The organism is Rathayibacter sp. VKM Ac-2926 (assembly GCF_022815565.1).
Taxonomy (GTDB): domain Bacteria; phylum Actinomycetota; class Actinomycetes; order Actinomycetales; family Microbacteriaceae; genus Rathayibacter; species Rathayibacter festucae.
Genome location: NZ_JALGRS010000017.1, coordinates 1 through 57671, shown reverse-complemented (window position 1 = coordinate 57671; position 57671 = coordinate 1). Strand labels below are relative to the sequence as shown.

Genomic DNA, 57671 nt, shown 5'->3' with positions numbered 1-57671 from the left:
GAATCAGTGAAGAGACATCGGGCGGCGAAGGGGATTCCCCCTGTGAAAGGCGGCGTCGTGGTCGACGTCGAAGGCATCACCTTCGCAGTCGAGCCGGGCTGCGACGGTGGCGTGCGCGTTCCGTGGCGCGTCATGCAGCTCTGTACACCCGGGGTGGCGATCGACCTCGGTCATGCTGGTGGCGTGGAGAGCGTCGCGGAGTGGCCGACCGGCGAGTGGGTCGTGGATCCGGTGACCCAGGTGGAGTGGCCGGTGCCGGAGGGGATCAGCCCCGAGCGGGTCGTCGAGCACGCGCGCCGCGCCGACGCGGGTGAGCTCGTCGACCTCCGCTTCTTCCTGGGGCCCGGGCACGACGGCGCACTGTGGGACGACCAAGGTCCCCGGGAGCCGAGCGACTTCGGGGTGTCCTCCGCCTTCACGACCGATCTGCGGGCCTGGATCGAGGTCTGGCTCACGCACCACGACGTCTTCGACGGGTGGGACGGGAGCATCGATACCGCGGAGTGGCTGCGCGAGGGCGCACGGCTCGCACGCCGGCTCCAGCGGGAGCTCTACGACGTCGCCCGCCTGCTGTCGTCGTACGGGCCGTGAAACTTCGTCCTCCGGTCCCGCTCCTGCGCGGCTCTTCCGCGACGACACCCTCGCGAAGCGCCAGGACGCCGCTCGAAGCGCCATTGGAGCGTCGGCGTCTTCACCGTCTCTGCGGCCGATCCTCGCGCGTCAGCGGCGCGGGAGCCCGGCGACGCCCGCATGAGCCCGCGGAGAGCAGTGCACGTCGACCATCCGTGGCCGGCGCGCTGATCGCGGAGACCTCAGCCGGTGGCGAGAGGCTCGACCAGGGGGCGGCGTCCGGTGCTAATCTCGCCGGGAACAACGGCAGACAGGATCTGCTCGTTACTCGTGTGAGAGCCCCGCGTGATGTGGGGCTTTTGCAGTTTCCTGGGGAAGCGATGCCGCAAAGGCTGATTCCGGCGGCCCTGTTCATCGGGCCCGGCCGCGACGGAACCGCGATGATCGAAGTCTTCGCGCACTTGAATCTGCGCGCTCAGGACGTCTTGATCTTCCACGTCACGCCTCTGCGTCGCTCGACTCTCGAGCGGGCACGGAGACCACCGAGGAACGGAGGACCCCGCCATGAGCAGCACCCCACAGACGGACCCGCTGATCGGCGGACCGGTCAGCGACGACGAGCAGCGCGCGTACTCCGCCTGGGTGGAGCGGATCGAAGCCGGACGGTACGAGCCCGCCGCTGACGGCGAGGTCTTCGAGGGAGCAGCAGCGGCCGAGAGGGTCCCCCGCGTGCTGTCGTCGTACGGGCCGTGAGACCTCGTCGTCCTGTCGGACCCCTAGGAGACGAGCTCCTCCGCCGCTACGCTCACGACATCCGGGACGGACTCGAGACGGGGTTTCCGATGAGAAGCACGCGGATCGCGCTGGGCATCGCCGGCGTGCTGCTCGCTGCAGGCGTGGTCGCGGCGACGACGACGACGAGCGTCTCCGCCATGAAAGCCGGCGAAGACGCCGCACGCGGCCCCGAGCAGATCGCCCACCACGATGCCGCGGGCGGCGAGCCCACGATCTCCCCGGAGGAGGCCCTCGCGGAGCGGGTGGCGGACTTCCCCGCTCTGCAGCCGTACGACACGACCGAGCCCCTGGTGCCGGTCTCCGAGCTCGTCGGCTCCCTGCGAGCGGGCAGCGACGACGGCGCCGAGAAGATCCCCGTCTTCGCCGCCGCCCTGGCCTACGGGGATCTACGGAGGATCGCTCCGGGCCTGGGCTCCGACCTGCAGATCGCAGCGGACCGCCCGGTCTGGGTCCTGACGGTGCACGACACCGTCCAGAACTACGGCGCGATCTCCGGCACGGTGGCGAAGACCTGGGACGTGTACACGGTCGTCGTCGACGGCCCCTCGGGCGACATGATCGAGTCCGGGACCGGCCTGGACATCGAAGCGCTCGGCGTCGAGGGGGCGTACGTCGACTAGCCGCCCGGACGATCTCGAGCCCGCGATCGTGCGGACGGCGGACGAACGACGAGTCAGAACACCCTGACCCTGAATCGCTCTGAGGCGCGGATGAGGTGCTCGTCCGTGGCGAGGATGTCCTCGCCACTGAGGCTCCTCAGATCGGTGCTCCACTCGTCCTCGTCGCCGGGGAGCCAGACGGCTCGGCACCAGCCGCCGCCCCACTTGCTGCCGAAGTGGATCCCCTGGGGGACGGACCCGTCGTCGACGGTGATGCGGCGGAGGCTCAGGGCGATGGCCGTCGTCACGATGCGGTCGTCGCCGCGAAGGACCGCGGTCGTCAGAGCCCGTATGCCGTGGCGGGCGAGCACCCCCTCGACTCGAGGCTCGATCGCGGCGATCGAATCAGGATGCTCGACATCGATCCACGTGCCGCTTCCTGCCGTCTCGACCCGGAACATCCTGCGCTCGGTCCGCCACTGGCGCGGGACGGCGCCGATGCCCATGCACGACGATTCCTGCCACTCCGCCGCCGCGATCTCGAGGAACTCCTCACGAGTGAGACCGAGGGCCGCGGCGTCCTTCTCGACAGGGTCGGCCGCGCCGAGTCGGCGCTTGAACACCGACAACACCTCCGCGAAAGCGGTCTCCTCGTCACTGGCGAGGTACAGAGTCCGGCCGTACGAGTCGTAGCGGCCCCACCGCCGACGTGCGGAGCGACCGGTGCGCAGAGGCGCGGAGAGCGGCCCGTACTTCGGCTTCGCGACGCGGAACGTCTGCTCGCCGGCGTCTGGGAGCAGGCGCAGACCGGTCTCGGAGCAGGTTCGCGCTGTCGCCACGGTCGTCAGACGTCCGGATCGCCGCGGAGGAAGGACTCGACGGCCTCGATGACCTCGCTGCCGCGGTCTTCGCGGATCGCCGTGATGGGCGTGTCCTCGTGGAGTACGGGGTTCCCGCCGAGGAACCACTGGCGCGCGACGTGCTCCGACTCCGACTCCGACAGCGCGACCCAGACGCGATGGCCGAGCTGCAGCCGGCGCGTGAAGTCCGCGGACGGGCGCGGGCCGTCGGGTTTCGCCCACTTGCTGGGCAGCTTCCGGTCCTTGGAGCCGGTCATCGCGGCGACGAGTGTCGGGCCCAGACCCTGAACGAGCACGGCAGCGACCTCGTGCACGTCCATGCGTGCGGTTCTCGCGTGCTGACCTGTCGTCACTGCGGTTGGCATCGCACCCTCCCCGGGAGCATCGTTACCCCTACTTTACCCCGCGTTCTCCCACGGCGGCATCGTGACGAGGCTCTCCGCGTCGCCCCGCACCTACCCCTTCGCCTGGAAGTACACGTCCACGAAGTAGTTCGTGGAGTTGTACGACGACGACGGCATGACTCCGCCGGATCCGTAGCGGTACACGCCGTTGTCGCCGGAGGCCGAGGTCAGCGCGCCGTTCGTGACCGGCGACGCCAGCCCGGCTCCCGTGGCGGCGTAGTAGCCCGCGGGCGCGAGGTACGACACCGTGTAGCGCGCGCCCGGCACGAGCTCGACGGGCGAGGCGAACGCGGCGCTCTGCCAGCCGGTCGCGGTCTCGCCGGTGAAGGTCACCTGCGCGATCCGCGTGCCGGAGGCGTCCCACAGCGAGCCGACGTGGGTGCCCGTGTTGCGGGAGCCCTTGTAGAAGGCGATGCCGGTGGCGCTGCCCGCCGTCGACGCGGTGAAGGACATCCCGACCTCGACCGAGGACGAGTCCTCGGCGGAGGCGGTCGCGGGGGTCGTGTCCGCGAAGAGGCGCGTGCCCGACGGGGTGGTCGGCGTCGGGGTCGGAGTGGGCGTGGGTGTCGCCGACGGCGTGAACGAGACGTCGACCAGGTAGTTCGTGGTCGAGCGCTGCCCCGCGAAGCCGCCGGAGTAGGTGTACGCGCCGGAGTCGCTCGCGGTGACGAGCGGGCCGCGCGTGGATCCGGAGCCGAAGCCGTTGATCGTGGCGGAGTAGTTGCCGGTGGTCGTCGTGTAGGCGGCGACGTAGTCGGTGCCGCCGGTCACGGCCACCGGGGTGGCGAACGTCACCTGCTGCCAGCCGGCCGTGCTCTCGGCGGTGAAGGTCGCCCGGCCGATCTCGGCGCCGGTGTCGGCGTTCGAGAGCGTGCCGACGTGGGTGCCGGTGTTGCCGGGGCCCTTGTAGAAGCGGAGCGACGTGATCGTGCCGTCCACCAGCGGGGCGAAGCGCGTGCCCAGGGTGACGGGCGTGCCCTCGGCGACCTGCGCGATGCCCGGGGTCGTCGAGTCGTCGAAGAGCCGGCAGGGGCAGGCTCCCGCGACGGTGTCGGGCGCCTGGGTGGTGAAGGTCCAGCTGCCGCCCGCGGTGACGGTGCCGCCGCCGGTCGCGGTGCCGGCGAGCGTCGCGGTGTACCCGGTCGACGCGGCGAGCGGGGCGGTGGGCGTGAAGGTGGCGGTGCGGGTGGTGGCGTTGTACGCGGTGCTGCCCGCGACGCTCGCGCCGGCGGCGGTCTTCAGCGTCATCACGACCGTGCTCGCCGTCACCGCCTTCGAGAAGACGGCCGAGACCTTCGTCGACGGCGCGACGCTCGAGGAGCCGGCCAGCGGCGCCTGCGAGCCGACGCTCAGCGGCGTGGCGTCGACCGTGCTGTAGACGGCGTCGACGAAGTAGTTGTTCGCGCGGTAGCTGTCGGTCGGGAAGCCGCCGGTGGTGCTGTAGACCCCGGCGGGCGTCGCTCCGAAGCCTCCGGCGACCGTCAGCGGGGCGGCGGCGTAGCCGGTGCTCGACCAGAACCAGTCGGCGGACGAGTAGTGGCCGGTCGTGGTCGTGTACGAGACGACGTAGGCGGTGCCGGCGGTGACGGCGACGGGGGCGCCGAACGTGGCGGTCTGCCAGCCGCTCGCCGTCTCGTTCGCGAAGGCGACGGTGGCCAGCTGCCGGCCGTCGACGCTCCAGAGGGCGCCGGTGTGCGGGCCGGTGTTCGCCGCGCTCTTGTAGAAGCGCACGCCCTGGATGAAGCCGTCGGCGCTCGGGGTGAAGCGCAGGCCGAGGGTGGCCGGATCGAGGTCGCCGGAGTCGGCGGTCTTCGGCACCTCGGCGCCGAACACGGTGGCCGTGCCGGTGATGGTGACGGCGCGGCTGGTGACGGCGCCGATGTTGGCGCTGTCGTCGACGGCGCGCACCCGGATCGAGCCGGTGCCGGCGCCGTGCTGGACGTAGCTGTACGACCAGGACGTCGTGCCGGTCGCCGGGTGCCAGGTGGCGCCGTCGGTCGAGACCTCGACGCCGGCGACCTTGCCCGAGGCGTCGGTCGCGGTGCCCGAGACCGATACGGTGCTGCCGTTGGCCTTGCTCGTGGCGCCCGAGGGGTTCGAGACCGAGACGGTCGGGCCCGCAGTGTCGGTGCTCTTCGTCGCGGCGACCAGGCCGCTCATCAGCGTGGTGGGCTGCACGCCCATGTCGGCGAAGAGGTTCACCTGCGCCTGCTGCATCCGGACGTCGGCGGCGGCTCCGTCGCCGTCGTGCTGCTGGTCGAGGCCCCAGGTCCACTGCACGGAGCCTGCCGAGAAGACGAGCGCGCCGCTCGCCGCCTTGTAGAGGGTGAGGTTGTGCCGGGTGGTGCCCGCGGCGACGGTGGTGCCGAAGTCCTGCAGGTACTCGGGGACGGCGCCGGTCGTCGTCGAGAGGCGGATCAGGCCGGGCGGCCGGGCGCCGTTGTCGACGTCCTCGTTGGACTCGTAGCCGATGGTGTGCGGAGCGAGCGCGGCGCTGCTCCCGGTGGCGAGGCCGGTGAGCGAGGTATTGCGCCAGAGCCGCAGCTTCCCCTCCGCGGCGCTGACGGTCACCGGCAGATCCGAGTAGTTCACCATGTAGAGCGTGCCCGCGAGGGAGTTCTCGGGCCGGCCGCCGCCGTTCGCCACCGAAGCGAAGCGCGGGTCGCGCCAGGTGCCGGTGGACTCGGGCGACGGGTCGGTCTTGGCGTTCGCCCAGGTCTCCTTGTAGGTGACGACGGTCCGGTAGTCCTTGCCGCCCGCGGTCGGCGACGGCTCGTAGCGGGTGCGCCAGTAGTTCTCGTTCCCGGAGAGGAACTGGAGGTTCACGCCGGCGTCGCGCGCGGCGGTGACGTTCGCGCGCTGGGCGCCGGACCAGTACTCGTCGTGGCCGACGGAGAGGAAGGTGCGGTGCTGCTTCAGCGCCGAGCCGAAGCGGTCGGTGTCGACGCCGCTGAAGTAGCTGACGTCGTAGCCGTTGCGCTCGAGGAAGCGCACCAGCGGGAACTCGTTGGCGAAGTAGAAGTCGCGGCCCTGGTTGTCGCCGCGGGTGGTGACGGGCCGGTTGTAGCTGAGCTTGTAGGCGCGGCCGTTGGCGCCGCCGCTGTAGAAGTTCGAGCCGCCGTAGGTGTTGTAGGCCTGCCAGGTGGGGTCGGAGGTCTGGAAGAGCACGGCCGAGGTGCTGGCGGTGTCGCGCACGACGAAGGTGATCTGGCTCCGGCCGCCCGTGTCGGCGCGGGTGAGCAGGGCGATGTAGACGCCGGAGACGGCGGTGCTCGGCACGTCCCAGCCCGCCGAGACGGCCCAGGTGCCGCAGTCGTAGAGCTCGGTGGTGACGTCGGAGAGGCACTCGGGCTGGAGCTGCGGGAGGGCCGCGCTCGGGGTCACCGAGGTGATCAGGCGGGCGCCCTTCCCGGCGTACCAGCCGGTGCGGTAGACGTCGATGGAGTACGCCGCGGCGTCGGTGTCGATCTTGAAGTCGATCCGCTGGCCGACGTTCACGCTGATGTCGGTGGAGTAGCCCTGGATCGACGGGTCGCCGGCTCCGGTGATGTCCCAGACCGACGGGTCGGTACCGGGCTTGGCGTTCTCGCAGACGATGGCGTTCTGCCCCGGCGCGCACGCGGTGTCGGCGCTCGCGGTGGGCACGACGAGGCCGACCACGACGAGGGCTGCTGCGGCGGCGATCGCGAGGAGCGACGCGCGGAGGCGGCCCCGGCGGGTCGGCGGGAGGAGCCGCGGCGTCAGGGGGATGCGCGGAGCGGGGGCGGGGTCCATCGGGGACGCCTTTCGGGGGTCGTTCCCGCGTCGGGTACGCGGGAGCCGGCGACGGGGCGCGTCCGAGGACGCGCCGAGCCCGGGTCCGCGAGGGTCCTGCAGCTCCCCCGCCAGGATCGGGGAAGAGGGGGACGCCGGGCGGGTGGACCGGGAATGCCGAGCAGAACGACGGTACCGGAAGCAGAACGCGCCAGGGGGTCGATTGGGCAACGATTCGTGGTAATGCGCTGTGCGGCGCCGGACTTCCGATGTCGACGTGACCGGGGCGGGGACGTCCCAGGCCGCTCGTCGCCGATCCGACGCCGGATCGTTACCGAGAGAGCGCTCTCTCACGACGTACTCTGGTCGGACGCAGCTGGGGGGCTACTCCCCCTCGTCGCTCCATCACTCAACGAGGAGGAACCATGCGGTCATTCCTGCACCGTCGTCTCACCCTTCCGGTCGCCGTACTCGCGGCCGCCGGGATCGCCCTCGCGGGCTGCTCCAGCAGCAGCGACCCCAACGACCCGAACGCCGGCGGTGGCACGAGCTCCGGCGGCGCCGCGGGCGACGGCTCCGTCACCGTCTACGGCACCATCAACGGCGACGAGGCGACCCTGCTCGAGCAGTCCTGGGCGGACTGGGAGAAGGAGTCCGGGATCGACATCAAGTACACCGGCGACAAGGGCTTCGAGCAGCAGATCGGCATCAAGGTGCAGGGCGGCGACGTCCCCGACCTCGCGATCTTCCCGCAGCCGGGACTGCTCGCCGACACCGTCGCCTCGGGCAAGGTGAAGGAGCTGCCCGAGGGCGCCCTCGCCAACGTGAAGCAGAACTGGTCCGAGGACTGGCAGAAGTACGGCCAGGTCGACGGCACCCAGTACGGCGCGCCGCTGATGGCGAGCGTGAAGGGCTACGTCTGGTACTCGCCGGCGAAGTTCAAGGAGTGGGGCGTCTCGGTCCCGACGACCTGGGACGAGATGGAGGCGCTGGGGAAGACCATCGCCGAGAAGTCGGGCGGACCGTCCTGGTGCGCCGGCTTCGCGTCCGACGCCGCCTCGGGCTGGCCGGGCACGGACTGGATCGAGGACGCGGTGCTCCGCGAGTCCGGTCCGGACGTCTACGACTCGTGGGTCGCGGGCGACACCCCGTTCACCGACCCGAAGATCAAGGCCGCGTTCGACTCGGTCGGCTCGATCCTGCTCGACCCGACGCTCGTGAACGCGGGCTACGGCGACGTGTCCTCGATCAACTCGACGGCCTTCGGTGACGTGGCGCAGAACATCGCCAACGGCTCCTGCGCGCTGACCCACCAGGCGTCCTTCTTCGAGGGCTTCCTCACCGGAGCGGACGCGACCGTGGCGGAGGACGGCGACGTCTGGGCGTTCCTCACCCCGCCGATCAAGGCGGACGACGACCAGGCCGTCACCGGTGGCGGCGAGTTCGTCGCCGCGTTCGCGGACGACGCGGACACCGCGAAGGTGCAGGAGTACCTGGCCAGCGCCGACTGGGCGAACAGCCGCGTGAAGCTCGGCGGCGTCATCTCGGCGAACACCGGCCTCGACCCGGCGAACGCGAGCAGCGACCTGCTGCGCAGCTCCATCTCGATCCTGCAGGACCCGGGCACCACGTTCCGCTTCGACGCCTCCGACCTGATGCCCAAGGCCGTCGGCTCCGACAGCTTCTTCAAGGGCATGGTCGACTGGATCGACGGCTCGAGCACCGACCAGGTCCTCGACACCATCCAGGCGGGTTACACCTCGTAGCGGGCGGGCGGGCCGCTCGCGCGTGCCGAGCACATGCTGATCGAGTAGCCCGCGAAGCGGGCGTATCGAGATCCACCGTCTCCCGCCGGGTGGGTCTCGATACGCCGCCTGCGGCGGCTACTCGACCAGCATGAATGCCGCACGCTGGTCCGTCTGCATGCTGATCGACCAGCCTGCTCAGCGGGTCCCGCGCGTGCCGATCGAGCAGGGGTTGCTCCTGCCGCAGCGTCATGTGATCTGCTCGAAGCACGTCCCGTCCCGCTTCGAGAGGCCCGCCATGCATCCGTTCCCGACCCCGCCCCGTGAGGTCCTGATCGGCGACGCCGCGGCGTTCGTCGGCATCACGCCCCGGACGATCCGGCACTACCACCAGATCGGCCTGCTCCCCGAGCGCGAGCGGGGCGGCGACGGGCGCCGCCGGTACGGACACGCGGAGATCGTCCGGCTGCTCTGGATCCGCCGCACGGCCGACGCCGGGATCGCCCTCGACGACATCCGCGACGCGTTCGCCGGCGCGGAATCGCTCGCCGCGGACGACGAGGACGAGGTCGCCGCCGTCCTCGCCCGGCTGGAGGAGACCCTCGCCGCACAGGAGGCCGAGCTGCAGCGGCAGCGGGCGTCGGTGCAGCGCATGCGCACGCTCGGCAGCCGGCTGGGCCTGCTCGACGACCTCGTGTCCGGCCGCCTGGAGGGCGCGCCCGAGGGCTCGCTGCGCCAGGACGACCTGGACGTCCTGCTGGTCACCGAGCGCGTGTTCGGCCCGCTCGGCGCCGCCATCCAGGCCGGCCGCTTCGCCGCTCTCGCCGCCCACCCCGACCTGCGCGCCGCGTCCGGCCGCGTCGACGCCGCCGAGGAGGCCCTGGACGATTCGGTCGCCGTCAACGACCCCCGCGTCGCGCAGGCGGCGGCCGAGCGGCACGCCTTCGAGACGGAGCTGCTGCGCGTCTGCAGGGAGTCCGGTCAGCTCGAGGAGGACGACGCTCTCGCCGAGGCCTGGGACGAGCGGCACCCGCCCGAGGACGCCGAGACGCCCGCCCCCGCGGCCGATCCGCGCGCCAGGAGCGCGGCGGACGTCATCCGGAGCCTGCCCTACGACTTCTCCCCCGCCCGCGTGCGCTGCATGGAGCTGGCGGTGCAGCTCGGTGCGGAGGAGGCCTCTGTGTCGTGACCGCGCGGGGTCAGCCCGCGCGGATGCGGTCGGCGAGCGCCTGCGCGTCCTCGCCGCCGGGGAGGATCTGCACCGAGTCCCCCTCGATCGCCTGCATCACCGCCACGGCAGAGACGACCACGTCTCCGGCCCGCAGCAGCAGGCGCGCGTCCGGGCCGGCGCCCGCCGCCTCCGCCGTCGCGTCCTGGAAGAGCTCCGCGCCGTCCTCGTCGAAGCGGACGTCGACGGTCTGGGCGCCGCCGGTGCCGGACACCTCGACCGAGGCGACACCCGCCCGGGTGAACGCCGCCGGGTCGACGAGCACGTCCTGACCGCCGACCGCGGTGCACTGCGGATCGACGCCGGCCTCGCAGACCGCGGACACGGCGAGGTCGAGCCCGCCGCCGGCCGCTTCCGGCGCGGGCGGCGTGCAGCCGGCGAGCGCGAGCAGGAGGACCCCGGCGGCTCCTGCGGTGACGTGCGGACGGTTCACGATGCCCCCTCGGGTCTCGGAGCGCGCCACGATACCGAACGCCTGCGGGCACCGCACCCGCCTGCCCCATCGACCCCCTGCCGATCAGCAGCCCCTTCATGGTGATCGAGTAGCCCGCATCGCGGGCGTATCGAGCGGAGGGGGCGCCTTCGGCGCCAGCGCAGGGCGGGGACGCGACCGACGTGCATGCGGTGGCGGGTCTCGATACGCCCCTGCGGGGCTACTCGACCAGCATGTGTGCGGGCGTCTCTTCCCAGTAGATCCACCGTCCCCAGCAGCCCGGGTCTCGATACGCCGCCGGCGGCGGCTCATCGACCAGCATGGGGCGAGCGCGCGAGTGGACCCGGAACGGGCTTCGGCCCGGGCGCGGGGCCCGACGTGCGTCCACTCGCGCGAGCAGGCAGCGCCGAGTGGACGCGTACAGGGGCCTGCTCGGGACTCGAGGCCCGTCGCGGGTCCACTCGAGGATTCGTGCTGATCGAGTGGGCCGCGGAGCGGGCGTCTCGAGATCCGCTGTGCCCAGGAGGGCGGGTCTCGATACGCCGCCGGAGGCGGCTACTCGACCAGCATGTGCCGGACGCGTGACCTCCCGCACGGCGGACCCGGAGCATGCTGCCCGCGGAGCGGGTTCTCCGCACGCTGATCGGCCTGCCCGCACGGCCGGCCCGCTTCATGCTGAGCGGCCTACCCACAGGCGGGCGCGCTTCATGCTGGTCGGGCAGCCCGGGCGGCGGGCGCGCTTCATGCTGATCGAGTAGCCCGCGCAGCGGGCGTATCGAGCGGAGGGGGCGCCTCCGGCGCCATCGCAGGGCGGGGAAGAGACCGACGTCCTTGCGGTGGGTGGGTCTCGATACGCCCCTGCGGGGCTACTCGACCAGCATGGCTGCGGGCGTCTCTTCAGAGTAGATCCACCGCGTCCAGCACGCCGGGTCTCGATACGCCGCCTGCGGCGGCTACTCGGCCGGCGTGCCACGGGGTCACTCGAAGAGGGACAGGGTGAGGGTGGAGCTGTAGTCGCCCGCGTCGACGGTGGTGGGGGTCTTGAGGGTCAGGGCCGCGTTCGCGGTCCAGGAGCCCTCTTCCGCGACTCCGGCGCTGTCGTTGGTGATCGCCAGCAGCTCCTGGTCGACGAGGCCGACGCCGTCGGGGCCGCCGTCGATGATCGGGTCGACGATGTCGCCCTCGGCGACGAGGCCGGAGTCGCCGCCGTCGATCAGGTTCGGGGCCCAGCCGAGGTTCTCCGCGCCGATCGTGTCACCGGTCGACGAGGTGAAGTCGCTGGCGGTTCCGAGGACGTACCAGCCGGCACCGGCCGGGATGTCCGCGGCGTCGCGGGTGTCGGTGACGGTGACCGTGGGCAAGGTGCCGGTGAACTGGCGGACGACGCCCGTCGAGCCGTTCTCGGTCAGCGCGGTGGAGTCGCTCGCGACCGTCATCGAGAGCGAGCCGGGCGTGGTGAGCGGCGCGATCTGCACATTGACGTCGACGTCGTCCGCGCCCTGCTGCTCGTCGGCGAAGGCGGTGCCGGCGACGCCGAGCAGGAGCAGGCCACCGGCGAGACCGGCGGCGCCGCGGGTGAGAAGGGGACGGATCCGGGTGGGGCGGGTGGTCATGGCGGGGGTTCTCCGTTCTCCGGTCGGCCTCGTCGCCGACTCGTCGTCGCACGTCCCGACCCTCTCTTTCGATCATTATCGATCATCGAGGAAGGGCGTTCCGCGCTGCCGAGCAGACTATCCCGTGGTCGCTCCAGGAGGAAAGACCCTGCTCGCGAGCCGCTTCGAGCCGTTGCGCCCGCGAAACCGCTCGGATACGGTGACCACAGCGAGCGCTCTCCTCATGTTCTGAAATGATCGGAGTTGGCGGATCGCTCATCCCATTCGACTCGACGACGAGGCGCACTCATGCTCAACCGCTCTCCCCGGCACGCTCGAGGCTCGCAGCCCGAGCCCCCCTCGCCCAGCAGGCCGCACCGCAGGAAGGAGGGGAGGGGACGGACCCTCGTCGCGGCGACCGCGCTCGGCGCCCTGCTCGCCGCGGGGCTCGCCCAGGTGCCGGCCGCCCAGGCCGCGCCGTCGGACGTGCAGGCCGTCACCGTCACCGCGGCCGACGTCGCCGCGGCGGCGGAGAGCGTGAACGCGCTGACCTTCAAGGGCTTCGGCATCCTCTCCGCGAACTCGACCAGCGCGCTGCTGCTCGACTACAAGTCGCAGCACCCCGAGAAGTACTGGGAGCTGATCGAGACGCTCTTCGGCGGCGAGCACCCGATCATGACCACCATCAAGATCGAGATGGGGAACGACCGCAACACCTCGACCGGGCCGAACGTCGCGACGATGCGCTCGCGCGACGAGTACCCGAACGTGCAGCGCGAGCCCGGCTTCCAGCTGGCGGCGGACGCGCAGAAGGTCGCCGAGGGCGACGTGCACGTCAGCATCCTGCGCTGGAGCCGCCCCACCTGGGTGACCAGCGACGAGGACCAGTACATCTGGTTCAAGAACACCGTCCTGGCGGCGGAGCGCGAGTACGGGATCATGGTCGACTCGATCAACCCGGACACCAACGAGACCACGAGCCCGAACGCCGCGCTCTACAAGAAGTTCTCCACCTGGCTCCGCACCGACACCAAGGGCTACGAGGGCGCGAGCGCGCAGGACCCGAGCAACGGCTTCGCCTCGGCGGACGAGGGCGAGCGCTACCGCGCCATCCGCACGGTCGCGGCGGACACGGTCGGCACTCCCCCGACCTCCTTCGGCGACCAGCTGAACTCGACGACCGACCCGTCGCTCCGCGACGCCGTCGACGTCGTCGGCTTCCACTACGCCACCTCGGACGACGCGAACGGGAACCTCAAGAAGTTCGCGCAGACCTACGACAAGGAGATCTGGAACTCCGAGGGCCAGGCGACCTTCTCCAACTCCGCCGACCGCCCGAACAACACCAACCCCGACGGCCAGGGCGGCACCGGGACGGAGTTCGGCGGCACCAACAGCGCGCTCGAGATGAGCAACTGGGTCACCTCCGGCTTCGCGAAGTCGCTCCGGACCCTGAACATCTTCCAGCCGGCGATCGGCTCCTTCTACGACGGCTTCCAGTACTCCTCGAAGGAGCTCGTCAGCGCCCGCGACCCGTGGTCGGGCTGGCTGTACTACGACGGCGGCCTGGCCGCGGTCGAGCAGTACACGCAGTTCGCGCAGCTCGGCTGGGAGAACGAGGACAACACCGCGGGCGTCTGGCGCGGCATCCCGCAGGCCTCCGGCAGCGCGCTCGGCGGCGGCAACCCGCCCAGCGGAGCGTCGACCGGCGCGGTGTCGTACACGACGCTCGCCGCGCCCGACGGCTCGGACTTCTCCACGGTGATCGTCAACGACAGCCCGTTCGAGAGGACCTACGCGATCTCCGCGGAGGACCTCGACCTGGGCGACGACCGCACGATGGAGGTCTGGGAGACCCGCGCGGCCGACGCCGGTGAGGCCTACGACGCGAACTACGTCGTGCCCGTGTCGGAGCTGTCCGCGCAGGACGGCACCTACACGGTGACGGTGAAGCCCTGGTCGACGGCGACCGCCACCACGCTCGACCACGCGGCGAGCGCCGGCGGTGTCCTCACCCCGCGTGAGGGCTACGGCTCGACCCTGCCGACAGCGCCCGAGTACACCGACGCCGACGGCGGCCGCGACGTGCTCGATACCGACGCGAGCGGCGACGTCAACGGCGTCACCACCGACTCCGTCCTCTACGCGGACGACTTCGACTACGCCGAGGCCGCGGACATCCGCTCCTACGACCCGGCGACCGGCGCGCTCGGCGACTCCGGTGAGTCCTTCCTCGACAGCCGCGGCGCGAAGGCGAAGCCCGCCGGCACCCCCGCGGTGCAGCCGGAGGACGACGGCGCGATCCCGCGCTACACGAACGACACCAACGGCGCCTTCGAGTCCGTGGCCACCGGCGATGCGGCGCGTGACCGCGTGCTGCGCCAGCAGGTCGGCCCGGGCATGAACGGCTCGGCCTGGAACGGCGGCGACCCGAAGACGACGATCGGCGACTACCGCTGGGCGAACTACCGCGCCTCGGTCGACGTGCTCTTCGAGAACGGCGGCACCCCGTACGCGACCCTCGGCGCCCGCGAGCAGGGCGGGACGCCCAACGGTCAGAACGTCTCCGCGGCCGAGCTGCGGGTCGACGCGACGGGCGCCTGGAGCCTGCTGCGCTACGGCACCTCCGTCGCGTCCGGCACCGCCTCCGCCACCCCCGGCACGGCGTTCCGCACCGGCACCGGAGTGTGGAACCGGATCGCCGTGCAGGTGGCGGGCGACAAGTACACCGCCTACCTCAACGGAGTGCAGGTCGCCGCGTACACCGACCCGGCGCCGCAGGCCGCGGGGCGCGTGCAGCTCGGCTCGGCCTTCACGTTCACGCAGTTCGACGACCTCGTCGTCGAGCAGGTGCCCGGCTTCACTCCCTACTACTCCACCGTCGTCGACGGCATGCACCAGACCAGCTGGAGCGACAGCAGCACTCCGGTGCTGGAGTTCGACGAGCAGTGGACGCACGTCAACGGCCAGGGCATGTTCGAGTGGCAGCGCACGGCGTCGAAGAGCACCGGGAAGGGCGCGGCGCTGAGCTACTCCTTCACCGGGACCGGTCTCGACGTCCTCGGCAGCAACACCGGGGCCGCGACGCTGAACGTCACGGTGGACGGCGTCCGGGTGGCGACGAACGCGCCGACCTGGGCGGCGGGCAGCGAGCGCACGGCGTTCCAGCTCCGCGGTCTCGCGGACGGCGAGCACACGGTGGTGCTGGAGACGGCGAACGACGGCGTGCTCAACGTCGACGCGGTCGGCGTGGTCGTCGCGAACGCGGACTCGTCCGCGGTCGACACGGCCGCCCTCGCGGCGGCGCTGGCGACGGCCGAGCGGTTCGTCGAGGCGGAGTGGAGCGCCTCCTCCTGGGCTCCGTTCACGAGCGTCGTGGGTTCCGCCCGATCGGCGCTGGCCGACCCGGCCGGCTACGGACTCGACGCGGAGGGGGCCGCCGCTCTGGTGGCGCGCCTCAGCCGGACCGCAGCGGAGCTCGTGCCCGAGGGCGTGAGCACCGACGTCCGCGACCTCGGCCTGATCGCCGGGACCGCCTCCGCCGGACTGCCGAAGACCGTGACCCTCGAGGGCGCCGAGCGCGCCGTCACGTGGGACGCGGGAGCCGCGCAGGCCCTCGCGGGGACGGCCGAGCTCGGCACGGTGCGGCTGACCGGCCGGACCACCGAGAAGGTCGCCGCGACCGGGGTGTTCCAGCGCTTCTCGGTACCGCTGCTCGTCACTCCGGCCGACCTGCGCTACTTCGTCGACTCGGGTTCGAGCGGCTCGGCAGCCGGATCCGCCTACGCGGCGGTGAAGGCGAGCCAGCCGGGTGTCCTCAACGACGCCGCCGACCGGAAGTGGGACGGGGTGTCCGCGGGGAGCACGTGGGGCTACTCGACCACGTCGACCGGCGCCGTCGTGCCGGGCAACCCCGCGGACTGGAGCTCCTCGTACGTGCCGGCCGACTTCGGCAAGCCCGTCGTGACGCACCTGACGCTGCCCGCCGGCACCTACGACATCGTCGCCGTGCAGGCGCCGCGAGCCGGACTGACCACCAACGTCGTCTCGACCGTCACCGCGGCCGGCACGACCAAGCGCGCCACCGCGGTCTCGACCGGGGCGGCCACGCCGGTGCGCCAGCAGGTGACCCTCGCGGCGCCGGGCGTCGTGGACGTGTCCTTCGGGACCGACGGGACGAGCGGCTACAACGCGCGGCTCGCGCTGGTCTACGTCCAGAGCGTGACCCGCGACCTCGGCTACCAGGGCGCGCTCACCGCGAGCGCGGCGCTGCCGACCACGCTGACGGTCGACGGGGCCTCGACCGGCGTCACCTGGGACGCGGACTCCGCGGCGCAGACCCGCACCGACTACGCGCCGGTGACCCTGCGCGGGACGCTCGCGAACGGCGCGAAGGTGACCGCGCGCTACGAGGTCGTGCCCGAGGGGCTCGTCTACTACATCGACTCCGGCACCGCGGCGACCTCCTCGCCGCAGTACGGCGCGGTGCAGGCGGCCGTCCCGTCGCTGCTCAACGCCGTGTCGGACCGGGCCTCGACCGCCGCCGACCAGTGGGGCTTCGCGCCCGAGGGCATGAAGGTGAAGACCGGGACGGACGTGAACGACAAGTTCTCGACCGGTCTCTACCAGGACACGACGCAGCTGATCTACCGGCTGCCGCTGGCCGCCGGGACGTACACGCTGACGGGCGGGTTCACCGAGTGGTGGAACCTCAGCCGGACGATGAACCACACCGTCTCGGCCGGGGGCGTGGAGCTGGCCAAGGGCAACATCCCGCTGTCGGGCACGAGCACGCCGCTGACCGGGGCGCTGACCTTCACTCTCGCTGCGCCGACCACGGTGGAGTACCGGGTGACGAACGAGGGCGCCGGCGGGGAGAAGCCGGTGATCTCGTGGCTCGGAGTCGCGGCGGTCGCCCCCGCCGCGCCGGCACTGCCGGACCTGGACGTGACGGTGCAGAGCCGGTGCGTGGCGGGCAAGGTGCAGCTGGGCGTCACCGCGGTCAACACGGCCGACGTGCCGGTGGGGATCACGATGACGACGGCCTACGGCGAGAAGGCGTTCACCGCCGTCGCTCCGGGGAAGAGCGCGTTCCACTCCTTCACCACCCGGGCCAAGACGGTTCCGGCCGACGCGGTCGACCTGACCGTGACGGGCACCGTCGACGGGGAGGACGTGATGCGGGAGCAGAGCGAGGAGTATCCGGCCGCGAGCTGCTGAGGACCCGTGCGGGAGCCGGCGCCGCCTTCGTGAGGAGGGCGGCGTCGGCTCCGGCGTGTGCGGGGGCTGGAGCCTGGGGTGAGCCTGTGCGAGTTCTCAGTGTCCACTCCACGGCGCTCGTGCGGGCGGCGGTCGCGCCTACGGTCGAGCACGAGCACGACGGCGTGCGGCACTCCCCCTCGAGATCCGCTCCGACCGGAAGGCACGCCATGACCACCACGCTCGACCGCCCGACCACCTCCTCCACGGCCCGCCGCAGCGCGCTGCCGGGGGCCTCCGCCGGACTGCTCGTCCTCCGCCTCGCGCTGGGCGCCGTGTTCCTCGCGCACGGCTGGCAGAAGATCGCCGTCGACGGCCTCGCGGCGACGACCGAGGGCTTCGGAGCGATGGGGATCCCGTTCGCGGCCGTCCTCGCCCCGGTCGCCGCCTTCACCGAGCTGCTCGGCGGCGCCGCGATCATCGTCGGCCTGCTGACCCGGATCGCCGCCGCCGGCCTCGCGATCACGGCGCTCGTCGCGCTCGTCGTCGTCCACCTGCCGAGCGGCTTCTTCGCGGCCACCGGCGGCATCGAGTTCGTCCTGGTGCTGGCCGCCGGCGCGGTGGCGCTCGCGCTCACCGGAGCCGGCCGCCTCTCGGTCGACGCCCTGCTGCGCCGCCGCCGCTGACCCCGGATCTGCTCGCGGGAGATGCCCGCAGATTGCTGGTCGAGTAGCCCCGCAGGGGCGGCCCATGCTGGTCGAGTAGCCCGAAGGGCGTATCGAGACCCACCACCGCAACAACGGTGGTCTGCAGGCTCTCGTCTCGGCCCGGGCGGATCTCGATACGCCCGCTGCGCGGGCTACTCGATCAGCAGGGGGGGGCACAGTCCGCAGCCAGGGTGCCTGGCCGACCGCCTCATGCCGGTCGCGCAGCCCGCAGGGCACTCCCTGCTGGTCGCGCAAGCCGCAGGTCGATTCATGCTGGTCGAGTAGCCGCCTCCGGCGGCGTATCGAGACCCACCCTCGCCGAGACATCCGGGAGCGAGCCTCCTCCCCAGCGCCCGATCCGCCTGCGCTCTCCCCGATCGGCCTCTGCCCCCGCCCCGATGTCGGTGGTCCCTGATTCAATACTTGTATGTCAGAAGATGAGGATGCGGCAGCACTCGCGAAGGTGCGCGACTGCTTTCACGACGCCGCGGCCGCCGAGCGCGCCGCCTCCTCGACGCGCCTGAGGGCGGCCGAGCGGATGCACCGCGGGTACCGGCTCGCGCTCAGCGTCCCCGAGGCGTTCGCCCGCGGAACGTCCCGCAGCGAGACCCGCGACCTCGTCGAGCGCTCCATCCGAGCCGAGCTCGCGACCACGTTCGGCGTCTCCGAGCGGGAGGCCTCACGCCGCCTCGAGACCGCGCAGATGCTGATGGAGCACCTGCCCCTCACCCGCGCGCTGCTGCGCGACGGCCGGATCCTGTGGGATGCGGGCGAAGTCATCTGCAGGACGGCCAGCAGCCTCCCGGAGGCTTCCCGCGAGGCACTCGATGAGCGCGCCGCCGACGCCGCCGTCACGATGACGACGACGCAGCTGCGCCGAGCCCTCGGTCGCTGGCGCGAGGAGCTGCACGAGCAGCCCCTCGCCGAGCGGCACGCCCGCGCCCGGGAGGACCGCGCCGTCTGGGTCACCCCGGACGTCGACGGGATGGCGACGCTCTGCCTTCACGCTCCTGCACCGGTCGTCTCCGGCGCCTACGACCGGTTGCGGCGCATCGCCCGCACCCTCCGCGACGACGGCGACCCCCGCACCCTTCAGCAGCTCAGCGCCGACGCCGCCATCGACCTGCTCTGCGACGGCGACGTCGCCGGCACGACCCCCGATTCCAAGAACCGGCCGGACCCGACCTTCGTCCCCGGCGTCCGCGCCGAGGTGCGCCTCACCCTCGCCGCGTCCACCGCCGCGGGTCTCGACGACGCACCCGCGGACCTCGACGGCTACGGACCGGTCCCCGCCGACGTCGCTCGCGAGATGATCCGCACGGCGGCGTCCTTCACCCGCGTCCTCACTGATCAGGACACCGGAGCCGTCGTTTCCGTCGGCCGCACCTGGCGCGTCCCACCCGCGCAGATGCGCCTCCACCTCCAGCTCCGCGATCAGACCTGCCGCTTCCCCGGCTGCACCCGCACGGCCTCCACAGCCGAGGCCGACCACACGATCGAGTGGCGCAACGGCGGCGAGACCTCGCTCGAGAACCTCGTCATGCTCTGCACGAGCCACCACCACGTCCGGCACGGAGAGCAGTGGAGCTACGACCGGATCGACGACCACGGGACCATCGAGTGGACGAGCCCGACCGGCCGGCGGATCAGCAACCGGCCACCGCCTCTGCCCGGGCGGCCGCCGGACCGGCCACCGCGGCCGCGGTTCGACAACGTGCCCGCACCGTTCTGACGGTGGTGGATCTCGATACGCCCGCTCTGCGGGCTACTCGATCAGCATGGCGTGCCCGCGCTGCGGGCTACTCGATCAGCATGCAGCGCCCGCGAGGCGTGCTGCTCGATCAGCTTGCGTACGCGCCTTGCGGCCTGGCCGGGCAGCGCGCATACGGACCGCGGACCGCCTTCATGCTGGTCGAGTAGCGCGCAGCGCGTATCGAGACCCGGGCCCGGCAGACGGTGGATCTCGATACGCCCGCGAAGCGGGCTACTCGATCAGCATGGCGGGCCCGCTCCGCGGGCTACTCGATCAGCATGGGGTGCCCGCTGCGCGCCCCACCCGAACATGAGGAATGCGGACCCCAGATCGCCTTCATGCTGGTCGAGTAGCGCGTAGCGCGTATCGAGACCCTCCCACCGGACGACAGGGGATCTCGATATGCCCGCGATGCGGGCTACTCGATCAGCATGCAACGCCCGTCAGGCGGGCTACTCGATCAGCATGGAGGGACCGCTCCACGGGCTGCTCGAGCAGCATGCAGCGGACCCCGCAGCTCGGCGGTCCGGCGGGGCTCGGGTCCGGCGGGGCGGCGGTCAGGGGCGGGCGGCGGCGAGCAGGGCGCCGAGGCGGGTGAGCTGGGCCGGGTCCTCGAGGGCGGAGCCGACGGCGGCGACGCGGACGCCGGCGTCGAGGAAGTCGGAGACGTTGGCGGCGTCGAGGCCGCCGGTCGCGACGAAGCGGATGCCGGGGAAGGGGCCGCGGATGTGCTTGAACCAGCCGGCGCCGAGCCAGGTGGCGGGGAAGGCCTTCAGCCAGGTGAGGCCGAGCGAGGCGGCGAGCTGCACCTCCGACGGCGTCGCGACTCCGGGCAGCAGCGGGAGGTCGACGGCACCGGCGGCGGCGAGGATGCGCTGGTCGAGGCCCGGCGAGACGAGGTAGCCGGCGCCGGCCTGGCGGGCGAGCGCGACCTGCTCGGGGCGGACGATGGTGCCCGCTCCGACGGTCTTGCCGCGCTCGGCGCCCAGGCGCGCGACCTCACGGAGGGCGACCTCGTCCTCCGCGGTCTGCAGCGGCACCTCGACCGAGTCGATGCCGAGGTCCCAGGCGGTCGTCGCGAGGGCGATCGAGCGCTCCACGCCCATGCCGCGCAGGATCGCCATCAGCGGGGCGCCTGCGAAGACCTCGTCGAAGGGGCTCGCGGTCGGGCTTGCAGTCGGGGTGGTCGCGGTGGTGATGGTGGTGAACGCAGTCATCGTCGTGCCGTTCTCTCGTCGAGGGAGTCGCCCGCCACGGCGAGGGTGAGGGCGGCGCGGTCGTGGCCGCGGCGCAGGCGTGCTCCGGGGTCGGCGCCCTGGAGCAGGGCGGCCAGGTAGCCGCCGGCGAAGGCGTCGCCCGCGCCGACCGCATCGAGCACCTCCACCTCGTGCGAGGGCTCGAAGACCCAGCCGGCAGCGTCGGCACCGGCATCGGCATCGGCATCGGCATCGGCATCGACATCCGCAGAGAACACCGTCGCGCCGATGTGGCCGTCCTTGACGACCAGCTCGGCGACGTCCGGGAACAGCGCCCGGACGTCCTCGGCGGTGCGGGTGCCCCACAGGGTCTCCGCCTCGTCGCGGCCGACGAAGACCACGTCGGCCAGCCGCACGAGCTCGGCGAGCACCGGCGCCGCCTGATCGACGCTCCAGAGCGCGGCGCGGTAGTTGACGTCGAGGCTCACCGGAATGCCGAGGTCGCGGGCGCGGAGGGCCGCGCGGCGGAGGAAGCGGTCGGCCGGCTCCGAGAGCGCCGCGGTGATCCCGGAGAGGTGCAGCAGCGCCACGTCGTCGAACGGCGCGGCATCGGCGTCGGCGGTGTCGAGGTACGCGGCGGCCGAGCCCGCTCGGTAGTAGGAGACTCCGCGGCCGGGGTCCTTCACGTAGACGCCGGTGGGATGACCGGGGTCGCGGACGACGCGCGAGACGTCGATCCGCCGCGCCGCGAGCTGCCGGAGCACCCGCTCGCCGAGCGCGTCGGCACCGAGCCGGCTGTGCCAGCGCACGGGGACGCCGAGCGCCGCCGCGTGCGCGAGCACGTTCGACTCCGCACCGCCCGCATCGACGAGGAAGTCGTCCGCGTCGGCGACCGAGCCGCCGTAGGGCACCAGCACGGCCATGGTCTCCCCCATGGCAAGCAGCACGCCGCCGACAGCGGATCCGGACGTCACGCCAGGTCCTTCACCGGCGCCGCATCCATGTCGTCGAACGCCTGGTTCTCGCCCGCCATCGCCCAGACGAAGGAGTACGCGGCGGTGCCGACCCCGGAGTGCAGCGACCAGCTCGGCGAGAGGATCGCCTGGCGGTCGGCGACGACGAGGTGCCGGGTCTCCTGGCGCTCCCCGAGCAGGTGGATGACGCGGGCGTCCTCGGGCAGGTCGAAGTAGAGGTAGCACTCGGTGCGGCGGTCGTGGGTGTGCGCGGGCATGGTGTTCCACATCGAGCCCTCGTGCAGGGTCGTCACGCCCATCACGATCTGGCAGCTGCGCACGCCGTTCTCGTGGATGTACTGGTTGAGCGTGCGGCGGTTGCTCGTCGCCTGCTCGCCGAGCTCGCGGACGGTGCCCTCGCCGGGCGCGACGAGCACCGACGGGTACGTGGTGTGCGCGGGGGCCGAGAAGAGGTAGAACTGCGCGCCCGCGTCTCCCGAAACCACGTCACCCGAGCCGTCGGCGTCCTCGAACGCCACCGCCTCGATCCCGCGCCCCAGGTACAGGCACGCGCCCGACACCAGCGTGTACGTCTCGCCGTCCGCGGTCACCGTGCCGGTGCCGCCGACGTTGACGATCCCCAGCTCGCGGTGCTCGAGGAAGGTGTCGCTGCGGATCTCCTCGTAGCCGGTCAGCTCGAGCCGCTGCCCCGCGGGGACGGCGCCGCCGAGCACGATGCGGTCGTGGTGCGTGTAGACCAGCCGGATCTCGCCGGCGACGAACACGTCCGGGACGAGGTACTCCCGGCGCAGGTCCTCGGTGGTCATGCCGGGGATCTGCGAGGGGTTGGTGGCGTAGCGCTGCTCCATGTCGGATGCTCCTGTGTCGTCGGGCGGTGTCGTCGTGCGGTGAGAGAAGGGGTGGGGGTTGCGGCGTCAGCGCACGAGCCAGCCGCCGTCGACGGGGAGGATCGTCCCCGTGACGTAGGCGGCGGCGTCCGAGGCGAGGAACACGAAGGCCCCCTGCAGGTCCGCGGGGGTGCCCCAGCGGCCGGCGGGGATGCGCCCGCGGATGGCGGCCTCGCGGGCCGCGTCGGCGCGGATCGCGGTGGTGTTGTCGGTGGCGAGGTAGCCGGGGGCGATCGCGTTGACGGTCACTCCGGAGGCGGCCCACTCGCTGGCGAGCGCCTTGGTGAGCCCGGCGACCGCGTGCTTCGAGGCGGTGTAGCCGGGGACGAGCACGCCGCCCTGGAAGGACAGCATCGACGCGACGGTGATGATGCGGCCCGAGCCCTGCTCGAGCATCCGCCGGCCCGCCGCCTGGCTGAGGTGGAAGACCGAGTCGAGGTTCACCTTCAGCACCTCGTCCCAGTCCGCAGTGCTGTGCTCGGCCGCGGCGGTGCGCTTGATCGTGCCGGCGTTGTTGACCAGCACGTCGATCCGGCCGAGCTCGCCGACGACCTCGTCGATCGCGGAGTGCAGCTCGGCGGCGGTCGCGGTGGCGAAGTCGCGGCGGATCAGGTGCGCCCGCCGGCCCAGCCCGCGGATCAGCTCGGCCGTCTCGCTCGCGTCGCCCCGGTCGATCAGCGCGATGTCGGCGCCGACCTCGGCGAGCGCCAGCGCGGCGCCGCGGCCGATGCCCCGGCTGGTCCCGGTGACGGCGGCGACCCGGCCGTCGAGCCGGAAGGCGTCGAGGGTGAAGGCGGCGGGGGCGGCGGCGGCGGGTGTGGGCACGTCGGCGGTCATGGTCGTCCCTTTCGGAAGGTCGTGGTGAGGGAGCCGATCCCGTCGACGCGGATCGTCACCGCGTCGCCGTCGGCCAGCGGGCGGTGCGCCGCGAGCGCCTCCGGCAGCTTCTGCGGGCTGCCGGTGGCGATCACGTCGCCCGGCTCGAGGGTCATCCCCTCGCTGAGGTGGTGGACGAGCGCCGCCATGCTGAAGACCAGGTCGGCGGTGCTCTGCGAGACGGTGACGACGCCGTCGCGGACCACCTCGACGCGGAGGTCGCCGGTGTCCGCGATCTCGTCGGGCGTCACGAGCCACGGGCCGAGCGGGGCGAAGCCGTCGGAGCACTTGCCGAGCGTCCACTGGCTGGAGCGGCCCTGCCAGGTGCGCTCGGAGACGTCGTTGATCACGGTGTAGCCGGCGATGTGGCCGGCCGCCTCCTCGAGCGGGATGTCCCGCCCGCCGCGGCCGATCACGAGCGCGATCTCGCCCTCGTAGTCGACGTCGGTCGCCGTCAGCGGCAGCGTCACCGGATCGCCGGGGGCGCCGAGGGTGTTCGGCGTCTTGACGAACACGTCGGGCGTCGTCGGCACGGGCCGGTCCTCGCCGCCGGCGGGCACGTGCCCGCGGTAGTTGTAGCCGATGCAGAGGATCTTCCCCGGCACGACCGGCGGCAGGAGGCGGAGCGAGTCCAGCGGCACCGTCGCAGTGCCGACCGCCCGGGCCGCGGTCAGCAGCGCGCGGTCGGCGAGCAGCTCCGTGACGGTCGCGGTGCCCAGGTCGAGCACGCGGTCGCCGTCACCGTCGCCGTCGCCGTCCAGCACGACTCCTGTCCGAGCGCCCTCGGCACTCTCGAATCTGACGAGTCTCACCAGTAGGGCCGCCATTCCGGTCGCGAGACGCGCATCAGCGCCTCCAGGTAGAAGTAGTCGCCCCAGAGCGTGCCCTCGTCGACGCCCACGTTCTTCGGCAGGTCGTAGACGCTGTGCAGCAGGACGGTGTCGGCGGCCTCGGGGCTCTCGGGAGCGCACTCCCGGATCAGCGCCGCGAGGATCCGGTGCGCGGCGTCGCGCCAGCGCGCGGCGCACTCGGCGTCGGTCTCGACCAGCGCCAGCTCGAGCAGTCCGCAGACCGCGATCGCCGCCGCCGAGCTGTCCCGGGGCGCATCGCTGCCCTCCGCGTAGACGAGGTCCCAGTAGGGCACGAGGTCCCGCGGCAGGTGCGCGAGGAAGTACTCGGCGCAGGCCCGCGACGCCTCGAGCAGCGCGTCGTCGCCGAGAACGCGGAAGCCCATCGCGAAGCCGTAGACGCCCCAGGCCTGGCCGCGCGCCCAGCAGGAGTCGTCGAACGCGCCCTGCTCGGTGCCGCCGCGCAGCGGCTCGCCGGTCTCGGCGTCCCAGTAGAAGGTGTGGAAGGTCGACGAGTCGGGGCGGAGGATGTTCACCCGCAGCGCCTCGATGTGGCGCGCGACGGCCTCGGCGTAGCGCGGGTCGCCGGTCTGCTCGCCGGCCCAGGTCAGCAGCGGCATGTTCATCAGCGAGTCGATGATCGTGCGGCCGCGCTGCTTCGGGTCGCGGAGGTCGCCCCAGGCCTGGACGATGCCGGCCGTCGGCAGGAACCGCGTCATCAGGTGCTCGGCGGCCTCGAGCGCCGCGGTGCGGCCGAGCTCGTCGCCGAGGAGCCGGAAGGGAGCGACGCAGGAGAGCGTGTAGAGGAAGCCGAGGTCGTGGGTCTCCAGGTCCTCGCCCTCCCGCACGCGGCGGGCGAAGTCCTGCAGGTGGCCGCGGGCGGCGTCGAGGAAGACGTCCTCGCCGGTCGCCTCCCAGGCGATCCACTGCATGCCCGGCCAGAAGCTCGTCGTCCAGCCGCGGTTGGCGCCGGCCGCGAAGCCCTGTGCCGCGGGGCGGATCGGGTAGCGGCCGTCCGTGGTGGTGTCGTCGGGGTAGGCGGAGCCGAAGGCCCCGATCATCCGGCGGACGACCTCGAGGGCGTCCGCCACGGCCTGCTCGGTGGTCGTCCTCCCCGTGGTGGGTGGAGTGGTCGTCATGGGGAGAGTCCTTCGTGGGAGGTCAGGCCGCGACCGGCTGGTCGGCGGCGAGCGCGGGGCGGAGGGTGAACCGGGCGTTCGCCCAGACCAGGTAGAGGGCGGGAGCGGCCGAGACGCCGAGGGCGAGCGCGGGCGAGGCGGTGAAGAGGTACGCCTGGAACGCGAGGACCAGCAGTGAGACCACCGACAGGTGCCAGCGGCGGGCGGCGAGGAACACCGCCGCCTTCACGGCCTGCCGGAGCGTCGATCCACTCGCCTCCGCGAGGGCGACGAGCGCCACCGGGACGCAGCCGACCACGAGCAGGGCGATGACCGCGAGGAACGGGATGACGACCACGCCGATCTGCGTCGGCGCGAGGAACCGCACGTCGACGAGCACCAGCACGACGACCGCGGTGGCGGCGGCCAGCAGCCGCACGGGGCGGCGCCAGCTCGCGCGCCACGCCCGCCAGAACGTCCGCACGACCGCGGTCTCGCCGCGCGAGTGCGCCGCGAAGACCGCGGCGGCGCCCATCAGGGCCGGCGCGCAGAGCGGCAGCGCCACCGCGAGCAGCGGCCAGGAGAGCACCGGATCCGTCGTCACCAGCAGCAGCACGAGCGGCAGGCAGGCGACCAGGAGCAGCACGTTCGTCACCAGGATCAGGTAGGCGACGCCGAAGAGCGAGGCGTAGAGGCCGTTCGGGATGCGGCGCACGATCAGCCCTTCAGTCCGCTGGTCGCGATGCCCTCGACGAAGTACTTCTGGCCGAGGAGGAAGATCACGGCGATCGGGACCACCGAGATCACGAGGCCGGCGAACAGCAGCGCGTAGTTGGCGTCGTAGAGGGTGCTGACGAAGCTCTGCAGTCCCAGCTGGATCGTCCAGAGGTCCGGGTTCCGCAGGTAGATCAGCGGCCCGAGGTAGTCGTTCCAGGTGGCGACGAAGGTCAGCAGCGTGAGGCTCGCGATCGCGGGGATCGACAGCGGCACCATGATCCGCGCCCAGATCCCGTACTCGCTCAGGCCGTCCAGCCGGGCGGCCTCGGAGAGCTCCTCGGGGATCGTCTCGTAGAACTGCTTCATCAGGAACACGCCGAAGGCGCCGAAGGCCTGGATCAGGATGATCGCCCAGAGGGTGTTCGAGACCTTGAGGTTCGACAGCAGGATGAACTGCGGGATCATGTACGACTGCCACGGCACCGCGATCGTGCCGATGTAGACCAGGAACAGCACGTCGCGGCCCGGGAAGCGCATCCGCGAGAAGCCGTAGGCGGCGAACGAGCCGGTCAGCACCTGCAGCACCGTGACGACGACCGCGAGCAGCAGTGTGTTGCGGATCCAGGTGAGCATGCCGGACTGGGTCCAGATCTGGACGTAGTTGCTCCAGACCCAGGTCTCCGGGAACCACTTCACCGGCACCGAGAAGACCTCGTTCGGCGTCTTCACCGAGCTCGTGATCATCCAGAAGAACGGCAGCAGCAGCGCGGCCGCGGCGATGATCATCACCGCGTAGCCGAGGACGCGGCCCGCCCTGCGCGCCGGGGAGCGGCCGGCCTCCTTGCGGCGCGGCGGCAGCGGCTCGTTCACGCCGACGACGGTGGGAGCGCCGTCGGGGATGAGAAGTCCGGTCATCGGGACTCGCTCCTTCGGTTGAGGAAGAACTGGGCCAGCGTCACGAGGATGCAGAGCAGGAAGAGCACGACCGAGACCGCCGACGCGTAGCCGAACTGGTTCTCCTGGAAGCCCTTCTGGTAGATGAACTGCGAGAGCACGAGGGTCGCTTGACCCGGGCCGCCCTGCGTCATCACGAGGATCAGGTCGAAGATCTTGAACGAGTTGATGGTGAGCATCACCGTCACGAAGAAGGTGGTCGGCCGCAGGCACGGGATCGTCACGTTGACGAAGCGCTGCCAGACCGAGGCGCCGTCGACGCGGGCGGCCTCGTGCAGCTCGCGCGGCACGGTCTGCAGCCCGGCGAGGAACAGGATCATGTAGTAGCCCATGTCCCGCCAGGTGCTGATGATCACGACCGCGGGCATCGCCCACTCGGACGAGGTCAGCCAGCCGGGCGGGTCGGAGATGCCGATCATGCCGAGCAGCTGGTTGATCGGGCCGTACTCCGGGCTGAAGAGCAGGTTCCAGACCACGGCGATCGCGACGATCGAGGTGATGTAGGGGAAGAACGCGGCCGTGCGGAAGAACGCGACGCCGCGGAGCTTGTTGTTGAGCAGCAGCGCGAGCCCGAGCGAGACGACGAGTGTCAGCGGGATGTGCAGCGCGGCGTAGTAGAGCGTGTTCAGCAGCGCGATGCGGAAGCTCGCGTCGCCGATCAGGCGCTGGAAGTTCGCGATGCCGACCCAGTTCGCCTGACCGAAGACGTTCCAGTCGGTCATCGACATGTAGAAGAGGGTGATCACCGGCACGAGCGTGAGCGCGGCGAAGCCCAGGAAGTTCGGGAGGATGAAGGTCCAGCCGATCAGCATGTTCCGGACGGCGTACGCGGAGCGTCGTCGTCGGGGCGGCAGGGGCGACGGCGTCGGCGGAGTCGACGGGCCGGCGTCCGCGGCGGCGAGGGTCGTCATGAGACCTCCAGGGTCCGAGGGGGAAGAAGAGGGGGGCGGTGGCCGGCCCGTGCGGGGCCGGCCACCGCGGGGAGTCAGTTCGTGCCGACTTCGTTCTTCACGCGGTCCTCGGCGGTCTTCACGGCGTCGTCGAGGCTCGTCGAGCCCGACATGACGGCGGTGTGCAGGTCGAGGAGCACGTTCTGGACGGCGGCCGTCTTGGCCGAGGTCGGGTTCTCCGGCTTGGTGTCGTGCGACGACCAGGCGAACTTCGAGACCTCGTCGGTCGGCGCGCTGTCGACCGCGAAGTAGGTCTCGGCGACCGCGTCGCTGGTCAGGGCCGGGGTGATGCCGAGGGAGGCGACGACCTCCGCGCCCTCCTCGCTCGACGCGAACTCGAGGAACTCCTTGGCCGCGGCCTGCTTGCCCGAGTCGATGCCGGCGTTGATGCCGAAGCCGGTCGGGTCGCCGAAGGTCACGGGGGTCTGGTCCATGCCGGTCGTCGACTCGTCGAACTGCGGGATCGGTGCGAAGCCCCAGTCGAAGGTGTCCGAGTCGCCGGACGCCTGCTGGGCGATCAGCGACGCGACGAACCAGGTGCCCATCGGCATCATCGCGGCGTTCTGCTTGCCGAACTCGGCCTGGTAGGTCAGCTTGTTCGCGACGATCGTGTTGTACTCCGCCTGCGCACCCGCGTCCTGGAGCGCGAGGGCGCGCTCGTAGTAGGGCTCGAGGTAGCCGTAATCGGCGTCGAGGATGTCGATGTCCGGGGTCTGCGCGCTCGCGAAGCCCTGCACCGTCGACTGCCAGCTGTGCTCGTAGGTGCCGGCGGCGCTGCTGCCGGCCGCGGCGAGCGCGGTGGTCAGCTGCTCGGCGGTGGCCTCGTAGTCGTCCCAGGTCCAGGAGCCGTCGGGGTAGGCGACGCCGGCCTGGTCGAAGAGGGCCTTGTTGTAGAAGAGGACCCAGGAGTCCTGGCGGTAGGGCGCCGCCCACTGCTTGTCGTCGACCTGGTAGGCCTCCACGCCGCCGAGGTCGTCGGGCAGCTCGATGTCGGAGACGTCGAGGAGCTGGCCGCCGGCCTGGTAGGTGACGACGTTCTTGACGTTCTTCTGCGTGACGATGTCCGGACCGCTGCCGGCCGCGAGGTCCGCGGTCATCAGGGTGTCGTAGTTGGTCGCGTCGTACTCCTTGACCTCGATCGTGACGTCGGGGTCCTTCTCGTGGAACGCGTCGGCGAGCGCCTGGAACTCCGGCGTCGTGCTCAGGCTCCAGCCGGAGAGGCTGAGCGTGATCGGGCCGTCGGCCGCGGGGGCGTCACCGCCGCCTCCCGCCGAGCAGGCGGTGAGGGACAGGGCGGCGACCAGGGCCACTCCGGCTGCGGCGAATCTTCTCTTCATGCGTGCTGCTCCTTTGCATCTGCGTCCGGGACTCCACCTCGGGTCCTCGGGTACCGGAGCTGCCGAGCGGCGCGTCCGGAATCTGGGAGTCGGTGCTCGGTGACGAGGCCGTCGGGCCAGGTCGCCGTCACGGACAGGGCGTCGCCGTCAGTGGCGACATCGACGGCGGCGACGTCGACGGCGGCGGGGCCCGCGACGGTGGCCTCCGAGCCGGCTGCTTCGTCACCGGTGAGGCCGACCAGCGCGACGACGAGCGCGTCGACCTCCGCCGGGAGGGTGAGCGTCGGCACGCCGACCGCGGGGCCGAGCGGGCTCGCGCCGTCGCGGGCGACGACCTCGGGGGCGGCGCCAGGGGTGAGGGAGGTCAGGGTGCTGGTGAGGCGGCCGTTCGAGGCGGCCGCCATCGCGGCGTCCGTGCACGCGGCGATCTCGGCGCCGGCGATTGCCCAGCCGCCGATGCGCAGGGCGATCTCCTCCGGCCGCACGCCCTCGGCGAGCTCGTCGATCCGGACGAGGCGCAGCTCCCACGGGCCGCGGACCAGCGAGTGCACGCTGATCCGGCCGGCGACGCGGACGGCTCCGCGCAGGCCCTCGCCGTGGCGGTGGCTGCTGCGCTCCGGAGTGATCCAGTGCGCGTCCCAGCTCGAGCCGGCCACGCCGACCCGGCCGTCCGCGTCGAGGCGGACCTCGGTCGGCGTCATGCCGGTGCGGTGGGTCGCGTCGCCCGCGGCGTCGACCAGCGCGACGCTCTGCTCGAGCGCCTCCGTCCAGCCGCGCTCGTCGAGCAGCGGCGCGGTGGCGGTGGAGTAGCCCAGGCGGGCGTAGAGCGGGGAGTCGCCGGTCGTCGCGCCGGGCAGCGCCTTGTCGGTGCCGTGGTTGACGACGCGGACGACACCGTCGGCCCGCGTGCCGGAGACGATCCAGCCGGGCGAGACGATCGCGCGGAGGTCGTCGCCCTGCTCGATCGGGAGCGGCTCGGAGGCCGCCGACCAGACCGGGTGCTCGGCCGGGAGCAGGATGCCGAGCATGCCCTTGACCGCCCAGTACGGCGAGCCGGGGCCGGAGTAGGACTGCGCGAGCTCGCGCCACGGGTCGTGCCAGCCCATCGAGAGCAGGCCGTCCGCGTCGGGGGCGCCGTTCTCGGCGAAGTGCCCGACGATCGCGCTCGCGGCGCGGCGGAGCCGGCCCGGGGAGTGCGAGGGGACCTCGGCGATCACGCCGGCCCAGAACGGCGCGGCGGCGGCGAAGCGGTAGATCAGGCTGCGGCCCTGCAGCAGCGGCGAGCCGTCGCCGCCGACCAGCGCGAGGGCGTCGTCGAGGTATCGGTCGAGCCGGGCGATGTCGGCGGCGGCGCGCGGGGCGGCCAGCTCGGCCGCGCCGGACATCCGCGCCCAGAGCACCGGGTACACGTGCAGGGCCCAGCCGACGTAGTGGTCGTAGGCGCGCTCCGCGCCGTCGGCGAGCCAGCCGTCCTCGCGGACGAAGGAGTCGTGCCGCGCGAGGTCCGCGGCCACGTCCTCCCCCGACCACGGGCCACCGACCGAGCGGAGGAAGGTCTCGACGACCAGGCGGAACCAGACCCAGTTGGTCTGCGGGTAGCTGTCGTCGCCGACGACGGGGGCGAGGTAGTCGACGACGCGCTGCTGGGTCCGCGCGTCGAGGCGGTCCCAGATCCAGGGCCGCGTGAGGTCGAGCACCAGGGCGATCGACGCCGCCTCGACCTTGGCCTGCGCGTGCTCGTCGATCCGGACCCAGCGGTCCTCCGCGTCGGGGTCCACGCCGGTCTCGACGCCGCGGCGGTAGAAGTCGATCAGGTCGTCGACGCCCTCGCCGCGCGCCCCGGCGATGCGGAAGCCGGCGAGCAGGAAGGTGCGGGCGAAGCCCTCGAGGCCGTCGACCGCGCGGCCGTAGCCGCCCTCGGCGCCGGGGAGGGTGATCCGCCCGTGACCGGCGCTGGCGTGGGGGGCCACCGCGGCGAGGAGCGCGTCCGCGACGGCGAGCCAGTGCTCGCGCGTCCAGTCGGCGCGGAGGTTCCCCTCGTCCACGGCGGTTCTCCTTTGAATCGTGATGTCCACGCTCTCTCCCACGCTGACGTGAGCGGCACTGAACAGAACAGGACTATACATACGGGAATCGATCACCTCAACGTTTTGGTTGAAGCAAAATGATTGATTATGATCAGTTGCATGCCCCAGCACCCCGCCCCGGCATCGTCGCCGGGCGTGATCGAGTCCTTCCGTGGCCCGCTCGCGGCCGCGTTCTCGCCCGACCGTCCGCTCTCGGCGCGCGGGGTGCTCCTCTCTCCCGAGCAGTCGCTGCCGGTGCCGACCGCCGCCGACCGGGAGGCCTGGGCCGCGGCCGATGCGCCGACGCTGGCCGCGGTCGCCGAGCGCGCCGCCGCCGACCTGCTCGCGCCGTGGCCGCAGCCGCTCGCGAGCCAGGCCGTGCGCGTGCACCGCGACGGGAACCGGGACGGCTGGGAGCAGCGCGCGTTCGAGCGGCAGCGGCGGCTGAGCCGCGCGGTGCTGCTGGCCGCGAGCACGAGCGGCGGCTCGGCCGGCGGCACTGCAGGCGGCTCGGCCGACGCCGACTTCTGGCTCGATCAGGTCGCCGACGGCGTGCAGCTGCTCTGCGAGCAGAGCTCCTGGTGCTGGCCGGCCCACGACGACGCGCTGCGCCGCCACGGCTCGGTGCTCGCCGACGTCGCCGACCCCTTCCTCGACCTCGGTGCGGGCGAGGTCGCCGGCCAGCTCGCCTGGCTCGACCACGTCCTCGGCGAGCGCCTCGACGACCGCTATCCCGGGCTGCGCCGCAGGATCCGCCGCGAGACCCGCGAGCGCGTGCTCGCCCCGTTCCTGACCCGCGACGAGTGGCACTGGCTCGGCCTCGACGGCGACGTGCACAACTGGAACCCCTGGATCACCGGCAACGTCCTGGTCGCCGCCCTGCGCCTGCTCGACGCTCCGGGCGAGGAGGACGAGCGCGCCGCCGTCGTCACCCGCGCCGTCGCCGCCCTGGACCGCTACGTCGCCGTGCTCCCCGAGGACGGCGCGATCGACGAGGGCTACGCCTACTGGTGGAACGGCGCCTGCCGCGCCCTCGAGGCGCTCGACGTCCTCGCGCACGCGACCGGCGGTGCCTGGGACGCCTCGGCCGTGCCCGCCCTGCGCGCGACCGTCGCCTTCCCGCACCGCTCGCACCTCGGCGGCGACTGGTACGTCGCGCACGCCGACGGCCAGGCGCTGCAGTCGAGCGACCAGCCCTGGCACGCGGTGCACCGGGCCGGTCGCCGGGTCGGCGACACCGCGGCGATGGCGCACGCCGCGGCGCAGCGCTCCCCCGGCGAGCCCGCCGCCTCCGAGAAGGAGGGACTCGGCCGCCTGCTGCGCGGAGCGACGGACCCGCTCTGGACCTCCGCCCCCGCGGCGCTCCCGCCACTCCCCCGCGAGGTCTGGCTCGAGTCCGTGCAGGTCCTCCTGGCCCGCACCGTCGAGGGATCGCCGGCCGGCCTCACGCTCGTCGCCAAGGGCGGCCACAACGCCGAGCACCACAACCACAACGACGTCGGCGCGTTCCAGGTGGCGAGCGACGGCGTTCCGGTCGTCGTCGACGCCGGCCGCCCCACCTACACCGCCGCCACCTTCGGCCCGGAGCGCTACGGCATCTGGACGATGCGCAGCGAGTGGCACAACCTGCCCGTCGTCCGCGGGCTCGGGCAGCCGCCCGGGCGGGAGGCGGCCGCGGCGGACGTCTCGGTCGCGCTGAGCGACGCGTCCGCCGCGTTCTCCGCGGAGCTCGCCGCAGCCTACCCCGGGACGGGCCTGCGCTCCTGGCGCCGCACCGTCTCCCTCGACCGCCCGTCCGCAAGGGTCGTCCTCGAGGACCGCTGGGACCTCGCCCCGTGGGACGATCAGGACGATGAGCCCGGCACCGCGATCCGACTGCTCCTCGCGGGAGACGTCGTGACCGAGCGCGGAGCCGCCCGGGTCCGCCCGCTCGGCGGCGCGCGGCCGCTCCGGATCGCCTGGGATCCGTCCTGCGAGCACCGCACCGTCGTTCGGGAGCTGGACGATCCGATGCTCACGAGCGTCTGGGGCGAGCGGCTGACGCTGCTGGAGATCGACGCCACGGCGCGCAGGGAGCTGCGGATCGCGATAGACCTGGACCCACCGATCGGAGAGCAACGATGAGCGACCAGACCCAGTCCCCACCCCTCGCCGCCGAGCGACGGGCGCACATCCTCGCGGCCCTCGGCGTCGACGGCGCCGTCCGCATCTCCCAGCTCACCGAGGCGCTCGGCGTGGCGACGGTCACGCTCCGCCGCGACCTGGTGCAGATGGAGCGCGAGGGCCTGCTGAGCCGCGTGCACGGCGGCGCGGTGGTCCTCTCCGGGTCGTCCGGCCACACGGCGCCCGCCCCGGAGCCGGAGGAGGTCAAGCTCGGCTCGATCGCCGTCCTGGTCCCCTCGCTCAACTACTACTGGCCCGGCGTGCTGCACGCGATGGAGGCGACCGGGCGCAGCCTCGGCTACGACGTCGTCCTGCGCGGCGCCTCCTACGAGCTGCAGGACGAGCGCCCCGTGCTCGAACGCCTGCTGCGCTCCGGCGACGTGCGCGGGCTGATCGTCGCCCCCAACACCGACACCGAGCACTCGGGCGACGTCCTCCGCTGGCTCGCCGACTGCGGGGTCCCGTCGGTCCTGGTCGAGCGCGACGCGGTCCTCGAGCCCGAGGGCACGCCCGCCGAGTCGGTCACCACCGACCACGCGCTCGGCGCCGTGCTCGCCGCCCGGCACCTCGCCGAGCTCGGCCACCGCAAGGTCGGCCTGATCCTGTCGCGGAACTCGCCGACCTCGCGCAAGATCGCCGCGGGCTGGCTCTCGGCCTGCGAGGCGCTCGGCCTCACTCCCGCCGACCACTTCGAGGAGACGCTGCCCGACCGCGGCAGCGCCGACTTCTCCGAGGTGGTCAACGCGGCCCTGGAGACGGCCCTCGAGACCGGCGTCACCGCGCTGCTCGTCCACTCCGACCCGGAGGCGATGGCCTTCGTCGACCTCGCGCTCAACCGCGGCATCTCGGTGCCCGGCGATCTCTCGGTGATCGCCTACGACGACGAGGTCGCCCAGCTGTTCACGCCCGCGCTGACCGCGGTGAGCCCGCCGCGCGCCGGCGTCGGCGAGGCCGCGGTGCGGCTGCTCGTCCAGCGGATCGAGGACCCGGAGCGGCCCGTGCACCGCGTGCAGCTCAACCCGAGCCTGATCGTCCGGGCCTCGACGGCGGCGCCCGGGCGCCCGGCGGACGGGCAGCCGGACGGCGCGCGGTGATCGACCGCCACGAGCACTCGCCGTGGTCGTTCTGGGCCGAGGCCGCGCCGGAGCAGCGGTCCCGCCAGCTCGACCTGCAGCGCGAGCTGCTGGCCGCGCACCCCGGCTGGAGCCTCGGCGCCGACTGCTTCGTCGCGGAGTCGGCCGCGGTCGATCCCGAGCGCCTCGTGCTGGGCGACCGCTCCTACCTCGCGGCGGGCGCGTACCTGACGGGCGACGTCGAGATCGGCGCCGACTGCTCGCTCAACCCCTACACGGTGGTGCGCGGGAGCGTCGTCCTCGGCTCGGCCGTGCGGGTCGGCGCGCACACGTCGATCCTCGGCTTCAACCACTCGATGGAGCCCGGCACCGAGGTGTTCCGCCAGCCGCTGAGCTCGCGCGGCATCCGCATCGGCGACGACGTCTGGATCGGCTCGCACGTGGTCGTGCTCGACGGCGTGACGGTGGGCGACCACGCGGTGCTCGCCGCCGGCGCGGTCGTGACGAAGGACGTGGCGGCCGGTGCGGTCGTCGGCGGCAACCCCGCGCGGCGGCTGCGCTGGCGGGTGCCGCCCGTCGCCGCGGAGGTCTCGGACGCCGCGCGCCTGGCGGATCGGGCGCGCGAGGAGATCGAGGGGATCCTGCGCGGTGCGCTCGTCGACGGCGGGCCGGCGCCTCAGGACGGACCTGCACTCCACGACGGGCCCGCCTTTCGCGACCGGCCGGGCGCCGCCCCATCAGACCGCGCGCTCGGCGACGCGGTCGAGCTCGCCGACCTCCTGCTCGGCTCGCCTCCTCCCGGCGTCGATCCCGCCGCGGTCGTCGCGCGGCTCCGCGGACTGCCGGTCCCGGGGGCCGACCTGTGGACCGATCCGGAGGCCGCGTACCGGATGCTCAGCGCGGGCTACGCGCTCGACCTGCTCGGGTCGGAGTTCGCCGGGCCGCTGACCGCCGTGACCGAGGAGACCCCCGAGGGCCTGGTCGCGCGGCTCGACGGGCTGCGCTGGCGCGACGACCCGTGGAACGCCGGCCACCACGTCGATGCGCTCGGCACCGCGCTGCACTGGACGCGCCGCCGCGGCGATCCCGTCCCGGTCGGCCTCGAGGAGGCGCTCTACGGCTGGCTGCTCACCCGCGCCGATCCCCGCAGCGGCATGTGGGGCGAGGCGTCGGCCGACCGCGGACTGCTCCTGCTCGTGAACGGCGCGTACCGCGCGACCCGCGGCACCTTCGTGCAGGACGGCCGCCCGCTCCCCTACCCCGACGCCGTCCGCGACACCGTCCTCCGGCACGCCCGCGACGACCGCTGGTTCCGGCCCGAGCGCGTCGACGCCTGCGCCGCCCTCGACCTCGTCCACCCGCTCTGGCTCACCCGCGGCAGCACCTACCGCGCCGCCGAGGTGGAACCGCTGGCGAGGACCCTGCTCGCGGACGTCCTCGGCCGGTGGCGCCCCGGCCGCGGCTTCGCCTTCCGCCTGCACGCCGCCGACGCCGGCCTCCAGGGCACCGAGATGTGGCTCGCCGTCCTCTGGTACCTCGCCGACCTCCTCGGCGCCTCCGACACCCTCGGCTACCGCCCCCGCGGCGTCCACCGCCCGGAGCCGGCCCCGCCCCGCCCCATGCTGATCGAGTAGCCCGCGCAGCGGGCGTATCGAGATCCCCCACCCCCAGTACGCCGGGTCTCGATACGCCGCCTCCGGCGCCTACTCGACCAGCATGGGTCGGCCCGCGAGCGGACCCGAATCGGGGCCCGACACAGGGCCAGACCCCGAAACGCGTCCCCTCGCACGCCTCACCGCCTCCGACTGGACGCGCACCGGGGCCCGCTCGGGGCGCGAGGCCCCTCACGGGTCCGTTCGACGATCCACGCTGATCGCGCAGCCCGCAGAGCGGAGCCCACCCACGCTGATCGCGCAGCCCGCGGAGCGGACCCCACCCACGCTGATCGCTGAGCCCGCCGAGCGGAGCCCACCCACGCTGATCGCTGAGCCCGCGGAGCGGACCCCACCCCTGCTGATCGCGCAGCCCCCAGAGCGGAGCCCCATGCTGATCGAGTAGCCCGCGGAGCGGGCGTATCGAGATCCACCACCGTCAGAACGCGAGTCTGCAGACCACCCTGCTGACGACGGCGGGTCTCGATACGCCCCTGGCGGGGCTACTCGACCAGCATGAGGCGGCGCAGCCGAGCCCTCTCCCTCACCACCGAGACGCGAAGCGGCTTCGCCGCTCGATACGCCGCCTCCGGCGCCTACTCGACCACCATGCGGGGGCCTCTACTCAGCAGGCGTCGTGGGCAGCAGCTCCGCCACCAGCGCCTGCACGCGGGCGCGGATGTCGTCGCGGATCGGGCGGACCTCCTCGAGGGGGCGGCCCTTGGGGTCGGCGAGGTCCCAGTCCTCGTAGCGCTTGCCGGGGAAGACCGGGCAGACGTCGCCGCAGCCCATCGTGATCACGACGTCCGAGGCCTGCACCTGCTCGGTGGTCATCAGCTGGGGCACGGCCTGCGAGATGTCGATGCCCTCCTCCGCCATCGCCGCGACTGCGACCGCGTTGATGCTCTCACCCGGCTCGGAGCCGCCGGAGCGCACCTGCACCGCGCCGCCAGAGAGCTCGCGCAGGTAGCCGGCCGCCATCTGCGAGCGACCGGCGTTGTGGATGCAGACGAAGAGGACGGTGGGGGCGGTCATCCCGGGCTCCTGAGGGTGAGGGGCTGCCCGCGTCGATCGACACCGGCGCGACCGAATCTACCGACAGCGCCCGACGCCTCCGCGTTCACCGGGCTCCGGCGGCGCAGGGCCGGCGCGTGACGGCGGACTCCGCCTCGTCGCCTCTGCGGAGTCCGCGGCTCAGGAAGGCAGATCCGGCGCCGGGTAGGCGTCCCAGCCGCCGTCGCCGGCATCATCGCTGGCCTCGGCGGCGAGTCTGCGGCGGATGTAGGCGCCGAGATAGGGAAGAGAGAACTGCACATGGCCGCGACCCGCGGCATGGACGTAGCCGCTGTCGATGAGGCGCTTCTTGTAGACCTGGACGTACGCGTCGGAGACGTCCATGCGCTTCGCGATGTCGGCGATCTTCGTGCGGTCGTCGTCCTCGGCCATCGCGTCGAGGAACTTCTGATCGACATCGGAGAGATCGCCGTAGACGCGGCTGATGACTCGACTCTCGACCGCCTTGATGGCCCTGTCCTGCGCGACGGTGGCGTCGACGAGGCTGATCGTGGGTGCAGTGGAGCGGTTCCGCCAGGCGTAGTCGCCGGCCAGCTGCACCAGGTACGGATAGCCCTGCGAGAGGGAGACGAGCACGGCGAGCGCCTCCTCGTCGATCCTCCGTCCGCCGAGGCCGGCGGTCTCCGTGAAGACTCGACTGGTCTCCGGCGCGGACAGCCGCTCGAACTCGACCTCCCGGGAACGCCGGAGGAAGGTGGTGTGCTCCTCGGCGAGGAGTGCGTCGAGGCCGACCTTCACCCCGGCGAAGACGACCATGATCTGCGCACCGTCCTGAAGCGCGTGCGAGACCTGCAGCGCGAATCGGCTCAGCTCCCGCAGGCGGACCTTGCCGGAGGAGACCTCGTCGATGGTGATCAGGATGCCGCCCTCCCCGCCCAGTGCGGAGGACAGCGCGACGAGGTCGTACCGCAGCTGAGGCTTCACGCTGCGGTGCCGGTCGACGTACTCGATCTCGGCGCTGAACTCCCACAGCCCGAGCGAGGTCAGTCGTGCGCGGCTGCCCGGGGCCATGTCGTTGATCAGGGCGGGGATCGTGGAGTCCATCACCCGGTCGAGGAGACCGGCACTGGCGTCCTCGCTGATCACCAGCCACCCGGCGGCGCGAGCGTCGTCCTGGAGGGTGGTCAGGAAGGAGGTCTTGCCGGCGCCGCGCAGTCCCGAGACCAGGACGGAGTGGTTCTCGCCGAAGTCCAAGGTCTCGAAGACGGCACGGAGCTCCGTGAGCGCTTCCCCGTGACCGCCGAAGACGGCAGGCTTCTTCCCGTAGCCCGGGGTGAACGGGCTGGGGGCTGTCTCCGCCATCGTGATCTCCGAATCTTATTTATTTTATTCTATTCCGCCTCGACGGTGAGTGTGAGGTGCTGGCGCGGCAGTCCGCGCAGATCAGCAAGGTGGCGGAGACGAAGCCTGCTCGCGATGCAAGGCCTCTCACGATGCCGATCGAGCGGGCCGTTCATGCTGGTCGAGTAGCCCGCGGAGCGGGCGTATCGAGATCCACCACCTTCAGAACGCGAGTCTGCAGACCCGCCCTGCTGACGACGGCGGGTCTCGATACGCCCCTGGCGGGGCTACTCGACCAGCATGACGCGGCGCCGCCGTGGACCAGCGCCCGCCCGCGCTTCTGGAGTCGCGGGCGCCCGCCCGCTGGACGCACACTGGCCGGGCCCCCTCCCGCGACGACCCCTCGGACGGATCACCGTGCTCACCGGACTCAGCGCCTTCCCGCTCACCCCGCTCCGCGACGACGCCGTCGACGAGCCGGCCTTCGCCGCCCGCGTCGAGCGCCTCGCCGCGGCCGGCGTCGACTCGATCGGGGCGCTCGGCTCGACCGGCTCCGCGGCCTACCTCGACCGCGAGGAGCGCCGCCGGGTCGCCTCGCTCGCGGTGCGGCACGCGGGCCAGGTGCCGGTCGTCGTCGGGATCAGCGCACTGCGGACCTCGCAGGTGCTCGCCCTCGCCGAGGACGCGCAGGAGGCGGGCGCCGCGGCGGTGCTCCTCGCCCCGGTGAGCTACCAGCCGTTGACGGACGACGACGTCCTCGGCCTCTACGAGGACGTCACCGCGCAGCTCTCCGTGCCGCTGGTCGTCTACGACAACCCCGGCACCACGCACGTCACGATGACCGACGAGCTCTACGGCGCGATCGCACGGCTGCCCCGCGTCGCCTCGATCAAGATCCCCGGCGTGCCCGCCGATCCGGCCGCCGCGGCCGAGCGGGTGGCCGCGATCCGAGCGCAGGTACCCGGGGGCGTCACGATCGGCGTCTCCGGCGACGCGTCCGCCGCCCGCGGCCTGCTCGCCGGCTGCGACGCCTGGTACTCGGTGATCGGCGGCACGCTCCCCGGCCCCGCGCTGGCGATGGCGCGCGCCGCGCAGTCCGGCGACCGCGCCGCTGCCGAGGCCGAGTCCGCCCGGCTCCAGCCGCTCTGGGACCTCTTCGCCGAGCACGGCGGCAGCTACCGGGTGATCGCCGCGATCGCCGAGCAGCTCGGCCTCGCCGCCCCGGACTGCCTGCCCCGCCCCATCCGCGGCCTCGACGCGCCGGCGCGCGCCCGGGTCGCCGAGGTCGTCGCGGCGCTCGACCTCGGCACCGCCACCGGCTGAGCTCACGGCGCGTCCGCCGTCCCCGGCGCATCCAGCACCACCCGCCCGTCCAGCTCGAGCCGGTCGAGGAACGCGTCGTCATGACTGACGACGAGCAGTCCGCCGCGCCAGGCCCGCAGCACCTCGACCAGGTGGTCGGCCGTCGCCAGGTCGAGGTCGTTCGTCGGCTCGTCGAGCACGAGCAGCTGCGGCACCGGTCGCGCGAGGACCACTCCGGCGAGCGCCACCCGGAAGCGCTCCCCGCCCGAGAGCGTCGACGCCGGCCGGTCGACGATCGCGCCGCGCAGCAGCAGCCGCGCGAGGGCGTCGCGCAGGGCCGGGATCGGCAGGTCCGGCGCGGCCCGGGCGACGTGCTCGAGCACGGTGCGGTCGTCGTCGAGCATGTCCTCGCGGTGCTGGGCGAGGTAGCCGATGCGGTCGGTCAGCGCCCGCGCGTCCGTGCCGGGCACGGGATGCGGGCGGTCCGGCTCCGCGCCGACGAGCCGCTCGAGCAGCAGGGTCTTCCCGGTGCCGTTGGCGCCGATCAGGCCGAGGCGCTCCGGGCCCTGGAGCACCGTGGTCCGGCCGCGGACGGTCAGCTCGGCGAGCCGCCGAGTCGCGGGCACGCCCGGATCGGGCAGGTCGAGCCGCACCGCGTCGTCGTCGCGGCGCCGCCCGGACGCCTCGTCGACCCGGTCCTTCGCGCGCGCCTCGGCCTCGGCGTGACCGGAGCGGAGCCGTCCGGCGGTCCCCTCCGCGCGGCCGCGCCGGAAGTCGGAGGCGCCCTTCGGCATCGACCGCCCCGACTTCTCGCCCGCCTTCGCGCGGCGGGCGATCGTGGTCTGCGCCTCGATCCGCTGGCGCTTCTCGGCGCGCAGCACCTGCTCGGCGACGCGGACGTCGCGCTCGACGGCCGCGCGCTCGACGGCGAGCCGCTCCTCGAAATCCGAGAACGTGCCCGCCGAGGTGCGCAGCTCGCCGTCGCGCAGCTCCGCGATCTCGTCGACGTGCTCGAGCAGCTCCCGGTCGTGACTGACGACGACGAGGGTGCCGCGCCAGCCGTCGACGAGGGCGAGCAGCAGCTGCCGGGACCGCCGGTCGAGGTCGTTCGTCGGCTCGTCGAGCACCGCGATCGGCCGGCCGCGCAGCGCCACCCCCGTCACGGCCGCGAGGACCGCCTGCCCGCCGGAGAGCATCGAGACGGGACGGAGCAGATCGGCGGCGTCGAGGTCGAGTCCGGCATGGCCCAGCGCGGCGACGGCCCGGGCCTCGACGTCCCAGTCGTCGGCGAGCGCCTCGAAGCGGTTCGCCCGGGCGTCGCCGGCCAGGATCGCCTGCAGCGCGTCGAGCCGGCCGCGGATCCCGAGCAGATCGGCGACGGTGTCGTCGGCGCCGCGCGGCAGGCGCTGCGGCAGCAGGTCGACCGCGCCGGTCGCGGTGACGGTCCCGCCCGTCGGCGCGAGCTCGCCGGCGACGAGCCGCACGAGCGTGGATTTGCCGGCGCCGTTGGCTCCGACGAGCGCGGTGCGGCCGCGGCCGAACGCGGCGGTCACGTGGTCGAGGACGACCGAGCCGTCCGGCCAGGCGAACGAGCAGTCGGTGAGGACGAGGGACGGAGGGGTCGGTGAAGAGAAGGGCACGGTGCTCCCGGTGGTCGCGTCGGCGCACGACGACCACCGCTCTCCGCCGAGGCGGGAGCGCGCGTCCGCCCGGTTCAGCGGGCGGGAGCAGGGGTCGTCAGTGCGAGGGCAGCTGCTGCGTCGTGGACGCAGTACCGGTGCTGATGCGCACGAGACCGTCTTTCCTGCGGGGAGCCCCCGTGTCCGCGAGCCGATCGGCCGGCCGGTGAGGTGGCCGCCCCGACGTCGCGGCTCGCGACGAGGTACGCGTCGACGGTACGCGCGGTGCGGGGGCGGCCGCAAGGGAGGGTGTCTCTTCGCTACTGCACCAGCGCCAGCAGCGCGCGGATGTCGGCGGCGAGCAGGTCCGGCTCCTCGTGCGGGGCGAAGTGGCCGCCGCGGGGCATGCGGGTGTACCGGACGACGTCGTAGCTGCGCTCGGCCCAGCTGCGCGGCGGGTGCGTGAGGTCGAAGGGGAAGACGGCGAGCGCGGTCGGCACCTCGACCCGGCCGACCCGCGCCGTCCGCCCGGTCGCGTACTCCCAGTAGGGCCGGAGCGACGTGGCGATCGAGTCGGTGAACCAGTAGAGCGAGGCGAGGGTGAGCAGGTAGTCGTCGTCGAAGCGGGTCGCGAGGTCGCCGCTGGTGTCGCTCCAGGCGCGGTGCTTCTCCAGGATCCAGGCGAGCAGGCCGACCGGCGAGTCGGACAGCGCGGGCGCGAGGGTGAGCGGCCGGGTCTGCTGCTGGTGCTCGTAGGCGCCCTCGTCCGCGAACCAGGTGCGCTGCTCCTCGAGGTGCTCGCGCTCCTCGGCGGTGAGGGAGTCGTCCTCGACGTGCCGCGGCGAGGCGACGGCGAGCAGATGGATCCCCGCCACCGCCTCCGGGTGGCTCTCGGCCAGCCGCGAGGTGATGCCCGCACCCAGGTCGCCGCCGTGCGCTGCGTAGCGGGCGAACCCGAGCTCCTCGGTCATCAGCCGGTGCCAGAGCTCGTGCGTCTGCTCGTCCAGCCCCGGCCGCTGCGGCGAGAACGGGAAGCCCGGAAGCGCGGGCACGACGACGGTGGCCGCCTCCGCCGGGTCGCCGCCGAACCGCGACGGCGAGGCGAGCCGCTCGGCGAGCGCCACCAGCTCGAGAGCGGTGCTGGGCCAGCCGTTCGTCAGGACGATCGGCAGGCGACCGGACTTCTCCGCCTCGAAGCGGAGGTAGGCCACGGGCGTCCCGTCGAGGTCGGCCTGCGCCCAGGGCAGCGCGCGCATCCGCCGCTCCTGCGCCGACCAGTCGAACTCCTCCGCCCAGCGCCGGGCCAGCCGCCGCAGCTCGGCCTGATCGGTCCCCGCCGACCAGCCCTCGACCGGCCACTCCGGCGACCAGCGGGTCCGGCGGACGCGCTCGCGGAGCTCGGCCCACTCCTCGGCGGAGACAGCGGGAACCGGAGAGTCGGAGCGAGACCAGGTCATCGCTCGACCGTAGCGGCGGGGGCCGACATCAGAACAGGTCGGAGCTCTCCTGCTCCCGCGCCGTCGACGACTCGACGTCGGCGACCTCGTGGCGCAGCGACGCGGTGACGTCGCGGGCGCCGGCGACGGACTCGACCCGCACCGTCACGCGCTCGACGGGGACGACGGTCCGGGTGAGGGCGATCCGCTCCTCGTGCAGGACCACGACGATCGGCTCCTGCGGGGCCGCCGCGATCGCGTCGGGCAGCGGCGGGCCGTCGGCGATCGGCTCGCGGATGACGCGCAGCTCCTCGCGGCGGACGTCGACCGTGATCGTGCGCTGCTCGGTCACGACGACCCGCCTGACCCGGACGCGCTCGGTCGCGTGCCTGCGCGTGCCGACGAGGAGGCGCTCCTCGTGCAGGACCACCTCGGCGGTCGGCGCCGGCTCGGACGCGGTCGGCTCGGTCGGTGTCGGCTCGGTCGGTGTCGCGCTCATGCGGTCCCCTCGATCTGCTGCGGACGCGGCCGGCCCTGCTCGGAGCGAGCGGAGCCGGCCGCGGGTGGTGCGGGTGGTGCGGTCGTGCGCCTAGCGGGGGCGGCGCGCGGTGGTCGCCGGAGCGGCCTGCTTCGCCTGGTCGGCGGCGCGCTTCGCCTGCTCGGTGACGGAGGGGGCGTTCTGCGCCTCCTGCTGGATCTTCGGCGCCTCCTCCTCGGCCTTCGTGAGGATCGCCTCCCAGCGCTGCTGCATCGGCTTGATCAGGCCGCCGCCGGCGCCGACGATGATGACGCCCGCGATGATCGCGAGGACGGCGATGAGGATCGGCGTGGTGACCGTCGTCGCGACCTCGATCTGGTTGAGAGCCGCGGTGACCCCGAGGAAGAGGATGAACACCGCGACGATGTTCCCGAGGGCCTTGCCGTAGGAGAGACCGCCCAGGGTGTTCTGGATCAGGCCCTTGGCACCCGCGGCGATCGCGGCGGCGAGGACGACGATGATGATCGCCACGATGATCTTCGGCAGGAAGCCGATGATGCCCTGCAGCAGGTCGCTGACCGGGTTGGGGCCGAAGACCCCGAAGGCGAACTGCAGCACGAAGAGCACGAGCGTGTAGTAGATGATCTTCGACACGATGTCGGAGGCGTCCAGCGTCGAGTTCGCGAGCGCCTTCTTGATGCCGCCGCGCTCGACGGCGCGGTCGAAGCCGACCTTGGTGAGCAGGCGCGAGAGGCCCTTCTCGATGAGCTTGGCGACGATCAGGCCGACGATGAGGATGAGCAGGAACAGCAGCGCGAGCGGGACGAACGCGATGACCGCGGCCAGTCCGTTCTGCAGAGCGGCGGGGAGATCCATGGGGGAGCCTTTCGGGCACGGTCCGGAGCAGGACGGATGAGGGTGGTGCAGGGGGTCGTGCGGGATGGTGCTGGTGCGGCGGCCGGTGGGCGGAGCTGCCCAGCGGCCGCCGCGGGGATCGCTAGGAGCGCGCGTCGCGGTCGGCGACGGTCTCCTCGGCGGAGGTGCGGGTGCCGGTGGCCTCGGGCTCGACGAGCTCGATCTCCTCGTGCGAGACGTCGGCGTCGACAGTGCGCTGCTCGGTGACGGTCTCGGTGCCGAGCGACACGCGCTCGACGGGGACCGTCTCCTTCGCGGTGACGACGCGCTCCTCGGTGAGGATCACCTCGTGCTCCTCCTCGCTGAGGTCGGGACCGGCGAGCGCGTCGCCGGCGTTCGCGTCGGTGATCGGCTCGCGGGTGAGGGTGACCTCGTCGTGGCTGACCGGGACCGTCTTCGAGACCTGCTCGGTGACGATGTGCTTGCGCAGGCGGGCGCGGCCGGCCTCGACCCGCTCGGTGCCGACGCGCAGGCGCTCCTCGGAGCGGGTCATCGCGTCGTCGGTCGTCGGGCCCGAGGTGTCGTGGCCCTCGGTGCCGCGGTCGCGGTCGGCGGCGCTGTCGGCAGTGCGGTCGACGCCGCTGTCCGTGCCGGCGCCGCGGTCGGCGTCCTGGTCGTAGAGGGGCGCCTCGGTCGGCGCCGCGTCGGTGCCGCCGAGCCCGTAGTACGAGTAGAGGGCCTGCTCCTCGTCGGCGGAGAGCTGTCCGTCGTCCTCGATGCGCGGGGCGTCCTTGACGAAGGCCTTCTCGTAGCCGACGCGGAGGACGCCGCCCTCGTAGCTCGCGTCCGCGAGGGGCGCGAACGACTCCGAGGAGCCGAACAGGCCGGTGCGGACGGTGACCCAGGTCGGGGTCTGCGTGCTGTCCTCGACGTAGACCTGGCCGACGGTGCCGATCTTGGCGTCGTCGCTGCCGTGCACGTCGGCGCCGATCAGGCTGTCGATGCTGCTGCTGTCGATCATGGTGCTCTCTCTTCTCTCCCGGGACGGTGCCGCGGGGTCGCTGGTGCGGGGCGGAGGCGAAACGGGGCGCGGCCACCGGCGCAGCGGGTTCTGCGGGGTGGTGCGCGCTCCTCGGGGAGGCGGACCGGCGCGGGGATCGCAGGGAGCACGGTCCGGCAGCGGCACACTTACAGCGTAAGCCTGGTCAGAGCTTACGGTGTAAGCGTTGTTACGGTGGAGGTGCTTGCCTTCGCGGCGCCGCACCTGGTATCCGGGCGGGCGGGCACTGCAGGAAGGCGCGGTGCATGACCGACAGCGAGAAGCCGAAGCGGAGCGGCTCCCCCGCCCGCAAGCTCAGTCGGGACCTCATCGTGGAGACCGCGCTCGCGATGATCGACCGCACCGGCCCCGAGGCGCTCTCCATGCGCACCCTCGCGCAGGAGCTGGGCGTCGAGGCGATGTCGCTCTACCGCTACGTGCACGGCAAGGAGGACCTCCTCGAGGGCGTCATCGCGCTGCTGATGCGCGAGCTCACCGTGCGGCTGGACGAGGCCGAGAGCCGGCACTGGCAGGAGTTCCTGCAGACGGCCGCCCACGAGGTCCGGCGCATCGCGACCGACCACCCGAGGGCCTTCCCGCTGGTCGCGACCCGGCACCCAGCGGCGCCCTGGCTCCGCCCGCCGCTGCGCAGCATCGAGGCCGTGAACACCTTCCTCCGCTCGCTCACCGGCAGCGGGCTCACCGACGCGCAGGCCGTCGGCGCCTACCGCTCGTTCAGCAGCTTCCTGCTCGGCCAGCTGCTGCTGCAGGCCGTGGTGCAGGGCGCCGAGACCTCGCCGACCGACCTCCCGCTCGACGAGGGCGACGCGACGATCCCGCAGGGCGACGGGAACGTCTCCCTCGACGTCGCGCCCGAGGTCCGGCGGCTGCGCGGCCTGCTCAGCGAGGACCACAGCGACGAGGAGTTCGAGATCTCGCTCGAGGTGCTCCTCGACCGGCTCGACCGGGAGCTCTCGCAGTAGCCCTCTCCGGCTCCGCGGGGCACGGCGACCCCCAAAGACCCGTTTGACGGTTCGCGGGGCCGGGCGTGACGATGGCCGCATGTCCACTCTCGAGGAGCTGCGCGCCACCGCCCACCCGATCCGGCTCCGGCTGCTGTCCCTGGTGACCGGCGCCGCGGCGAGCGCCGCCGAGGCCGCGCGCGAGCTGGGCCTCTCGCAGGCGACCGCGAGCTACCACTTCCGGGTCCTCGAGCGGGCCGGGCTGGTGCGGGTGGTCGAGACGGTGCGGCTGCGCGGCGGTGAGGCGAAGCGCTACCGGCACGAGTCCTCCGGGCGGCCGTTCGACGTGACCGCGACCGTCGAGGCCGGGCCGGCGGAGGACCGGCAGCTGTACCTGGAGGCGCTGATCGAGGAGCTGCGGCGCCGATCCGCGGCCCGCGCCGACGGACCGCAGCTCTCGACGGACGCCGAGCTCTGGGTCGACCCGGAGACCTGGCGGCGGGTCGTCCGCCACGTCGGCGAGGCGTCGGCGCTGCTGCACGCGGCGGCCCGGCCGCCCCGGAGCCCGGGCACGGTGCCGGTGTCGATGACGACCGCGCTGTTCCCGCTGCGGCGGCCGTGAGCAGGCCGCGCGTGAGCGCGCCCGGGAGCCCGCCTGCGAGCCCCCCGCCCGCGGCCCGGCCGCGCGGCCCTCTCGCGCACCGCCCGTTCCGCCGACTGCTCGCCGCCCGGACGACCGCCGTGCTCGGCAACGCCGTCGCGCCGATCGCCCTGGCCTTCGCCGTCCTCGACCTGACCGGCTCGGCGACCGACCTCGGCCTGGTCGTCGCCGCGCGCTCGCTCGCCAACGTCGCCGTGCTGCTGCTCGGCGGCGTCCTCGCCGACCGGCTGCCGCGCTCCGTGATCCTGGTCGGCACCTCCCTCGCCGCCGCCGGCACGCAGGCGGTCGTCGCCGCCCTGGTCATCACCGGGACCGCGAGCATCTCCGCCCTCGTCGTGCTCGGCGTGCTGAACGGCGCCGTCGCGGCGATGAGCCTGCCCGCCGCGTCGGCCCTGGTCCCGGAGACCGTCCCCGCGGCCGAGCTGCGGCCGGCGAACGCGCTGCTCCGCCTGGGCCTGAACGCCGGGACGATCGCGGGCGCGTCGGGCGGAGCCGGCGTCGTGGCCCTGGTCGGCCCGGGCTGGGGCCTCGCGATCGACGCGGCCGGCTTCGCGCTCGCCGCGCTCCTCTACTCCGGACTGCGCCTGCCCGCGGCGACCCGGGCCGGCGCCCCGGGCTCCGTGCTCGGCGACCTCCGCGAGGGCTGGCGGGAGTTCTCCGGCCGGCGCTGGGTCTGGATCGTCGTGGCCCAGTTCACGGTGCTGAACGCCGCGTTCGTCGGCGCCACCACCGTCCTCGGGCCGGTGATCGCCGATGAAACCTTCGGCCGAGCGGCCTGGGGCCTGGTCGTCGCCGCGCAGACCGTCGGCCTCGCGATCGGCGCCGTCATCGCGCTGCGCTGGCGGCCGCGGCGGGCGCTGGCGATCGGCGTCGCGCTGATGGCGGTCACGGCCGTCCCGGTCGCGGCCCTCGGACTCGTCCCCGCGCTCCCCGCCCTGATCGTCGCCTTCGCGCTCGGCGGCGTCGCGCTCGAGGTGTTCGCCATCGCCTGGGACCAGTCGCTGCAGACCCACGTGCCGCGCGAGGCACTCGCCCGCGTCTACTCGTACGACATGGTCGGCTCGTTCCTCGCCGTGCCGCTCGGCGAGGCGCTCGTCGGGCCGCTCGCCGACCTCGTCGGCACGCGGGCCGTCCTGCTCGGCTGCGCGGCGGTCATCGTGCTCGCGTCGCTGCTCGCCTCCGCCAGCAGGAGCGTCCGGCGCGTCGACGGAGAGGCGCACGCCACAATGGCGGGCATGGACTCCGAGACCCGCACGCCCGACGCACCCGCCGACGCGACCGGCCGCTACGCGCACGGCCACCACGAGAGCGTGCTGCGCTCGCACCGCTGGCGCACCGTCGAGAACTCCGCGGGATACCTGCTGCCGCACCTCGCGCCCGGCGTCTCGATCCTCGACGTGGGCTGCGGCCCCGGGACGATCACCGTCGACCTCGCCGAGCGGGTCGCTCCCGGCCGGGTGCTCGGGGTGGACGCCTCCGCCGAGGTGATCGCGCAGGCCGCGTCCCTCGACTCCTCCGCGGAGTTCGCGGTCGCGGACGCCTACGCGCTGCCGTTCGCCGACGACTCCTTCGACGTCGTGCACGCGCACCAGGTCCTGCAGCACCTCACCCGCCCGGTCGACGCGCTGCGCGAGTGGGGTCGGGTCGGCCGCCTCGTCGCCGCCCGCGACGTCGACTACGCCGGCGTGCTGATCCACCCCTTCACGGAGGGCCTGCAGGCCTGGGCCGCGCTCTACCAGCGGGTGCACCGCGCCTCCGCGGGCGAGCCCGACGCGGGCCGGCGGCTGAAGGCGTGGGCACGGGAGGCCGGCTTCGAGAGCGTCGAGGTCACCGCGTCGCTCTGGGTCTTCGAGAACGCCGAGGACCGCGCCTGGTGGGGCGGGATGTGGGCGGACCGCGCGGTCTCCTCCTCCTTCGCCACCACCGCCCTCGAGCGCGGCTTCGCCACCCAGGCCGAGCTCGAGGCGATCAGCGACGCCTGGCGCGCCTGGGCCGCCGACGAGGACGGCTGGCTCTCGATGCCCCACGGCGAGCTCCTCGCGCGCTGAGCGTCGCCGCGGCAGAGGTGCCTTCAGCGTCTGGACTCGTCCGACGTCTTCCGCGGCGCTACGAGCTGGCTCATCCGCTGCGGGGTGATCTGGAGCACTCGTGCCGCCTCCGCTTGCGTCAGCCGGTGATCGGCGAGCAGGGACCGGGCGGCCTCCCGGCGGAGGCGTGCGCTGCGGGCCATCGACGCCCGCCCTTCGCGCTCCGCCGACTCGGCCTCGGAGAGCAGCACGGACACCTCGGCCGGCAGTTCGATCACGACGTCGACCCCGCCGTCCCAGCTCTCGAGATCCAGCCAGAGCGCGGCGACGTCGCGCACGTCCTCGTCGAGATCCTTGAGTGAGCGCGACTGTCCCATCGCGACGATCTCCGCTCCGGTCGGACCGGCGCTCGTCAGCGCGGGGATCGTGAACACCCACCAGCGGCCCTCCCGGTGTGCGTGGGCAGCGATCGTCTCCTCGGTCATGCCGACCGACCTCCTCGTTCTCGTGTCATCGCCAGCTCGGCGGCGTCGCGGGGAAGACGGCGACGATCTGCCGGACCACTCCCGCCGACACCTCGCCGTGCGCTGGAATGCTGATCCGGCCCTTCCCGTCCGGGTCTCCCCACCATTCGTGGGACCCCTTCGCATCGCGGAGCCGTTCCCAGCCCTGCGAGCGGAGGAACTTCGCCACGTCGCGATACTTCTGCGGCTTGGTCATGGAATCTACCCCCGCTTGTCAACGGCATCAAGTGGCGCTGAATTCGATGGCACGACTTCGCACCTCGGATCGGCGCTCTCGGGAGAGAATCCTGACGACGGGAGAAAGGTACCGGCTCATCTGGCGCAGAACGTCGCGCTGCTGGATGAACGGGGAGGCAGAGGGATGACGTTCGCGCTGCTCGTGTGCTGAACCGTTCCGCTGCCGGCGGACACGGCTACGGAGCGGAGCGGTGATCCGGTTCAGTGGGGGCATGCGCAGAGTCCTGATCCTCGGTGGCAGCGGGTGGCTGGGGCGCCGTCTCGCGGAGCGGGCGGTCGCGGCGGGGGACGAGGTCACCTGCGTGGCCCGTGGTGAGGCGGGGGCGGTTCCGGACGGAGCGCGGCATCTGCGCGTCGACCGGCGCGATCCGGGCGCCTACGACGGCCTGCGCGGCGAGTGGGACGAGGTCGTCGAGCTCGCGCACGCACCCGAGCTCGTCGGGCCGGCCCTCGACCGCCTCGCGCCGGCCGCCGCGCACTGGACACTCGTCTCCTCCGTGTCGGTCTACGCCGACGTGCAGCAGCCCGACGCCGACGAGTCCGCCGCCCTGGTCGAGCCGGCGGACTCGGAGCAGTACGCGGACGCGAAGGTCCTGGCCGAGCGCGCCGCCGCCGACGCCCTCGGCGGCCGGCTGCTGATCGCGCGCCCCGGCCTGATCGCCGGGCCCGGCGACCCGAGCGACCGGCTCGGCTACTGGCCTGCGCGCTTCGCCCGGGGAGGGACGGTCCTGGCGCCCGAGACCGACGGCCGTTTCGCGCAGGCGATCGACGTCGACGACCTCGCCGACTGGCTGCACGAAGCGGGCTCGGCGGGAGTGACCGGAGCCGTCGACGCCCTCGGCCCGGCCGCGCCCCTGTCCGACCTCCTCGCGACCGCCGCCGAGCTCGCCGCCTTCCGCGGCGACGTCGTGCCCGCCGACGACGAGACCCTGCTCGCGCACGGCGTCGGCTACTGGGCCGGCCCGCGGTCGCTCCCGCTGTGGCTGCCCGCCGAGGCGGTCGGCTTCAGCCGGCGCAGCACCGCCTCGTACCTCCGCGCCGGCGGCCGCCACCGTCCGCCCGTGGAGACGCTGCGCCGCGTCCTCGACGACGAGCGCGCCCGCGGACTGGACCGGCCCCGCCGGTCCGGCCTGGAGCTTCGGGACGAGCGGGCCGTCCTCGACGCACTGCGCTGACCGGCGCCCTCGGCGAGCCCGTCCACTCGCCGCCGCCGCACAACATCAGCTGAGACGGGTGGGCCTCGCCCCACAGAGGAGGCCTCCCCTTCTCAGCTGATGTTGTGTGCGACTCTCGCCGCCATCGCGGCGGTGCGACCGCCCACCGCCCGCTTCCAGCGGTCTCCGTGTGCAAGCGCGACCGGCGATCGTCCGGCCGAAGCATCGTGCACACCATCAGCTGAGAGACCCGCTCATCGCCGAGCAGCGATGAGAGCCGCTCTCAGCTGATGTTCTGCGCGAGTCCGCCCCGCTCCGCCCCCTCGTTCGCCGACACCCGTCGGTGAAGAGCCGCGGATCGGCGCCGATCGGGCGCCGCGAGCGCCTTCTGTTACGGCGAGCGTCGGCCGCCGTCGCGCCCGCCCGCCGCACCCCGCCATCATCATCAGCACACCGACGCGGACGCCGCCACCGAGCACCCCGCGCCCCCTCTCCCACCCCGCACCGGGCGCTCTCCGGCGCGCCCGCGCACCCTCCCGGAAGGACCGACGCCATGATCCGCCTCGAGCAGCTCACCAAGGTCTACGGGCAGGGCGCCGACGCCGTGACCGTGCTCGACCGCCTCGACTTCTCGGTCGGCACCGGCGAGATCTACGCCGTCGTCGGGCCGAGCGGCGCCGGCAAGAGCACCCTCGCCGCCTGCGTCAACCTGCTCGAGCGGCCCACCTCCGGCACCGTCGTCGTCAACGGCGACGCTCTCTCCCAGCTGTCCGAGGCGGAGCTGCGGGTCGCCCGCCGCCGCATCGGCACCGTCTTCCAGTCCGACGGCCTCTTCAGCCGCCGGACCGCGGAGCAGAACGTCGCCCTCCCGCTCGAATACCTGGGCGTCACCGCGACCGAGACGAAGCGCCGCGTCGCCGAGCTGCTGGAGCGCGTCGGCCTCGGCGACCGCGCCCGGTACTACCCGCACCAGCTCTCCGGCGGCCAGCGCCAGCGCGTCGGCATCGCCCGCGCCCTGGCCCTGCGCCCCTCCGTCCTGCTCTCCGACGAGGCGACCTCGGGCCTCGACCCCGCCTCGACCACCGCGATCACGACGCTCCTCAAGGAGCTGCGCGACGACCTCGGCCTGTCGATCCTCTTCATCACCCACGAGATGGAGACGGTCCGCCAGGTCGCCGACTCCGTCGCGCGCCTCGATCACGGCCGCATCGTGGAGTCGGGGCGCCTCGTCGACCTGCTGCGCGACGCGTCCTCGCCGCTCGGACTCGCGCTCAACCCGGTGCGCCCGTCGGTGCTGCCGGGCGCGGGGCTCGACGAGTGGGTCGTCGGCTACGCCCGCGACGGAGTGCCGGCCGACTGGGTGACGCGGCTGTCCGACGCGGTCGGTCCGGTCGCGCTGCTCGGCGCGGCCATCGAGACGGTCGACGGACGCGCCGTCGGCCACGCGACGATCGGCCTCGGGCCGGTCGAGGAGCGCCGGCTCGCGCACGCCGCCGACGCTCTCGGGCTGTCGGTGCGGCGGGGCGCGGTCCGGTCGGACGCCCTCGTCGAGGAGGCGGCGGTATGAGCGCGCTCATCTCCTCGGCGGCCCTCGGTGCGCTGCACCTCGACACTGTGCACGCCCTCGGCGCCCTGCGCCTCGACAACAAGGTCCCGCTCGCCGACATCCCCGCGCTCGTCCTCCCCGCGCTCGGCGAGACGCTGATCATGGTCGGCATCGTGATGCTGATCGTCGTGCTCGTCGGCGTCCCGCTCGGCGCCGCCGTGCACAACCTCGCTCCGGGCGGCCTGTTCGAGAACCGCGCCGCGCACCAGAGCCTCAGCTGGATCATCAGCATCGGCCGGTCGCTGCCGTTCCTCATCCTGATGGCCTCGATCATGCCGTTCACCCGGCTGATAACCGGCACCAACATCGGCATCGCGGCCGCCGTCGTGCCGATGTCGATCGCCGGCATCGCCTTCTTCACCCGCATCGTCGAGAACGCGCTGCGCAGCGTGCCGCTCGCGCTGACCCGGGTCGCCCGCGCCTCCGGAGCGTCGCGGCTGCAGGTGATCCGCTCGGCGCAGCTCAGCGAGGCGGTGCCGCAGATCCTCGGCGGCCTCACCATCAACACCATCGCGATGATCGAGTACTCCGCCATCGCCGGCACGATCGGCGCGGGCGGCATCGGCTACGTCGCCGTCACCTACGGCTACCAGCGCTTCGACACCACCGTGATGCTCGCGACCATCGTCATCCTCGTCGCGACCGTCGCCGTCGTGCAGCTCACCGGCGACGCCCTGGTCCGCGCGACCACGCCGAGCGCCTCCCGGTCCCGGCGCACCCCGCGCGTCGCCGTCACGGTCTAGCCGCAGCTCCCCTGATCCCGCCCCGGGCCCTCCGCCCGGGCGTCCCTCCCGCGCGCCGCCGCCCGGCCGCGACCGCTCGAAAGGCACTGCCATGTCCACTGAGAACCACGGCCCTGAGAACCCCCGCTCCGAGAATTCCGGCACCGAGAAGTCCGGCCCTGCGAAGTCCGGCCCTGCGAAGTCCGGCGTCGAGGACCTCGGCTTCGAGCTGAAGAAGAAGCGCCGCTGGCCCTGGATCGCCGGTGCCGCCGTCGTCGTGGTCGGCGTCGGCGCGGTCGTCGCCGTGCCGCTGCTGTCGCCCGCCGTCTCGGCGAACGAGCAGGAGGGCGCGACCCTCTACGTCGCGACGGCCGAGGGCAACGCCTCGGAGCAGGCGCTGGTGGACTTCGTGGCGGAGGAGGTGGCGCCGCGCTACGGCATCACGGTCGCCTTCAAGGGCCTCTCGGACAGCAACACGATCAACCGCGCGGTGAGCGAGGGCGAGGTCGCCGCGACGGTCTACCAGCACGAGCTCTGGCTCGGCCAGGTGCTCGAGGCCAACCCCGACTTCGAGGAGGAGGCGGCGACGCCCGTCTTCCGCTGGGGCTTCGGGCTCTGGAGCGACAAGTACGGCGACGTCTCCGAGATCCCCGACGGCGGCACGGTCTCGCTCTACTCCGACCCGGCGAACGAGGCGCAGGGCCTCTGGCTGCTGCAGTCGGCCGGCCTGATCACGCTGAAGGAGGGCACGGAGCCCGGCACCGCGACCCAGGACGACATCGCCTCGAACCCGAAGAACCTGCAGTTCACGCTGCTCGACTTCGCCGCCCAGTCCCGCGCCCTGCCCGACCTCGATGCCGCCGTCGGCTACACCGAGTACTACCTCGCCGCCGACATCCCGATCGAGAAGCAGATCTTCGCGCCCCAGGCCCCCGACGACTTCGCCGGCCAGCTCACCATCGGCTCGAAGTACAAGGACACCGCCAACATCGAGAAGCTCGTCGCCGCCTTCCAGGACCCGGCCGTGCAGGAGTTCCTGGCCACCGACGAGACGGTGAAGGGCATCCTGCTGCCGATCGAGGGCTGACCGGGCGGATCCGCGCGGGGGTGCGGCCGCGGTCCTCCGCACGACATCAGCTGAGAGCCGGACTCATCGCTGATGGGAGATGAGACCGTCGCCCAGCTGATGTTCTGCGCGAGCCCCGCGCCGCCGCCCCTGCCGCCTCCGCACCTCCGGCACGCGGAACCACCCGCGGCACGCCGGAACCTGCAGATCCCGCGAGCCGGAGCAGGAATCGCGAGCCGAAGGTCGACCCACCGGCCACACCCGAACCTCCGGCACGCGAAACCACCTCCGGCACGCTCGAAACCGCAGATCCCGCGAGCCCGAGTCGAAACCACGAGCCGAAGGTCGCCCGACGGCCACCCCGGCACGTCCGGCACGCGAATCCACCTCCGGCACGCTCGAAACTGCAGATCCCGCGAGCCCGAGTCGAAACCACGAGCCGAAGGTCGCCCGACGGCCACCCCGGCACGTCCGGCACGCGAAGCCACCTTCGGCACGCCAGAACAGGCTGATCCTGCGAGCCCGAGCCGGTTCCACGAGCCGGAGCCGACTCCCCGGGCAACCGACCACCCGATACCGCCGCCGCGGGAACACGGAGGCCGCCGCCCGCGTTGGCTCTCTCATGACCGTTCCCCTCTCGATCCTCGACCTCGCCCCCATCGCCCCCGGAGAGACCGCGCGCGACAGCTTCGCCGCCTCCGTCGCTCTGGCGCAGCAGGCCGAGCGGAGCGGGTACCGGCGGGTCTGGTACGCCGAGCACCACAACATGGCCTCGATCGCGTCGAGCGCCACCTCCGTGCTGATCGCCCACGTCGCCTCGCAGACCTCGACCATCCGCCTCGGCTCCGGCGGCGTCATGCTGCCCAACCACTCCCCGCTGACCATCGCGGAGCAGTTCGGCACCCTCGAGACGCTGCACCCGGGCCGCATCGACCTCGGCCTCGGCCGTGCCCCCGGCAGCGATCAGGCCACCTTCCGCGCCCTGCGCCGCGAGCACGACTCGTCCGAGCGCTTCCCGCAGGACGTCCTCGAGCTGCAGGGCTTCCTCGCCGGCGAGTCCCGCATCCCCGGCGTCAGCGCGACACCCGGCGCCGGCACCCGCGTCCCCCTCTACATCCTCGGCTCGTCGCTCTTCGGCGCCCAGCTGGCCGCCGCCCTCGGCCTGCCGTACGCCTTCGCCTCGCACTTCGCGCCGGATGCGCTGCACCAGGCCGTCGCCGAGTACCGCCGCGGCTTCCGCCCCTCGGAGCAGCTGGACGCCCCCTACGTGATCGCCGGAGTGAACGCCATCGCCGCCGACAGCGAGGAGGACGCCCAGGAGCAGTTCGCGCAGATGAAGCGCGCGCGCCTGATGATGCTCCTGCGCCAGAGCGGCCAGATCCCGGTCGACCAGCAGTTCTCCGAGGAGGAGCTCGACCACCTGCTGACCGCCCCGGTCGGCGCGCACGTCGCGAGCATGACCCACTACACCGGCGTCGGCACCGGCGAGCAGGTCGCGGACTACGTGGCCGAGTTCGCGCGCTCGGCGGAGGCCGACGAGGTCATCGTCGCCCACGCCTCGCTCGCGACGCCCGCCCGCCTGCGCTCGGTCGCACTGCTGGCGGAGCACTCGCTCGTCGCCGCGTAGCCCGCGGAGGTCCTGCCGACCCGCGTCCGATCTGCAGGCGATCCTGCCGACTACGCGCTGACGTCCACCCAGCAGCCGCTCCCGGTACAAGATCACCTGCACAACGGACCGCCACCCACCCCGAGCAGCCCCTAGGTCCGATCTGCAGGCGAACGCGCCCACAACGCGCTGACGTCCGCCCGGCAGCCGCTCCCGGTACAAGATCACCTGCACAACGGACCACAGCGCGCACGGCGGGCGGGACCCGGTCCGATCTGCAGGTGATCGCGCGCAGAACCCGCGGAGGGCCCACTCGGCACGCGCTCCCCGTGCCGGATCGCCTGCACAACGGACGGGACCCCTGCATAACGGACCGGTGACCGTCGAATCGGCGCCACGCGGAATGACCGTGCCCCGCCGGAGGTTGCACGGGTGGGCTCCGACACGCCCGATGGAGGCTCCCCGTGCAGATCGTGGACTGGCTGTTCGACGCGCAGATCGTCATCGGCGACCAGACGGTGCTCTGGCGCGAGGTCATCGGCAACGTCTTCGGCCTGCTGAGCGCCCTCGGCGGCATGCGGCGCAAGGTCTGGGCGTGGCCCGTCGGCCTCGTCGGCAACGCGCTGCTCTTCACCGTCTTCATGGGCGCGCTGTTCGACACCCCGAACCCCGTGAACCTGCTCGGCCAGGCCGGCCGCCAGATCATGTTCATCATCGTCAGCATCTACGGCTGGTACCGCTGGACGCACCGCCCCAGCGACGCGACAACGCTGATCTCGCCGCGCTGGGCCTCCTGGCGCACCCGCGGACTGCTGGTGCTCGGCATGGTCGGCGGCACCGCGATCCTCACCCCCGTGTTCCGCGCGCTCGGCTCCTACGAGCCGGTCTGGAGCGACGCCTGGATCTTCGTCGGCTCGCTGCTCGCCACCTACGGCATGGCCAAGGGCTGGGTCGAGTTCTGGCTGATCTGGGTCGCCGTCGACATCGTCGGCGTCCCGCTGCTCTTCTCGGCCGGCTACTACGCCTCCGGCCTGATGTACGTCTTCTACGGCGCCTTCACCCTGCTCGGCTTCTTCGTCTGGATGAAGGAGGGGCGCCGCCCGTCGGCCGCCCCGGTCACCGTCGGCTGACCCGCCGCCGCTCCGCGCCGACCCGTCACCAATGGTCGCCCGACTCGCGCCAACACCGCCGTTCCTGACGGATCGATGGCGCCCGGCGTCGCGAATCCAAGACGGAGGGGGTTGGATCGACGGATGAGGACGACGATGACTCCCCCGACCGCCTTCGTCCTCGCCGCGCTCTGGGCGGCTCTCGCCGCCTGGGGCACCGCGATCGGCAGCACCCCCTTCCTGATCGGCGGCCTCGTCATGGCCGTCGCCTTCGCCGCGCTCGGCGTCGTCCTGCGCCGCCGGGCCCGCCGCTGACCGCGGAAGCACATGCTGGTCGAGTAGCCGCGGAACGCGGAAGCACATGCTGGTCGAGTAGCCGCGGAACGCGGCGTATCGAGCGGAGGGGGCGCCTTCGGCGCCAGTGCAGGGCGGGGAAAGGATCTTGTGGCTGGCTCGTTGTGGTT

48 protein-coding genes and 1 pseudogene are annotated in these 57671 nt (G+C 72.9%); 22 read left to right on the top strand and 27 right to left on the bottom strand.

From position 1 onward, the window contains the following. The first annotated feature begins 57 nt into the window (after positions 1 to 57). Positions 58 to 591: a hypothetical protein gene (locus MT351_RS18605; RefSeq protein WP_243582935.1), complete on the top strand. Its 534-nt coding sequence runs from the start codon at positions 58 to 60 to the stop codon at positions 589 to 591. Between the two features lie 221 nt (positions 592 to 812). On the opposite strand, the gene MT351_RS18600 is transcribed toward MT351_RS18605, so the two are convergent. Next, on the bottom strand, positions 813 to 1067 hold the full coding sequence (locus MT351_RS18600) for a hypothetical protein (protein WP_243582934.1): 255 nt from the start codon (positions 1065 to 1067) through the stop codon (positions 813 to 815). Between the two features lie 67 nt (positions 1068 to 1134). On the opposite strand from MT351_RS18600, the gene MT351_RS18595 reads away from it, so the two are divergent. Next, complete coding sequence (locus MT351_RS18595) at positions 1135 to 1323, top strand: hypothetical protein (RefSeq protein ID WP_243582933.1); 189 nt, start codon at positions 1135 to 1137, stop codon at positions 1321 to 1323. Between the two features lie 89 nt (positions 1324 to 1412). After that, the gene (locus tag MT351_RS18590) at positions 1413 to 1985 is read left to right on the top strand and encodes a hypothetical protein (RefSeq protein WP_243582932.1); all 573 of its coding nucleotides are present in this window, start codon (positions 1413 to 1415) and stop codon (positions 1983 to 1985) included. A gap of 53 nt (positions 1986 to 2038) precedes the next feature. Here the strand turns inward: MT351_RS18590 and MT351_RS20455 are convergent, their stop codons facing one another. The 4 genes and pseudogenes from MT351_RS20455 to MT351_RS18575 all read right to left on the bottom strand — a co-directional run bounded on the left by MT351_RS20455 (position 2039) and on the right by MT351_RS18575 (position 7002). Next, complete coding sequence (locus MT351_RS20455; protein ID WP_374204791.1) at positions 2039 to 2470, bottom strand: hypothetical protein; 432 nt, start codon at positions 2468 to 2470, stop codon at positions 2039 to 2041. A 42-nt stretch (positions 2471 to 2512) separates the two neighbouring features. Further along, positions 2513 to 2803, bottom strand: a pseudogene (locus MT351_RS20450) (RES domain-containing protein); the annotation flags it as partial. A 5-nt stretch (positions 2804 to 2808) separates the two neighbouring features. Further along, the gene (locus MT351_RS18580) at positions 2809 to 3144 is read right to left on the bottom strand and encodes a hypothetical protein (RefSeq protein WP_243582930.1); all 336 of its coding nucleotides are present in this window, start codon (positions 3142 to 3144) and stop codon (positions 2809 to 2811) included. Positions 3145 to 3279: 135 nt separating this feature from the next. Continuing rightward, on the bottom strand, positions 3280 to 7002 hold the full coding sequence (locus tag MT351_RS18575; protein WP_243582929.1) for a DUF4082 domain-containing protein: 3723 nt from the start codon (positions 7000 to 7002) through the stop codon (positions 3280 to 3282). Positions 7003 to 7406: 404 nt separating this feature from the next. Here MT351_RS18575 and MT351_RS18570 point away from each other — a divergent pair, with 404 nt between their 5' ends. Together MT351_RS18570 and MT351_RS18565 are read left to right on the top strand one after the other, a co-directional pair. Then, the gene (locus tag MT351_RS18570; protein ID WP_243582928.1) at positions 7407 to 8747 is read left to right on the top strand and encodes an ABC transporter substrate-binding protein; all 1341 of its coding nucleotides are present in this window, start codon (positions 7407 to 7409) and stop codon (positions 8745 to 8747) included. Between the two features lie 130 nt (positions 8748 to 8877). Beyond that, a complete protein-coding gene (locus MT351_RS18565; protein ID WP_243582927.1) occupies positions 8878 to 9915 on the top strand; it encodes a MerR family transcriptional regulator in 1038 nt (345 codons plus the stop codon). Between the two features lie 10 nt (positions 9916 to 9925). Here the strand turns inward: MT351_RS18565 and MT351_RS18560 are convergent, their stop codons facing one another. Together MT351_RS18560 and MT351_RS18555 are read right to left on the bottom strand one after the other, a co-directional pair. Next, on the bottom strand, positions 9926 to 10387 hold the full coding sequence (locus tag MT351_RS18560) for a hypothetical protein (RefSeq protein WP_243582926.1): 462 nt from the start codon (positions 10385 to 10387) through the stop codon (positions 9926 to 9928). A 977-nt stretch (positions 10388 to 11364) separates the two neighbouring features. Beyond that, complete coding sequence (locus MT351_RS18555) at positions 11365 to 12000, bottom strand: hypothetical protein (protein WP_243582925.1); 636 nt, start codon at positions 11998 to 12000, stop codon at positions 11365 to 11367. A 288-nt stretch (positions 12001 to 12288) separates the two neighbouring features. Between MT351_RS18555 and MT351_RS18550 the strand changes: the two genes are divergently transcribed. From MT351_RS18550 to MT351_RS18540, 3 genes are all read left to right on the top strand, one after another. Then, positions 12289 to 17199: a hypothetical protein gene (locus MT351_RS18550; RefSeq protein ID WP_243582924.1), complete on the top strand. Its 4911-nt coding sequence runs from the start codon at positions 12289 to 12291 to the stop codon at positions 17197 to 17199. 209 nt (positions 17200 to 17408) lie between these two features. After that, positions 17409 to 17864, top strand: a complete 456-nt coding sequence (locus MT351_RS18545) for a DoxX family protein (RefSeq protein WP_243582923.1) — start codon at positions 17409 to 17411, stop codon at positions 17862 to 17864. A 448-nt stretch (positions 17865 to 18312) separates the two neighbouring features. Then, the gene (locus tag MT351_RS18540; protein WP_243582922.1) at positions 18313 to 19617 is read left to right on the top strand and encodes an HNH endonuclease signature motif containing protein; all 1305 of its coding nucleotides are present in this window, start codon (positions 18313 to 18315) and stop codon (positions 19615 to 19617) included. 578 nt (positions 19618 to 20195) lie between these two features. Here MT351_RS18540 and MT351_RS18535 read toward each other — a convergent pair. The 11 genes from MT351_RS18535 to MT351_RS18485 form a co-directional block, all read right to left on the bottom strand. After that, positions 20196 to 20855 (bottom strand): bifunctional 4-hydroxy-2-oxoglutarate aldolase/2-dehydro-3-deoxy-phosphogluconate aldolase, encoded by a 660-nt coding sequence (locus MT351_RS18535; protein ID WP_243582921.1) that lies wholly within the window; start codon positions 20853 to 20855, stop codon positions 20196 to 20198. Then, entirely contained in the window at positions 20852 to 21808 is a 957-nt protein-coding gene (locus MT351_RS18530) for a sugar kinase (protein ID WP_243582920.1), read from the bottom strand. Before MT351_RS18530 ends, MT351_RS18535 begins: the two co-directional genes overlap by 4 nt. Continuing rightward, entirely contained in the window at positions 21805 to 22656 is an 852-nt protein-coding gene (kduI, locus tag MT351_RS18525) for a 5-dehydro-4-deoxy-D-glucuronate isomerase (RefSeq protein ID WP_243582919.1), read from the bottom strand. Before kduI ends, MT351_RS18530 begins: the two co-directional genes overlap by 4 nt. Positions 22657 to 22722: 66 nt before the next feature. Next, positions 22723 to 23532: an SDR family oxidoreductase gene (locus MT351_RS18520; protein WP_132435604.1), complete on the bottom strand. Its 810-nt coding sequence runs from the start codon at positions 23530 to 23532 to the stop codon at positions 22723 to 22725. Next, positions 23529 to 24335, bottom strand: coding sequence for a fumarylacetoacetate hydrolase family protein (locus MT351_RS18515; RefSeq protein ID WP_243582918.1), 807 nt, complete (start codon positions 24333 to 24335; stop codon positions 23529 to 23531). The genes MT351_RS18520 and MT351_RS18515 overlap by 4 nt, the downstream gene beginning before the upstream one ends. 44 nt (positions 24336 to 24379) lie before the next feature. Continuing rightward, positions 24380 to 25558, bottom strand: coding sequence for a glycoside hydrolase family 88 protein (locus MT351_RS18510; protein WP_123706195.1), 1179 nt, complete (start codon positions 25556 to 25558; stop codon positions 24380 to 24382). Positions 25559 to 25580: 22 nt separating this feature from the next. Further along, positions 25581 to 26252: a ferredoxin-NADPH reductase gene (locus MT351_RS18505; RefSeq protein WP_243582917.1), complete on the bottom strand. Its 672-nt coding sequence runs from the start codon at positions 26250 to 26252 to the stop codon at positions 25581 to 25583. Positions 26253 to 26254: 2 nt separating this feature from the next. Then, positions 26255 to 27169, bottom strand: coding sequence for a carbohydrate ABC transporter permease (locus MT351_RS18500; RefSeq protein WP_243582916.1), 915 nt, complete (start codon positions 27167 to 27169; stop codon positions 26255 to 26257). Further along, complete coding sequence (locus tag MT351_RS18495; protein WP_243582915.1) at positions 27166 to 28119, bottom strand: carbohydrate ABC transporter permease; 954 nt, start codon at positions 28117 to 28119, stop codon at positions 27166 to 27168. Before MT351_RS18495 ends, MT351_RS18500 begins: the two co-directional genes overlap by 4 nt. Positions 28120 to 28193: 74 nt before the next feature. Continuing rightward, a complete protein-coding gene (locus MT351_RS18490) occupies positions 28194 to 29495 on the bottom strand; it encodes an extracellular solute-binding protein (protein ID WP_132435616.1) in 1302 nt (433 codons plus the stop codon). Continuing rightward, entirely contained in the window at positions 29492 to 31540 is a 2049-nt protein-coding gene (locus MT351_RS18485) for a DUF2264 domain-containing protein (protein ID WP_243582914.1), read from the bottom strand. The genes MT351_RS18490 and MT351_RS18485 overlap by 4 nt, the downstream gene beginning before the upstream one ends. 141 nt (positions 31541 to 31681) lie before the next feature. Here MT351_RS18485 and MT351_RS18480 point away from each other — a divergent pair, with 141 nt between their 5' ends. From MT351_RS18480 to MT351_RS20160, 3 genes are read left to right on the top strand one after another with little or no spacing between them, the layout of a single operon-like run. Next, a complete protein-coding gene (locus MT351_RS18480; RefSeq protein ID WP_243582913.1) occupies positions 31682 to 33685 on the top strand; it encodes a heparinase II/III family protein in 2004 nt (667 codons plus the stop codon). After that, on the top strand, positions 33682 to 34818 hold the full coding sequence (locus MT351_RS18475; RefSeq protein WP_243582912.1) for a substrate-binding domain-containing protein: 1137 nt from the start codon (positions 33682 to 33684) through the stop codon (positions 34816 to 34818). Before MT351_RS18480 ends, MT351_RS18475 begins: the two co-directional genes overlap by 4 nt. Then, entirely contained in the window at positions 34815 to 36431 is a 1617-nt protein-coding gene (locus tag MT351_RS20160; protein ID WP_308197776.1) for an acyltransferase, read from the top strand. The genes MT351_RS18475 and MT351_RS20160 overlap by 4 nt, the downstream gene beginning before the upstream one ends. Before the next feature lie 639 nt (positions 36432 to 37070). On the opposite strand, the gene MT351_RS18460 is transcribed toward MT351_RS20160, so the two are convergent. Both MT351_RS18460 and MT351_RS18455 read right to left on the bottom strand, forming a co-directional pair. Next, positions 37071 to 37484, bottom strand: a complete 414-nt coding sequence (locus MT351_RS18460) for an arsenate reductase ArsC (protein ID WP_243582911.1) — start codon at positions 37482 to 37484, stop codon at positions 37071 to 37073. 159 nt (positions 37485 to 37643) lie between these two features. Further along, entirely contained in the window at positions 37644 to 38825 is a 1182-nt protein-coding gene (locus tag MT351_RS18455; protein WP_132438518.1) for an AAA family ATPase, read from the bottom strand. Positions 38826 to 39221: 396 nt separating this feature from the next. Between MT351_RS18455 and MT351_RS18450 the strand changes: the two genes are divergently transcribed. Beyond that, the gene (locus MT351_RS18450; protein WP_243582910.1) at positions 39222 to 40127 is read left to right on the top strand and encodes a dihydrodipicolinate synthase family protein; all 906 of its coding nucleotides are present in this window, start codon (positions 39222 to 39224) and stop codon (positions 40125 to 40127) included. 2 nt (positions 40128 to 40129) lie between these two features. Here the strand turns inward: MT351_RS18450 and MT351_RS18445 are convergent, their stop codons facing one another. The 5 genes from MT351_RS18445 to MT351_RS18425 all read right to left on the bottom strand — a co-directional run bounded on the left by MT351_RS18445 (position 40130) and on the right by MT351_RS18425 (position 45515). Beyond that, on the bottom strand, positions 40130 to 41746 hold the full coding sequence (locus MT351_RS18445; RefSeq protein ID WP_243582909.1) for an ATP-binding cassette domain-containing protein: 1617 nt from the start codon (positions 41744 to 41746) through the stop codon (positions 40130 to 40132). A 299-nt stretch (positions 41747 to 42045) separates the two neighbouring features. Next, the gene (locus MT351_RS18440) at positions 42046 to 43182 is read right to left on the bottom strand and encodes an epoxide hydrolase family protein (protein ID WP_243582908.1); all 1137 of its coding nucleotides are present in this window, start codon (positions 43180 to 43182) and stop codon (positions 42046 to 42048) included. Positions 43183 to 43210: 28 nt separating this feature from the next. Next, a complete protein-coding gene (locus MT351_RS18435) occupies positions 43211 to 43660 on the bottom strand; it encodes a YsnF/AvaK domain-containing protein (RefSeq protein ID WP_243582907.1) in 450 nt (149 codons plus the stop codon). A 90-nt stretch (positions 43661 to 43750) separates the two neighbouring features. Continuing rightward, positions 43751 to 44515, bottom strand: coding sequence for a hypothetical protein (locus tag MT351_RS18430; RefSeq protein WP_123447332.1), 765 nt, complete (start codon positions 44513 to 44515; stop codon positions 43751 to 43753). 121 nt (positions 44516 to 44636) lie between these two features. Continuing rightward, complete coding sequence (locus MT351_RS18425; RefSeq protein WP_123736098.1) at positions 44637 to 45515, bottom strand: DUF2382 domain-containing protein; 879 nt, start codon at positions 45513 to 45515, stop codon at positions 44637 to 44639. A 284-nt stretch (positions 45516 to 45799) separates the two neighbouring features. Here MT351_RS18425 and MT351_RS18420 point away from each other — a divergent pair, with 284 nt between their 5' ends. The 3 genes from MT351_RS18420 (at position 45800) to MT351_RS20445 (ending at position 49204) form a co-directional block, all read left to right on the top strand. Then, positions 45800 to 46516 carry a TetR/AcrR family transcriptional regulator C-terminal domain-containing protein gene (locus MT351_RS18420; protein ID WP_123706181.1) on the top strand — a complete coding sequence of 239 codons (717 nt, stop codon included), beginning with the start codon at positions 45800 to 45802 and terminating at the stop codon, positions 46514 to 46516. A 79-nt stretch (positions 46517 to 46595) separates the two neighbouring features. Then, entirely contained in the window at positions 46596 to 47117 is a 522-nt protein-coding gene (locus MT351_RS18415; RefSeq protein WP_132437267.1) for a helix-turn-helix domain-containing protein, read from the top strand. After that, complete coding sequence (locus tag MT351_RS20445; protein WP_374204790.1) at positions 47114 to 49204, top strand: MFS transporter; 2091 nt, start codon at positions 47114 to 47116, stop codon at positions 49202 to 49204. The genes MT351_RS18415 and MT351_RS20445 overlap by 4 nt, the downstream gene beginning before the upstream one ends. Positions 49205 to 49227: 23 nt before the next feature. Here the strand turns inward: MT351_RS20445 and MT351_RS18400 are convergent, their stop codons facing one another. Continuing rightward, positions 49228 to 49668, bottom strand: coding sequence for a hypothetical protein (locus tag MT351_RS18400; protein WP_132437269.1), 441 nt, complete (start codon positions 49666 to 49668; stop codon positions 49228 to 49230). Between the two features lie 25 nt (positions 49669 to 49693). After that, positions 49694 to 49903, bottom strand: coding sequence for a type II toxin-antitoxin system HicA family toxin (locus tag MT351_RS18395; protein ID WP_123736102.1), 210 nt, complete (start codon positions 49901 to 49903; stop codon positions 49694 to 49696). Positions 49904 to 50156: 253 nt separating this feature from the next. Between MT351_RS18395 and MT351_RS18390 the strand changes: the two genes are divergently transcribed. The 7 genes from MT351_RS18390 (at position 50157) to MT351_RS18360 (ending at position 57522) form a co-directional block, all read left to right on the top strand. Continuing rightward, positions 50157 to 51119, top strand: coding sequence for an NAD-dependent epimerase/dehydratase family protein (locus tag MT351_RS18390; RefSeq protein ID WP_243582906.1), 963 nt, complete (start codon positions 50157 to 50159; stop codon positions 51117 to 51119). Positions 51120 to 51651: 532 nt separating this feature from the next. Beyond that, a complete protein-coding gene (locus MT351_RS18385) occupies positions 51652 to 52665 on the top strand; it encodes a methionine ABC transporter ATP-binding protein (RefSeq protein WP_243582905.1) in 1014 nt (337 codons plus the stop codon). After that, positions 52662 to 53447: a methionine ABC transporter permease gene (locus MT351_RS18380; RefSeq protein ID WP_243582904.1), complete on the top strand. Its 786-nt coding sequence runs from the start codon at positions 52662 to 52664 to the stop codon at positions 53445 to 53447. The genes MT351_RS18385 and MT351_RS18380 overlap by 4 nt, the downstream gene beginning before the upstream one ends. Positions 53448 to 53538: 91 nt before the next feature. After that, positions 53539 to 54513 carry a MetQ/NlpA family ABC transporter substrate-binding protein gene (locus tag MT351_RS18375; RefSeq protein WP_243582903.1) on the top strand — a complete coding sequence of 325 codons (975 nt, stop codon included), beginning with the start codon at positions 53539 to 53541 and terminating at the stop codon, positions 54511 to 54513. A 601-nt stretch (positions 54514 to 55114) separates the two neighbouring features. Next, positions 55115 to 56119: an LLM class flavin-dependent oxidoreductase gene (locus tag MT351_RS18370; RefSeq protein ID WP_123736107.1), complete on the top strand. Its 1005-nt coding sequence runs from the start codon at positions 55115 to 55117 to the stop codon at positions 56117 to 56119. Between the two features lie 443 nt (positions 56120 to 56562). Continuing rightward, positions 56563 to 57228 (top strand): nicotinamide riboside transporter PnuC, encoded by a 666-nt coding sequence (gene pnuC / locus MT351_RS18365; RefSeq protein WP_127887959.1) that lies wholly within the window; start codon positions 56563 to 56565, stop codon positions 57226 to 57228. A gap of 135 nt (positions 57229 to 57363) precedes the next feature. Continuing rightward, the gene (locus tag MT351_RS18360) at positions 57364 to 57522 is read left to right on the top strand and encodes a hypothetical protein (RefSeq protein ID WP_185020152.1); all 159 of its coding nucleotides are present in this window, start codon (positions 57364 to 57366) and stop codon (positions 57520 to 57522) included. The last annotated feature ends 149 nt before the right edge of the window (positions 57523 to 57671 follow it).

Coding starts and splice junctions, on each gene's coding strand:
- MT351_RS18385 (WP_243582905.1), top strand. CDS start 51,652: ATGATCCGCCTCGAGCAGCTCACCAAGGTCTACGGGCAGGGCGCCGAC.
- MT351_RS18565 (WP_243582927.1), top strand. CDS start 8,878: ATGAATGCCGCACGCTGGTCCGTCTGCATGCTGATCGACCAGCCTGCT.
- MT351_RS18495 (WP_243582915.1), bottom strand. CDS start 28,119: ATGACGACCCTCGCCGCCGCGGACGCCGGCCCGTCGACTCCGCCGACG.
- MT351_RS18510 (WP_123706195.1), bottom strand. CDS start 25,558: ATGACGACCACTCCACCCACCACGGGGAGGACGACCACCGAGCAGGCC.
- MT351_RS18455 (WP_132438518.1), bottom strand. CDS start 38,825: ATGGCGGAGACAGCCCCCAGCCCGTTCACCCCGGGCTACGGGAAGAAG.
- MT351_RS18540 (WP_243582922.1), top strand. CDS start 18,313: ATGTCAGAAGATGAGGATGCGGCAGCACTCGCGAAGGTGCGCGACTGC.
- MT351_RS18480 (WP_243582913.1), top strand. CDS start 31,682: ATGCCCCAGCACCCCGCCCCGGCATCGTCGCCGGGCGTGATCGAGTCC.
- MT351_RS18390 (WP_243582906.1), top strand. CDS start 50,157: ATGCGCAGAGTCCTGATCCTCGGTGGCAGCGGGTGGCTGGGGCGCCGT.
- MT351_RS18460 (WP_243582911.1), bottom strand. CDS start 37,484: ATGACCGCCCCCACCGTCCTCTTCGTCTGCATCCACAACGCCGGTCGC.
- MT351_RS18380 (WP_243582904.1), top strand. CDS start 52,662: ATGAGCGCGCTCATCTCCTCGGCGGCCCTCGGTGCGCTGCACCTCGAC.
- MT351_RS18555 (WP_243582925.1), bottom strand. CDS start 12,000: ATGACCACCCGCCCCACCCGGATCCGTCCCCTTCTCACCCGCGGCGCC.
- MT351_RS18570 (WP_243582928.1), top strand. CDS start 7,407: ATGCGGTCATTCCTGCACCGTCGTCTCACCCTTCCGGTCGCCGTACTC.
- MT351_RS18430 (WP_123447332.1), bottom strand. CDS start 44,515: ATGGATCTCCCCGCCGCTCTGCAGAACGGACTGGCCGCGGTCATCGCG.
- MT351_RS18370 (WP_123736107.1), top strand. CDS start 55,115: ATGACCGTTCCCCTCTCGATCCTCGACCTCGCCCCCATCGCCCCCGGA.
- MT351_RS18545 (WP_243582923.1), top strand. CDS start 17,409: ATGACCACCACGCTCGACCGCCCGACCACCTCCTCCACGGCCCGCCGC.
- MT351_RS18490 (WP_132435616.1), bottom strand. CDS start 29,495: ATGAAGAGAAGATTCGCCGCAGCCGGAGTGGCCCTGGTCGCCGCCCTG.
- MT351_RS18415 (WP_132437267.1), top strand. CDS start 46,596: ATGTCCACTCTCGAGGAGCTGCGCGCCACCGCCCACCCGATCCGGCTC.
- kduI (WP_243582919.1), bottom strand. CDS start 22,656: ATGGAGCAGCGCTACGCCACCAACCCCTCGCAGATCCCCGGCATGACC.
- MT351_RS18580 (WP_243582930.1), bottom strand. CDS start 3,144: ATGGACGTGCACGAGGTCGCTGCCGTGCTCGTTCAGGGTCTGGGCCCG.
- MT351_RS18440 (WP_243582908.1), bottom strand. CDS start 43,182: ATGACCTGGTCTCGCTCCGACTCTCCGGTTCCCGCTGTCTCCGCCGAG.
- MT351_RS18435 (WP_243582907.1), bottom strand. CDS start 43,660: ATGAGCGCGACACCGACCGAGCCGACACCGACCGAGCCGACCGCGTCC.
- MT351_RS18520 (WP_132435604.1), bottom strand. CDS start 23,532: ATGACCGCCGACGTGCCCACACCCGCCGCCGCCGCCCCCGCCGCCTTC.
- MT351_RS18425 (WP_123736098.1), bottom strand. CDS start 45,515: ATGATCGACAGCAGCAGCATCGACAGCCTGATCGGCGCCGACGTGCAC.
- MT351_RS18535 (WP_243582921.1), bottom strand. CDS start 20,855: ATGACTGCGTTCACCACCATCACCACCGCGACCACCCCGACTGCAAGC.
- MT351_RS20455 (WP_374204791.1), bottom strand. CDS start 2,470: ATGGGCATCGGCGCCGTCCCGCGCCAGTGGCGGACCGAGCGCAGGATG.
- MT351_RS18395 (WP_123736102.1), bottom strand. CDS start 49,903: ATGACCAAGCCGCAGAAGTATCGCGACGTGGCGAAGTTCCTCCGCTCG.
- MT351_RS18475 (WP_243582912.1), top strand. CDS start 33,682: ATGAGCGACCAGACCCAGTCCCCACCCCTCGCCGCCGAGCGACGGGCG.
- MT351_RS18575 (WP_243582929.1), bottom strand. CDS start 7,002: ATGGACCCCGCCCCCGCTCCGCGCATCCCCCTGACGCCGCGGCTCCTC.
- MT351_RS18590 (WP_243582932.1), top strand. CDS start 1,413: ATGAGAAGCACGCGGATCGCGCTGGGCATCGCCGGCGTGCTGCTCGCT.
- MT351_RS18375 (WP_243582903.1), top strand. CDS start 53,539: ATGTCCACTGAGAACCACGGCCCTGAGAACCCCCGCTCCGAGAATTCC.
- MT351_RS18595 (WP_243582933.1), top strand. CDS start 1,135: ATGAGCAGCACCCCACAGACGGACCCGCTGATCGGCGGACCGGTCAGC.
- MT351_RS18500 (WP_243582916.1), bottom strand. CDS start 27,169: ATGACCGGACTTCTCATCCCCGACGGCGCTCCCACCGTCGTCGGCGTG.
- MT351_RS18420 (WP_123706181.1), top strand. CDS start 45,800: ATGACCGACAGCGAGAAGCCGAAGCGGAGCGGCTCCCCCGCCCGCAAG.
- MT351_RS18550 (WP_243582924.1), top strand. CDS start 12,289: ATGCTCAACCGCTCTCCCCGGCACGCTCGAGGCTCGCAGCCCGAGCCC.
- MT351_RS18360 (WP_185020152.1), top strand. CDS start 57,364: ATGACTCCCCCGACCGCCTTCGTCCTCGCCGCGCTCTGGGCGGCTCTC.
- MT351_RS18400 (WP_132437269.1), bottom strand. CDS start 49,668: ATGACCGAGGAGACGATCGCTGCCCACGCACACCGGGAGGGCCGCTGG.